The following is a 47,907-nucleotide window of genomic DNA, read 5'->3' as shown; positions in this document are numbered from 1 at the left end:
ACCCTCTTATCAAACAATCGGGCGGAGACGAGGGATCCCGGTACTATGGTCGAATTTCCAGACAAGGAAACCCTCATCTCCGGCATGTCGTCTATCATATCGGGTTCAGTCTCTCAACACATAATAAGGATTTACAACCGTTCAAACAACGACTCAAGGAAAAAGGAAAACATTCTCGCAAAGTGTTTATCGCAATGGGCAATAAATTTATCAAAATTGCCTTTGCGATGTTACGAGACCAACAGCCATTTTTATCAAAACAGCCAGATTTTCACATCATGGGTGAGATGAATAAAAAGCTTAAATACAGTCAATTGTGCTCTCAAAAGACAGAGAGTAAAGCTGTTGCATAAGACTGATTAGACGCTAATTAAATACTAGAATACCGCTTTATATGGAGTGGCGGGCATGATAGACTTATCCGGCAGGGCAAATTCAATTCCTCTTGCCGCTTTGCCAGTAAACTCATGCCCGCAGAGGCTCCATGTCAAGCCTACAAAAGTTCACCACACTTTCTGGGGTCGAGGTGAGATCGGTAGTTTCCTTGGAGGCTTATTGACCTCGGTGTTTAGCATTATCCACCTCGTCCTGCAAATGCGAGCAGTACGTTAAATTAAATTTGTACTATGCCAGGATGCACTTTCTGCAGAATTGAAAACGAGGCATTTCCACTTCAGATCCGAGAAAGCGTGGTGAATGAACATAGAGTTCACTGTTAGTTGCTACTTACTAAACCATTTTTTGGAAATTCACGGTGGTAGGTGTATTTCCTATACTTAAAAATGGGAAAAAAAGTATTTGACATAGTACGCTAAACTATTAATATAGAATTAATTTCGAAATTGCTTTATGTGAGAGTTTCCATGTAGAGGTTTCTGAACTTTCAAGTTACTAGTTTAGAGCGATTCGCGTATCTATACAAGGAGCTGTGTTACGTGAGTTTAGAGATTATAACGATAATTGTATTATTATTCATGTTTATCATAGGGTCATTTATTTCAGTTAACATGGGTGTGCTCGGTTTTGTTGCTGCATTTGTAGTGGGATCCTTAATAAGTGGACTGAGTATTGATGAGATCTATAGTGTTTTTCCTGTGGGAATGTTTATTCTTTTGGCGGGTGTTTCGTTTTTATTTGCAGTTGCGCAAAATAATGGCACATTAGATTTAATCATTTCATGGGGGCTTAAATTAGTTAAAGGGAATGTCGGTCTGCTGCCTTGGGTATTATTCGGAATATGTGCATTGCTCACAACGGTTGGTGTTTCGACAGTTGCTGTTGCACCAATCCTTTATCCGATTGGCTTACAATTAGCATATAAATATAAAATTAATCCTATCTTAGTAGGTATTTTGATTTCTACGGGCATCTATGCCGGTTCATTTTCACCAATTAATCTTTATGGACTAATTGTACAAGGGATTATGGGTAAAGAAGGGATAGTGTATTCTCCAATCTCATTCTTTATCAACTGTCTTATTTATTATGTAGCCATTTCAATTGTTGTATTTATATTATTTGGCGGAATCAAGCTATTAAAAGTGAAATCTAATGTTCAAACAAAGAATTCTTCAAATGAAAATGAAGAAATTGAAAACAAGCTTACTCCTTATAGAGCCGTTACAATTCTAGGTATTCTTCTTCTCGTTGTGATGGGACTTGTATTGGAAATTGATATGGGATTCGGAGCATTTTCAATTGGTTTGATATTATCATTAATAGCGCCTAAAAAATCAGCAAATGCATTGAAGCAAATTCCTTGGACAGTCATTATTATGGTCACTGGCATCGTAACTTACGTTGGTGTAATGGAAATGGTTGGTACGATGGATATGTTAAATGAATTTATTGCTAGCGTAGGAAATTCATATTTAGCATCACTTGCTGCATCTTATATCGGTGGATTTGTTTCTGCCTTTGCTTCGACAGCGGGTTTCATCGCAGCTGTTGTACCATTAGCTGCACCAATTCTACAGGATCCTAATATTTCAACAGTTGGCGTTATTTCCACGATTGCAATTGGCGCAAGTGTTGTTGATATAAGTCCTTTCTCAACAAATGGCGCATTAATAATGGCAAATGCGAAAGTTGAGAATGAAGGTAAGTTTTTCAAAAATCTATTGTACATCGCAGGAGCCTTTATTGTATTTGGGCCAGGCCTTGCTTGGTTATTGTTCGCAGTAATTGGAATGCCTTGGTAAACTCCAGAAAACTGGCAAATTTAAATTTTGTAAGAAAAATGTTATCAAGCGATTTATTTAATATTCCTAGAATGGCCTCAATACTTGACCTACTATGGGGAAAAGAGGATGTAGTTGCTCTTTTCCCTATGAACTACCTTGTCAGTAGAACTAGTCATTCTTAAAATACTTAATGGGAGAGATCCTTAGTGAATTGTTCAATATAATGCCGATCGCGGGGAATAGAAACTAATAAACAGAAAAATAGATTTTTATCTCCGTTTATATGCTTTATTGCGAAATCTTCTTGGGAAATGGAGTCGAGTTGACGAACAAGTTCATTGCGATAATGAATGGCAGTGTCAATAACTTCCAGCTGAATTCAATGGAATCAAGATGTTCCATTGTCACTGGTTCACGGGTACTAATATCATACATCCCAACATCCAAATCCAATGTTTCATCATATTCAGATCAAAATTCATCTTTGTAATTTAACAATTCTTTTGCAACGTTCATTTTTCCTTCCGTATTAAACTCCTTTTTAAGCCTTTGTTACCGAACTCCCCATTCCATCAATGCCAATGAGTTCCATAATCTAGTTTATAGGAATCTATATGCTCATCATACTGAAATGTCCAAAGTACTTGACAGGTTTTTTATAATTCCTCTAAAATAAAAATGTCTTATCTTTTTGACATAGGAGATGCTTATGAATAATAAAATTAAAGCGATACGAAAGAAAATGGATATGACTCAACAGCAGCTTGCAATTGAATGTGGAGTTGCTAGGCAAACGATTAATTGTATCGAGAATGATAAATATGACCCGACATTAGAATTGGCGTTTAAATTATCGAAAATTTTAAAAGTAAAGGTAGATGAATTGTTTACTTATGAGTAAATTTCATGCGCATTACACAATAACAATGAATGACATTATTAGGGAAAGGGATCCTATCTTGCATCAACAGACGCAGGAAGTAAAAATTCCACCTTCAAAAGAAGACCAAGAGACGCTTATTTGTATGATGAATTTTTTAAAAAATAGTCAGGATCCTGTTTTAGCGAAGAAGTATCGTTTACGTGCTGGTGTAGGTTTATCAGCAAATCAAATTGGATTAAATAAGCGTATGTTTGCGGCGTATTTAACAGATGAAAAGGGCAGAGAGCATGAATATACCCTGATCAATCCTCGCATACTTAGCCATTCTGTATCGATGATTTATTTACCACCAAGTGAAGGATGTCTCTCTGTTGATCGGGAGGTAAAAGGATTTGTACCAAGATATGAGCGGATTAAAGTGAGAGGATATAATCTATTGGGAGAAGAGGTTGTATTGAAACTTAGGGGATATGCCTCGATTGTAGTTCAACATGAAATTGATCATTTAAACGGCATTATGTTTTATGATCGAATCAATAAGGAAAATCCTTTTCAACTACCGGAAAACAGTAAAGCATTATCTTTTAACAGTTGAAAGGAAGAGATTCAGTGAAAACAGCACTTTGTCTAGGTGATACGGTTGGGCTCATTGCTTGTTCTGATGGACGTGAGAAGGAGAGCACGATTGTTAAGGAAATTGTAGATGCTTTAACAATGTTAGGGCTAAAAGTAAAGTTGGCGCAAACCATTTTCCGCAAAGGAGATTCACCATTCAGCGGGGAAGCAACAGAGCGGGCAAATGAACTAATGACTATGTTTCAGGACGAGAAAATAAAGATGATCTTTGATATTTCGGGTGGAGATTCAGCAAATCAAATTTTGCCTTACTTAGACGAAGAGGTCATCAGGAAAAACCCGAAACCTTTTGTGGGACTTAGTGATTTGTCGGTCCTATTAAACGCTATTTATGTTAGAACCCAGGTACCAACATTCCATTATCAAATTGCGAACCTCGTTAAGGAGGATGCTTCCACCCAGCTGAATCTATTTCGGAAATGGTTCATGGAAAAAGAGGTGGATGGAGCAAAGGATATCACCTTTCAATATAGATGGATACGTGGCCAAGGGATGAAGGGAGTCGTAATTGGCGGGAATATTCGCTGCTTTTTGAAGCTGGCAGGCACTCCTTATATGCCTGATCCCACCAACAAAATATTATTTTTGGAAAGTTTAGGAGGAGGAATTAGCCGAACAGCTTCCTTACTTGCGCAATTACAACAAACTGGCTATTTAGAACAATGTCAGGGGCTATTATTAGGAACATTTACCGAAATCCGCTCGCAAAATCAGAATCATCTTTTGGAGGAACAGATATTAGAGATGACCAAAGGATACCCATTTCCGATTGCGACAACAGAACAACTCGGTCATGGTGCGGATGCACATTGTTTGCCTATTGGCAAGCTTTTGACATTTACCTGACTTTCTTAAAGTGCGTGTTCAAAATGGAGGATAAAAAGGGCCAAGTCGGCTAAAGGCGCTGACGTCCTGTCAGCAACACCGACACTAGTACATCCTGTACGTCGAAAGTTCGAGGCGGCGTAGCTTTGAGCAGCGGAATGTATGTATTTAGATACATGAGCAGCGGAAAAGCAAGCCAACGAAGAAATTCGCAGTGTCATTTTTACCTGACTTTTTGAACAGCCTCTTAAAAGGGTATATTAAGCTATTGATTATTGCCGTCTTATGCTCAGATCAATGATCGAAATGGCGGCTTAGGAATTTTTTAGCCTTAAGCAAATGAGCACATCTCTTGAAAAGTCCCCACATGGGTATGGTAAAATTTACCACACCCGTGGGGTTTTTTAATTGTAATTTTTTACCAGTTTCAGTCAGAAAATTATGGTATGGAGGGATACAAGATGAAAAAAATGATGTTTATGTTATTGTTCGGTTTTTTGCTTGTAGGTTGTAGCAATGTTGATGAAGAAAAGGGATCCACGAATACAAATCAGGATGAGCCTATCGTGGAAAATACAGAAGATGATGCTCAGGATGAAGGCGAAGACTTGGCTAAGGATGAGGAAGAAGCGACAAATGAGTCGCAAGGAGATACGGAAGAAGAGGAGGGGGAAGACCTAAGCAACGCAGAAAAGACGACAAATGAAAATGGTGATGATGTCTATGTGTTTCCAATGGGGAAAGAGGGGAAGATCAAGGAGTGGATGCACCAATATAGCGCGATTGTGGAAGTGAATGATTTTTCAATTTCAGATACATTGCCAGAGAGCGTGACGGGTATAGAGGATGAAAAAGCAGATGACGATGAAATGTTTGCGATTATGGATGTTACATTTAAAAACGACGGCAAACATGCAGATTATGTGGAAGATGATACGAGCACGACTAACATAGCACAGGCCTTTCTCATTAGACCGGACTTGGAGAGACAAGAAGAAGACAATGCAATAAATGATGGAGGAAATATTCCGTACATAGATGGGGAGATTGATACAGTCAGCCTTGATCCTGGAGATGAGCAACAAGTATATATTGTTTTTCCCATCGGTAAAGAGTTTGCCAATGAAGAACAATACTATCTAACTTACCAAGCATATGGTGACAAGATTTATGCCTGGGAGTTAAAGAAATAAAAATAAAGGTAGAGGTATTGTAATGAAAGCAGCTGTATACAATGCGATCGTTTTGGGGCATGGGCTGTCGAAGTTGGACAATATTTTTAAGCAGCTGATCGCGTATCGATCGATCCGAATATCCATTGTAGAGAATGTCGGATTGTCAAGTAACCGTCAACAGTAATAGAATGAAGTTTTACTTCATTCTATTACTGTTATTAATGGAAAATAGTAAACGGTTATTGTAGACGCTGACGGAAACATAGTAATAAGATAGGCTTACTATGTTCTGATTAGGAAGGGGAAACATTTTGCTTTTTATTGGGTTGTTTTTTATCTTTATAGCTGGTCTCCTTATTTTTTTAAAGTTGAAATGTATGATCACAGGGAGACCAGTAGAAGGGGAAATTGTTGGCTATGTTCGGGGGGCAAAGGGAGCTTATGGATTTGTTGGGTACAGTTATCGAATTAGATTAGAATATAAGGAAGAGGTTTATTATGTTACTGCTATGGAGGGAGTGACGACGAACAGTGAGAATATTCCCAAGAAAAACCTGGGAATGGCCTGCTGCGTCTACTTTAATCCTAAAGCACCTAAAAAAACAGTTGCGATCAAGGGATTCCATCGGACGGAATGGCTGACGGCCCTTTTGCTTTTAATTGGTCTACTGTCTATTTTACTCGAATTGATTATGATGATTTAAGGGAAATAAGTCCTGAAATAAGCAGCTCACATGTGCATTTAGGATTTTGTTCTTTCAGGCTAAGAAAGGTACTTGCTTGCAAAATATGATGGAATAAACCCTGAGGTTCATACGACATTTGTTTTATGTCCTTCCTTCTATTCCATATTCTTGTTTTCGTCAGGTTTTCAATCATTTTTTTCTTCTCTTATTTCCTAAATCTTTGCTTGTAACAGCTTATAATCGTTGAGTAAATGAGGCATGGATTCTATGGCCGCCAAGATATGATCGGAATGGCACTTGGCGTCTTTAACCCTCCTCCCTTAGACGGCTTAAAGACCTTCCAAAATTGATTCTAAATCCACATAATGATTGGCCAACCAAACCATTTCTTCAGCAAAACGTACGGGTGGCCCTGTATGCTTGTTCATATTAGCGTTTATCCACCATGTACACTCCATATACCACAGTAACTTTAGAGAGTCTGTTAGAAAGCCTTTTTCAACAGGATAATACTCACCATAGCCTTCAAGAAAAGCTGATGCAAGGGAAATATCAAGTGCTTCATCGGCCAACGAGGCAGAAATGACAGCTCTTGCAACATCTAGATGAGGATAATCAAATTTTAGCCGATCAAAATCAAGGATGGCACTTACTTGTCCTTCCTTAAATAATATGTTGTCGACCCAAAGATCACGATGAGCCCATCCAGTATTTCGATTAAACTCTTCGAAATTGACCATTTCAGTCACTATTATTTGTGTCTCAATAATAGTGGAGAGTGAAGTGTTATGAGTTTGCTTCCAAACATCTCTCCAATGACGTGATCGTTCTTTCGGAGTAGGAATAATAAAGGCAGGGCGATGCCTTTTTGCTAGTGTGCCCTCATTTAATATCTGATGCATATAGCCTGTCATCTTTCCCAAATGGAATATTTGCGAGCTGGTAACTTTACCGGGAGGCATGGTAACACCATCGCAGTATTCCATGATCGTAAAAAGTTCATCTTGATCAGAGTGAAAAAGGTATTCTCCCTCATATGACAGAAGCATGGGACAAGGAAGTCCGCGATTATGCAATCGATTTTGTTGATGAAAGGCATTGTCCAGTTCCTCACGATTATATAGTTTAAATCTTTCTTTGTTGTATTGTTTAATCAGATAGATACCTGTATCTGTTGTTACTTTCCATTTTAAATTTAACCATCCCTGCCGAATGGGTTTACTTTCTGATACATGAAAGCCAAATTGCCGGTGACAGGTCTTTAGTAAATCATGTAAGATTGGCTGTTCTAAACATTGATTCTCCATGATACTCTCCTTCGTATATTAGATTTCTTTCTCCAAAATATATTGAACTCCTCTATTAATTTCCAAACAATGGTTAGGGTCCGCCAACTTCATTGAAAGGACCGATGCTACGGGCGGAAAATGTTTTGATTAGATGGGAAAAACGGTTACTTCGTTGTACCCAACCCATGCAAAATAAATTGAATCGTGCGCTCTGTTTCGGCCTCATCATCCCATTCCAATTCTGGGAAAAGTACATAGCGAGAGACAAAAAAACCAAGCGCGGAAGTAATGGTCAATCTTGCTACACTAGCAGGTGGCATGTCAATGATTTGTCCTTTCTCTTGGTAGCCTTTAATTAACTCCTTAACACGGTCAAAAGTATCCTTGGCAATATGATTCAGAAACTGCTCCCGTAACTCGGGATGGAAAGGGATTTCCTGAAGTAAAATTTTTATGACTGGAAGCAGACGTTTAACTGCATTTCTTCGATTTTCCATTATCGCTCGCAGGAAGTCTTCGACATGATCATATTGTTGATCCAGCACTTTATGAAAATCTTTTACAAGATAAGGAGCAATTAATTTTGTCATAAACGAGCCTATAATCGACATTAACAACTCCTTTTTTGTTTTGTAATGCCGAAAGATGGTTCCCTCCGCTACTCCGGCCTTTTTTGCAATCTCACTGGTCGAGGTGGCGGAGTAACCTTTTTCGGAAAAAGATTCGATCGCAGCTAAGATGATTTTCTTTTGTTTATCTGTTAACTTTTCTTCTGCAAATATTTGTTCGATAAGTTTCTCTTCTTCAGACATTGTATCTCCCCTATTGTTAAATTTTTCGATATTTTTTTAATGCGATTATATTGAGAATAATGAAGAGCAGTGCAAACCCTAAAAGGATCAGTAAATCAGTGCGAATATCGTTTAAGCCCAGACCTTTATACATGACATCAACCAAGGCATTTCCTCCGTAATACATTGGCATACATTTGGCAATCACTTGTAGCCAATCCGCCATTTGGTCAACTGGAAGGATCCCTGCAAAAAAGACTTGTGGAATAATGGCAATCGGAATAAATTGCATCATTTGAAATTCCGAATTGGCGAAGGAGGATAAGAGAATACCTAATGATAATGCTACTAATGCTAAGCATAAATTGATGAGAATTACATTTCCTAAAGAACCAACAAGCATAATATCTAAAACTTTAACAGCATAAAAGACAACAATTAAGGTTTGAATGATCGCAAAAATGCCATAACCTAAAAGGTAACCAAAGACAAGATCTCTTCTTTGAATCGGGGTAGCCATTAATCGGTCTAGTGTTCCAGTCGTACGTTCTCGTAGCAAGGCAATCCCGGAAATAAGAAAGACAAAGAAGAAAACGAAGAAGCCAACAAGAATCGGGCTTAATTGATCAAAAAAGGTCGTATCTTGATCACCATAGATATACGAAATATTCATGTCTGGTTCTTCCATCTGTCCAATATTTTCAGGAGTATTTGGCAACTGAGCTTGAACATTTTTGATGAACATGGTTAAATTTTCTGCTTGTTTCTCCCCGTTTTCTGCGGCAACAGCTTGGATAATTTTCATTTGGAGTGCTTTTGTTGAGGATGGCTCCGCATTTGTTAAAATTAGATTGATTTTGTCCCCATCAAATTGCAGAATTCCATCCAAGTCATCTTCCAGTATAACCTTTTCCTTGTTTATTAGCTGCTCATATTCTTTGACAATAATATCGTTATCTTCTAGCTGGTTGATAACAGAAGCATCGCCATTTAGAACACCAAGCTTCGGAATCGTGGTGTCGCTAGAAAATAAATAATGCAGGAGAGTAAGAATGAGCAATGGGGCAACCATCATCAAGGCGAGCGCCCGCTTATCACGTAGCATTTGCTGGATAATTCGCTTCACAACAGCAGTTATTCTCATTTTATTTTCCCTCCAGCTTGTAAGAATACGTCCTCTAAATTCACGATCCCATATTGCTGCTTTAATTGTTGTGGAGCTCCACTTGTAAGGATTTTTCCATCCCTGATCATCGCGAGTTGATCACATTTCTCCGCTTCATCCATCACATGAGTTGTCACTATTATGGTTTTTCCCGTCTTCTTTAATCGGCTGATCTCTGTCCAAATTGACCGGCGTAATTCCGGATCAATTCCCACAGTTGGTTCATCTAATACAAGCACCTCGGGGTCTTGAATCAGAGCTACAGCAAGTGACAAGCGTCGTTTCATCCCACCCGAATAATTTTGGACTTTTTTATGCAGATGAGAAGAGAGGTCTACTAAATCAGCCGCATAAGCAATCCGCTTTTTCTTCACATCTTTTTTTAACTTAAAGAGTGAAGCAAAGAAGGAGAGATTTTCTGCTCCCGTTAGGTCTGCATATAAGGCATCTGCTTGCGCCATATAGCCGATTTCTTGTAATAATTTCAAATTAGGGACAGCTGTTCCTAAGACATGGACCTCTCCAGTAGAAGGGCGATCCATCCCAACAATTAATTTCACCAATGTTGTCTTCCCAGAACCAGAAGGCCCGATCAAACCATATATTTGCCCGGACTCCACCGTTAGATCAATTTCGTTTAAAACCACTTTTTTTCCAAACTGTTTGCTAATGCCCTTCATTACAATTGTGCTAGTCATATCTACTCCTCCTCAAAGGATAAAATGAGTGATTACTCACTATCATAAATGGATATGAAATATTAGTCAATAGTTAGACCATTTTGAAAATAATCAATCACCATGGTAAACTACAACTTGTAGAGAATGACGAGGGAGAAGGGGAGTTTCATTAATGGAGACGGCAAAGAAGGACAGGTCATTTAAACTTATTGCACTTGATTTGGATGGAACATTGTTAAATCGGCGTCATGAAATCTCGGATGAAAATCGAAAGGCAATTGCGGAGGCGGTAGAAAAGGGCGTTCAGATCGTGATTAGTACAGGGCGTCACGTAAAATCTTGCAATGATTATGCAGGTTCTTTACAGCTGACTTCCTATTTTGTGGCTGTTAATGGAAGTGAAATCTGGGATCCATCAGGGAATTTGCTTGAACGGACTCCACTTCAGCGAGATTATATCCAGACCATGTGGGAGCTATGCGATCAGCATGGGGCTCATTTTTGGGCAATGACTCCTGAATTAGAATTTCGAGACGGCTTTCCTGATGAAATTGCTGAACGGGAATGGCTCAAATTTGGTTTTCATGTGGATGATCAAGAAGTTAGAGAGAAGATTTTAACAGAGCTAAGAAAGAATAAGCAACTAGAAATTAGCAATTCAAGCCCCTCTAATATTGAGGTGAATGCCCTTGGAATCAACAAAGCAAATGCTTTAAAAAAGGTGTGTGACCGCCTGGGAATTTCGATGGATCAAATGCTGGCTGTTGGTGATAGCCTGAATGATTTAGCGATGATTAAGGCAGCTGGTTGTGGTGTTGCCATGGGAAATGCTCAGGAATTAGTGAAAGAATCAGCCGACTGGATAACAGACACGAATGAAGCAGATGGGGTTGCAAAAGCCATTCGTCATTGGGTTTTGAATGAGGAAAAGGTTTAAGAGTGGTTGCAAATATATTTTTGGAAATGAGTATTTTCCTTCACAATAAGAAACGCCATTTTGGCGTTTTTTATTGTGACCAAATATTTGCAGAGTGTGTAAAATTCATGCCAGTGGTTAAACCCATATGGAAACTCCCCCGATGGTTGGAGCAATTCAATGAGAAACCCATATTTGAGAAGAGAAACCCATAAATTCGGAGGGAAGCCCATAACATGATGAAGGAGCCCTTACCCAAATAAAGAAACCCATTAACATGGGGAGGAACCCCATTTAAATAAGAACCCCATATTTAACTTGAGAAGCTCATATTTGAAATGAGGTCCCCATAATTCCGATAAGAAGCCCATACTTGCTTAAGAGATCCCATTTTTAAAGTAAGAACCCCATTCCTTGACTCAAGAACCCCATACCGAAGGGGAAATATCCCAATTCGAGACTGAACCCCGTATTCAGTAATGAAGTTTTCTCCATTTCATGTCGCTTACGTCTTCCTAACCCATAAATTTTGTAAAAAAATTGGTATGTATAAATGATATACCAATCGGATTATTTAAGCTGAAAATGCAAATTATGTCGTATTTTAGAGGTGTTTATTACAAAACCATATCAATTTAAAATGATATATTGATATTTTAATTTATGTATTGACTTTGATATATATACCCTGTTATGGTGACTGTATGCGCTTACTTATTGTACTCTAAAAAGTGCTTTTGGGGACATAACGAGCAGCAATAAGGACATTCGAAGATGTTTGTGTAGGCGTAATCAATAGGACCGAGAGAATACGAGAAACAATAACCTACTTCGCTCAGAAGTTGAAAGGGGGAAAATGAAGTCTAGAAAACTGGCAAACTACAACAGTGTAAAACAGAAAAATTCTGAATAACATTTCCAACGTGGTAAAGGAAGACATACATTAGGAAACGAATGATGGAACCTGAGAGTATGAAAATAATAGTCGATTCTGGATTGTTACTCTCTCAAAAAAATAATGGGAGGATTCCATAGTGAGAAAAAAAGTTCCTTTTAGCGTATTTTTACTTTTAATATGTTTGTCTTTGTTATTTCAAGAAACAAGTTTTCGTGTTGTGAAAGCAGAGCAGAATGCTGAGGATATTTGGGGAGAGAGAGCAGAGAGGGCACAGGATTCTTTGCAGGCTAATTTTTGGAATAAGGACATCAGCATGTTTAATAACAAATATCCGAATGAAAATGATGACGGCTTTAATTATTGGTGGCAGGCACATGCCATTGATGTGTTAGTGGATGCTTATGAGCGAACAGGGGAGCAAAAATATATTGATCGAGCAGATTCATTGTATTCTGGTGTTGTCGAGCGAAATGGTGGAATAACAAATCATTTTTATGATGATATGTTATGGATGGCATTAGCGATGTTTCGTCTGTATGAACATACGAATGATGATACGCATAAGAATGCTGTTTTTACATTGTGGGAAGACATTAAAACGGGGTGGCGAGATGACTTAGGCGGAGGCATTGCTTGGAATAAAGATTCGGACTTTTTGAATACACCATCCAATGCTCCAGCGATTATACTGGCTGCCCGACTGTATCAGGAGTATGGGAATGAAGGCGATTTAGAATGGGCCAAAAAAATATATGAATGGCAGACGTCCACACTTGTCGATCCTGAAACAGGTATTGTCTATGATGGCATCGAGGGAGATGACTTCCATAGTGAGGAATATACTTACAATCAAGGAACATACGTTGGAGCAAATATAGAACTCTTTCGGATCACAAAGGATCAGGAATATTTGCAATCTGCGGTCCGGACAACTGAAACGACAATAGAACGGTTTACTGATGAAAATCAAATTATACATGAACGTGGTGGCGGGGATGGGGGTCTGTTTAATGGGATATTGATCCGCTATCTATCCGATTTAGCTCTGGAAGACCCGACACAGGAATCGATTGCGCAGTTAATTTTGCATAATGCTGAAAGTGCGTGGCAATTAGCGGAGTCTGAAGATGAGATTCTTTTCGGTGCTTCATGGAAAAATCCGCCGAATTATCCGGTTGACCTTAGTCAAAATCTAAGTGGTGTCATGTTGATGGAGCAAGCTTCCATACTTGATAGGACTTTTTCGGAACCATCACTGGAAGATCTGTTTGATCGTGTGGAACAATTGGCTAATGGAGATGAAATGACGGATCCACAAGCAGTGCGCACATTGAAAGTTCATTTGCGATCAATTGAACATTTCGAAAAGAAAAAAGCGTTTGGTAAAATGGAAAAACATTTAGATGGCTTTAACATTTTACTAGACCAACAAAAAGAACTAGAGGTTATTTCAGCAAAAGCGCATAGGGAGCTGCGAATAGCAACAAATAGATTAATTGAACACTTGGCAGAGGAAAAGGGTACTAAATTTTAGTAAAGCTGTAACAAGTAATAACCAATGAAAATCTTGTTTTTCGTAGGTTTACTACTTGTTGCCTTATCCTTGTTTTGAATAAAAGACTGCGAATAACGATGTTTTTAATTTATTTAGCCCCCTATTGAATGGATAATATCCCATTAAACCTTTCCAAAAAGTAACTGGAGATAGAAATGGTGTCAATATCCTGATTAGACTATAGGGGGCTGCTCTTGTTTAGATGCAATTTTCGATGAATGACATCATGTTAGATCAGCTGGATTCACAGAATACGTTAATCTGCTTGTTCATCAATCGCGCTTATCCTCCCAATATGCACCTAATCATTTGAAAGGATAATAACTCTAGATGGCGGTCCGGTAGAAAATTGTCTCTATTCATACGATCATGTACAATAAAACACAAGTACTCCTATTTGATATACAAGTACTTGTAAAAATATCGTTTCACGGTGAGGTAAAAATGAACAAGAAAAAGAAAGTAACGATTTATGATATCGCTAGAATTTCCGGGTTTTCACCTAAAACAGTATCCCGAGTAGTAAATGGTGAGAAAAATGTAAAAAAGTCAACTTATGAGAAAATTAATCAAATTTTACAAGAGTATAATTATGTTCCGAATACTTATGCGCGGGGATTGATTAATAAAACCAACCGCAATATTTTAATTTCTGTTCCGAAAACAGAATTTTATCCTTTGGAATGGTTTCATATTCTATTAGAAAAGATTATCCTCGAATGTAGAAAGCATGATATGAATACAATTGTGGAGTATACGGAACCGAATGACAGCATGGAAAATTCTGTCCTTTACTCATCCAGTAGTTTTATTGGGGCAGCGGTGATTTTTTATGAATCTCCGAGGGACCAACGGATTATGTATCTTCAAAAGTTAGGAATTCCTTTTATTGTTTTTGGAAAGAGTGATACAGAAGGCGTTACCTATGTAACGAACAATGACTATGATGCATTAAAGTCATTAATGTACTATTTAGTCAGCAAGGGTTTAGAGAAAGTGTCTCTATTGATTGGAGATCAATCCTTGGTCAATATGGATCGGGTACGAGGAGTAAAGGATGCCTATGACGAACTAGGATTAGACGCAAGCTTAATTGAAGTGGTTTATCAGATGAAGACAGTCGAAGATGTCTACCTATATTCGAAGGCAGACTTTACAAAGGAGAATATACCTGATGCCATTTTTGTCTCTGGTGATGAAAAGGTGATCGGCTTAATCCGAGCTTTGAATGAATTAAATATAAAAATACCAGAGGATGTCTCCATTGTTGGATTTGACAATATTCCATGGGCTCAATATTTTGATCCTTCCTTAACCACGATTGCCCAAGATTTTACAACTTTATCAAAGGAAATTGTCAATCGCTTAGAAATCTTAATTAATGGGATGACAGACCTTACTTCAATAGAGGTTCCAACCAAATTAATTATCCGCGAAACAACCAAATAAAAAGTTGAGGTTTGGCTTGAAATGGAATACGTATTCATGTATAGTGTTAATAACCTAAATTTGACATCGGTGTCAGAAAGGTGGTGCCGATGTCAAAACTTGAAGTAGGTAAAATACTAATTTTATAAAAATGACATCGATGTCAATGTAAAAGAGAGGAAGATACAATGAGTACTTTAAAATTTCATCAAAACGGAAAAATCAAATGGTTTCCTGGCAATACGATTGTCAGTAATTTATATCCTGATCCGAATGTTGTAAATACAATTCAAAAAATCCAAAAGGAATATCAAGCATTACCTTTTGCGCAAAAATATTCAATTTTACCAATTGAATCCGTTCACATGACCGTCTTTGAATTATTATGTCACTTTAATCGTTCGCCAGAAAAATGGAGTGAATTTCTAAGTTTAGATGAGTCTTTAGAGAAAATAGATGAATTTTTTCATAACAAGCTAGAGTCATTGCCTTTTATTCAAAACATAAAAATGAAACCGCTACAAATACGTTCGACTGTTTTAGAGGTAGATCCTGGTGATGAAGAGACAAGCCGGAGACTGAAGGCGTTTCGTGATCAACTGACAGAGGCCACAGGTGTGAGATTTGCCAACCATGATAAGTATCAGTTTCATATATCTTTTGCTTATCTGATTGCTGAGTTAACAACGGAAGAAAAGCAAATCATCGCACAATTAAATGAACGATTGCGCAGGGAAGTCATCAGCAACATGGAGCCAGTGAAGATTGAAAAAATAGATTACACCGTTTTTGAAGATATGTCGGAATTTGTGCCATATAGTAGCGAGGCAAGAGAGGAATTGCGAGTGAAAAAAGGTTACACAACTGAGAACGAGATGGAGATAGGCAGACTATAAACGAAACGGAAGACAAATTCATTGCAGGAAGTGAATTTTTTTCAGATTGGGATAAGTATATGAAAACGATTGAAAAAATGAATGTGGAAGAATAATGGAGATAGAGAATGTGGCATATGAGTGATACAAGATTGTCAATAAATAGAGTGTTCAAAAAGGACGAAGAAAATGGATGTGTCCTTTTTACCGTCCTTTTTGAATATCCTCTAATAAGGGAATGTTAATGGGAGGAAGAAGAAATGAAGCAAGTTACAGCTGTACTGATCGGGGCAGGGAGCAGAGGGAATGCCTATGGAAATTATGCAATCAATTTTCCACACGAGCTAAATTTTGTTGCCATTGCTGATCCAGACTTAGAAAGAAGTCAGCTTTTTGCGAAACAGCATGAAATCCCGGAAGATTGTGTGTATTCGACATGGGCAGACGTGCTTACTCAACCTCAATTAGCAGATGTTATGGTCATTACTACACAGGATCGAATGCATTATGAGCCTACGATGCGCGCTCTGGAAAAAGGGTACCATGTGTTATTGGAAAAACCAATGTCCCCTGACCCTGAGGAATGTGTAAAAATGGAAGAGGCTGAAGATCTGTATGATCGGCTGCTAACCATTTGCCATGTTCTTCGTTATACACCATTCTGGTCTGCTATAAAGCGAACAATTGATGATGGAGAGATTGGAAAAATTGTTTCCATACAGCTGAATGAAAATGTCGGTAACCTTCACATGGCTCATAGCTTTGTGAGAGGAAATTGGAGAAATTCAGATGTTTCAAGCCCAATGATCCTTGCAAAATCATGTCACGATATGGATCTCTTATCTTGGTTGGTTTCTAAACCGTGCACACATGTAAGTTCATTTGGTTCTCTTATGCATTTTCGCAAGGAAAATGCGCCAGAGGGTGCTCCTCTTTATTGCCTTGATGGTTGCCCGGCAGCTGAGCAATGCCAGTACTATGCTCCTAGAGCCTATCTAGAAAAAAACGAGAGATCATTAAGGAAAATTACAAATGATCCTTCTCGTGAAGGGGTTATCAAGGCGCTGGAAAACGGCCCATATGGTAAATGTGTATATCATACAGATAATAATGTAGTCGATCACCAGGTTGTCAATCTCCAATTTCAGGAAGGTGCAACGGCAACCTTCAGTATGTCTGGCTTTACACACGATATTTCTAGAGGGATTCAAATCATGGGAACGAAGGGTGAAATTCGTGGATATATGAAAGAAGATAAGTTTACAGTATATGACTTTTTGACAAAACAAAAAAAGGAGAACTTTATTCATAGACCAAAATCTGGTCATGGAGGAGGGGATACTGGTGTTATGAGTAATTTTTTACATGAGGTTAGAAACCACAATGGGGGTAAGGGTCTAACATCCGCTGGTACTTCAGTTGAAAGTCATATGATTGCATTTGCGGCAGAAGAATCAAGGAAAGAACAAGGAAAGTCGATAGATCTGGCCGAATTTAAAGAGAGAGTCAGATTAAACTAGTTGACTTAGGTAAGAAGTTTTAATCCATTTCATTGCAGATTCTTTCTGCAACACATCAAGAAACTGCTGCAGAGGAGCGGGGGTTGCAAATAATAAAGCAAGATATTGAAGGCGTTTGCGAATTTCCTCATTGAGGAAATCTAGCTTAGGGAGGTGATCTAAGGGGAGTTTCTGTTACCTGAAGTCTAAGATTTTTCATTAATGCTCTACCCTGACTTATGAAGAGATGAGAACGGTCATTAAAAATTATTAAAATGACATCGATGTCAAATTTATGTAAAGGTGGCTGCGTATGAAAAAGTTTGTTATCTTAACCCTTTTTATAGGTTTACTGACGCTCATGGTATCTTGTCAACGTAAGACTCTTGCAGAGTCCCCGAAAGAGACGGATGATCAGTGGATTGCTGTGACTGATCAAAAGTCTCGGCAGATCCTTGTCTTTGACCCAGCCAAAGAAGGAATGGAAGAAAAGGAGGTATGGGATAAACAGGATGCTGAATGGACTTGGTCACCGACTGATGAAAATGGTTTTGCAGGGTTGCTGGATGGATGGGGACACCCATCTGATGTCACATTACGTGAAATTGATGGTGAGCAGTATATGGCTGTAACTGACTCTTATGGATTTGTAGGAATTGTCCCTTATCCCGCTGGAGATCAACGAACCTGGGGATTAAATATTGGACTAAGTCCGCATGCTGCAGAAATTTTACCTGATGGGAATATTGCTGTCGCACTTAGTGCATCACCAGGTTCCATACGTATTTACACATCATCAGAAGGGGCTGATTCCGAGAAATTCGCGGAATATCTCCTGCCTGGAGCTCATGGGGTCGTATGGGATCCTGAGAAAGAGCTGCTTTGGGCCTTGGGGACAAATTCTCTTGTTGCATTAGAAATAAAGGGAACCAGCAGTGATCCAAAGATTGAAGAAGTTCATAAGGAACAGACCCCGACAAGCGGTGGTCATAATCTATCTGTCGTATACGGTGATACAGATAAACTTTGGGTGACGACCGTTACGAATGTCTATCAATATAGTAAATCGGAAAAAGCATGGATAACTGACTATCCAGGAGTAGATGACATAAATAAAGAAAATGTGAAAAGTATTGGCAATCAATTATCGGGTCAAGTGGTATTAACCCAACAAAAAGAGAGTGTCGGCGAAAATAAATTTACAACTGATACGATTGATTTCTATTTACCAACAAATCCGAAGGAGATAAAGGATGCTGAAATGTATAAAGCGAGGATATGGAGCACTAGCTACCAATGATCAAATAAAAGAGGTGAAGGAGTATGAAAAGGAGTAATCCGGTAGAGTGGAAGGTTGGTACGTCCTATTCGCCAAGTGGCACGCTCACGTTAAGTGAGATTAAAGAAGCAGGCCTAGATAGCATTGAACTTGTTATATCAAGAAATGAGACTGATTTAAGTTATGAGGGATTAAAGGGGAGGTTCAATTCATACATCCAAAAAGCACATGAATTGGGGCTTGAAGTCTGGTCTGTCCATTTACCTTTTGGGAAAGACTGGGATATTTCTAGTATTGATTTGGAAAAAAGGAACCAGATCCTTGAGTACCATTTTGAGTGGCTGAGATGGGTCAGCGAATGGAATATTAATCAAGTGATCATCCATCCGAGCTATGAACCCATCCCTGACAATGAAAGGCTGGAGCGGATCAAAGCGTGTAAGTCCTCTCTTCATCTATTGGCGGAAAAAGCAAAGCCTTTAGATATTCATATTTGTGTAGAAGATTTACCACGTACGTGTTTGGGGAACACCAGTGAAGAAATGAAAACGCTAATTGATGCGCATAAAGATTTACGGGTATGTAGTGATGTTAACCACTTACTACTAGAGACACCTGAACATTTTATTAAAGAGCTCGGTGATAAAATAGCAACCGTTCATATTTCTGATTACGATGGAGTGGATGAGAGACACTGGCTGCCAGGGGAGGGCATTATTCAATGGGATCGTGTTATTTCTGCACTTGCTCAGTCTGGTTATGAAGGCACATTTATGTTTGAGGTTAAGATGGATAAGTGTTCCCCGAGGCAACTAGTCGATTGTTGGAAAGATAATTTACTCATTCAGTATAAGAGGGCAGATAAGTAATATATGAAGGAAATCCCCATGCAGTATTTACATGGGAGATTCATAGGATGAACTCCTTTGAGGTTGTGTAGTACGTACTAAACGTGGATACCTATTATATTTTAACAAACTAGAGGGGGATTAACTTGAAAATCAAAAAGGGTGCTTTATTACTTATGTTGTCATTCTTTCTAGTATTAGCGGCCTGCAGCGGAAAGAAATCCTCTCCACAAACGCCAGAAATCAATGAAGAAGATTTAGAAAACTTGAATGAATCAGGAATGCCGATTGTCAATGATCCCATTACAATCAAGTTTATGGCCGGGAAACCTTCGACAAATGCTGATGATTATAATGACGTTTTACTCTGGCAAACATATGAAGAAATGACGAATATTCATATTGATTGGGATTTAGTAGACTCTGAGGCTAGAGATGAAAAGCGTAATTTAACGTTGTCCGGTGATACATTGCCAGATGTATTTTATACAATGTATATGCCTAATCATGATTTACTTAAATATGGACAACAAGGTATTTTTGTAAAGCTTAATGATCTGATCGAGGAATATATGCCAAATCTATCGGAGTTACTAGAACAGTATCCTGCCATTCGCAAAGGAATTACTTTTCCAGATGGTAATATTTATGGCTTACCAACAATTTATGATCCAGAGTTTACCTCACTTATTTTAGGTTCAAAAGCTTGGATACGTCAGGACTGGCTTGATCAATTGGATATGAAGATGCCTGAAACAATTGATGATTTTTATGATTACTTAAAAGCGGTGAAGGAAACGGACCTTAATGGTAATGGAGAACAGGATGAAATCCCATATGGAGCCACTAGTATTGAAGGGTTGAGAGATATTTTAAGAGGGGCATTTGGAATCGGGAATCGAGGGGTAAAGCATGCTTATCTAGATGAAGATCCCGATACCCAAGAGTTGCGCTTCTATCCTACCTCTGATGGGTACAAAGCAGAATTGGAATATTTACACAAACTTTATTCGGAAAAATTAATTGGCCAAAATATTTATACGATTGAAACAAGCCAAAGCAATGCTGAAGGTGCTGAGGGACTTTATGGAAGTACGGTTTTAACAAGTCCAGAGGCTGCTTATGGTGAAGAAATGGGAAAAAACTTTGTTGGACTTTCTGCACTTGAAGGGCCGGCCGGAAAATCCTATCATCGCGCAACACCTCCATTAGCCCACATGGGTGGATTTGTTGTGACGAATGAGAACGAACATATTCCAGCTACCTTAAGATGGATGGATTATTTCTATAGTGAAGAAGGCGCAAAGTTATTCTTTATGGGAGTTGAAGGGGAGACCTATGAAGAAGATGAAGATGGAGAATTACAATATGTAGATAAAATTGCAAACAGTGCTGACGGTCTGTCGCTAAATCAAGAGCTATCTAAATATATGACTTGGCTTGGCGGTGGCTATCCAGGTATTGTCCGCTCAGAAACATTTAAAGGGTCGGAAAACATGCCATCCTCTAATGAAGCTGCTGACAGATTAGCACCCTATATGTTGGACACAGAGGATATTTGGCCGAGTTTTACCTATTCAATAGAAGAAAATAATCAATTGTCTGGCTTGGAAGTCGATATTCATAAATACGTTGATGAAATGCAAGATAAATTTATTACAGGTTCAGAACCATTCTCAAAATGGGATGAATATATTGAAAGACTGGAAACGATGGGCCTAGAAGAATATATGGATATTCAAGAAAAAGCGTATGAGCGCTATAAAAATAATTAATGTTTCTCATAGTCTAGGGGGTTGCGTTCAGTGGGGGGCTCATCCCCCCTGATGTAAAAAAATTAAAGGCTAAATTCACAACATTCTAACGCAACCTCGTTCATCCCGTAAGATAAGTGCTGTTATATTTGTTCAACTATCAATGACTCTAACAACTTGAAGATAAAATTTATTCAACTGTTGATATAAACAAGTCTCTAGTTAGATTTCATATAATCTGCCTACTAAAAACGAGGAGGATCATGATGAGAAAATCATTCATGTTCATTGTTGGAGTTTTAATCCTGTTTCTTGTCGCCGCGTGCAGCAGTAGTAAAGAAACCGAATCAGCTAATACAAAGGCTGAACGAACGGAAAATTTGAATAAAACTGGGATGCCGATCGTAGAAGATAAAATCAGTTTAGACTTTTTTGCTGGGCAGGCTCCTCAAAGTGCTCCCAATTGGAATGATGTCATGCTATTTAATGAATATGAAAAAATGACCAATATCGATATCGAATGGGAGATGGTGCCCAAAACTGGGCTTACTGAAAAAAGAAATTTAAGACTCGCCAGTGATAATTTACCAGATGCTTTTCATAGTGCTTCAGTACCCGAAAATGATATTTTAAAGTATGGACAACAGGGTGTTTTTATTCCTTTAAATGATTTGATTGATGAGTATGCGCCAAATTTAAAAAAGATATTTGAAGAGTACCCAGAAATTGAAAAAGGGATTACCTTTCCGGATGGAAATATATATTCTTTTCCATTGTTAACTGAGCCTGACTTTCTCTCAAGTCGACTTGGCTCTGTACCGTGGATTAATCAAGAGTGGCTTGAGAAGCTAGATATGGATATGCCGAAAACAACGGAAGAATTCTACCAATATTTGAAAGCGGTTCAGGAAAAAGATCCAGGCGGCAATAATGGGATCCCCTATGGATCTGGTAATATTGGAGAGATGGTGAATTGGCTCAAGGGAGCATTTGGCATCGAAAATATGGGATCTGCCAACCCAAATATTGATGTAGACCCGGAAGACGGGGAAGCGTTACGCTTTTATCCTATTTCCGAAGGGTACAAGGAATTATTACAATATATCAATAAATTATACGAAGAGAAATTAATTGAACAAAATATCTTTTCGATTGATACAAACCAATTTCTCGCAAATGGAAGTGATGGGCTATATGGAAGTACCAATTGGTTTGGCCCAATTGAAACATTTGGTGAAGAAGGCGGAAAACCCTTCGTAGGTATTCCAGCTTTGGAGGGACCGCACGGAGATAAAATGATTACGAAGATGAATCCGTCTGTCAATACAGTGGGTGCTTTTCTTATTACAAGAGAGAATCAATACCCGGAAGCTACAGTTAGATGGATAGACCATTTTTACGGGAAAGAGGGAATAGAATTATTTTATTTAGGAATAGAAGGAGAGACATTTGAGGAAAAAGCAGATGGAACAGTCGACTTTATTGACGAAATTAATAACCATCCAGATGGACTATCTTTCGAAGAAGCCGTTACAGAGTATTTAACCTTTCCTGGTGGCGGTTCTCCAACTATGACAATTCAAGAATTTTATAGGGGGGGAGGAAGTTCTGAAAAGCGATTGGCTACTGCGGAATTACTTAAGCCTGATGTTGTAAAAGATCCATGGTCAAGTTTTATTTATACAGAAGAAGAAACAAAGATCTTAGATTCAACTGGAAATGATATTGAAAAATATGTGGACGAAATGCGTGATAAATTCCTTTCAGGGCAGGTTTCTTTTGATGAATGGGATCAATATGTTCAGACAATTGAAGGCCTTGGATTAGAGGAATACATGCAAGTCAAGGAAGAAGCATATAAAAGGCAAAAAAGTCAATGATCTTGCAGGGGTTGCGAAGGTCTACACAGGAATGACGCAACCCCTGTAGATGTAATCGTTCGATCTTATCACCAGTATATGGCTAGTTTTCATCAAGAGGAGCTCTAAATTAGAGGAGGATCATGATGAGAAAACAATTTGTTTTAATTGCTGGGTTTTTAATCCTGTTTCTTGTTGCTGCGTGCAGTAGTAGTAAAGAAACTGGAACGACTGATACAAAGGCTGAACGAACAGAAAAAGTGAATAAGACTGGAATGCCCATCGTAGAAGATGAAATTAGTTTAGACTTTTTTGCTGGACAGGCTGCTCAAAGTGCGCCCAATTGGAATGATGTTATGCTATTTAATGAATATGAGAAAATGACCAATATCGATATCGAATGGGAGATGGTGCCAAGCACTGGACTTGCAGAAAAAAGAAATTTAACTTATAGATGCGTGGTCTAACTCCACCGTCTTTAGACGGTATCCGCTTTTAGCCTTATCTTTTTTGTCCATACTAACAGAAGAGGTGATAGTATGGACGGATATCGAAAAAGTGGTCATGCAGTGTATGACATTAAATACCATGTTATATGGGTAACAAAATATAGATATAAGGTGTTGCAAAATCATATAGCAGTAAGAGCGAGAGAATTGATTAGACAAGGTTGTGAAGCAAGAGGAATAACCATCCTGCAAGGAAGTGTTGGCAAAGATCACATCCATTTATTATTGTCCTGTCCCCCAAGCATTTCCCCAAGTAAAATCATGCAATATCTAAAAGGAAGATCATCAAGGTTATTACAAGATGAATTTCCAGAACTAAAGAAAAGATACTGGGGACAGCATTTATGGGCAAGAGGGTACTTTTGCGCCACAGTTGGAACAGTAACAGAAGAGATCATAAGAAATTATATAGCTAATCAGTTCAATGAAAATAAAGACGATATATTCAAAATTGAAGAGTGAGTTCAGTCTTATTTTGAATATGCTTCAGCTTAAGGACTTTGAGCAGGACTTCAGCCTGAAAAGCGACTTTAGTCGCCGACATTTATGTCCAAATCCACCTGCTTTAGCAGGTGGTCGTTTAAGGCTCGCCAGTGATAATTTACCAGATGCTTTTCATAGTGCGTCAGTACCTGTGAATGATATTTTAAAGTATGGACAGCAGGGAGTTTTTATTCCATTAAACGATTTAATTGATGAGTATGCGCCAAATTTAAAAAAGTTATTTGAGAAGTACCCAGAAATTGAAAAGGGAATTACCTTTCCTGATGGAAATATATATTCCTTTCCAAGATTAGTTGAGCCCGACTTTCTTTCTAGCCGACTTAGCTCTGTGCCGTGGATTAACCAAGAGTGGCTGGAGAAGCTAGATATGGATATGCCGAAAACAACGGAAGAATTCTACCAATATTTGAAAGCGGTTCAGGAAAAAGATCCAGGCGGCAATAATGGGATCCCCTATGGATCTGGTAATATTGGAGAGATGGTGAATTGGCTCAAGGGAGCATTTGGGATCGAAAATATGGGATCTGCCAACCCAAATGTTGATGTAGACCCGGAAGATGGGGAAGCGTTACGCTTTTATCCTATTTCCGAAGGGTACAAGGAATTATTGCAATATGTCAATAAATTATACGAAGAGAAATTGATTGAACAAAATATCTTTTCAATTGATACGAACCAATTTCTCGCAAATGGAAGTGGTGGGCTGTATGGAAGTACAAATTGGTATGGTCCGATTGAAACTTTTGGTGAAGAAGGCGGAAAGCCATTCGTAGGTATTCCAGCTTTGGAAGGACCACATGGAGACAAAATGATTACAAAAATGGTCTCGCCTGTCAATACAGTTGGTGCCTTTCTTATTACAAGAGAGAATCAATACCCGGAAGCTACAGTTAGATGGATTGACCATTTTTACGGGGAAGAGGGGTTACAATTATTTTTCTTAGGAATAGAAGGAGAGACATTTGAGGAAAAAGCAGATGGCACGATCGATTTTATTGACGAAATCAATGACCATCCAGATGGATTATCTTTCGAAGAAGCCGTTACAGAGTATTTAACCTTTCCCGGTGGTGGTTATCCAAGTATGGCCACTCAAGAATTTTATAGAGGTGGGGCAAGTTCTGAAAAGCGATTAGCTACCGCAGAATTGCTTGAACCTGATGTTGTGAAAGATCCCTGGCCGAGCTTTATCTATACAGAAGAAGAAACAAAGATCTTAGATTCAACTGGAAATGATATTGAAAAATATGTCAATGAAATGCGTGATAAATTCCTTTCAGGGCAGGTTTCCTTTGATGAATGGGATCAATATGTTCAGACAATCGAAGGGCTTGGCTTAGAAGATTACATGCAAGTTAAAGAAGAAGCATATAAAAGGCAAAAAGGTCAATAATCTGGAAGGGGTTGCGAAGGTCTACATAGGAATGACGCAACCCCCTGTAAATGGTTAACCATTCACTTGTAGGGAGCTATCGTAGAATCTATCAGATTGGCAATAAATGGCTATGTATTGAAATATGAGTGTAAATTATATATATTTAGTGGAAAGAACTTAGTTTTAAAATGCGAGATTGATAATTGATTTATCTAAAATAGAACAGTAGGGGAGGAGAAAAATGTTTAATTGGTCTAATAAAAAATCAAGGTTATTATATAAATATCTCTTTTCCTACTTGTTTGTGTTTATGTTACCTTTTGTTACGATTAGTATCATTTTATATCATATATCAGTAGGAAATTTAGAGAGAGAAATTATTCAATCAAATACGGATAAAATAAACCAAATCCGGGATATCACGGATTCAAGATTGCTTGAGCTCAATCATTTAGCCACTAGAATCTCCTATGATGATCGCTTAACACCATATATGTTCACGCAAGCTTATTATGATAAACAAGCGATGGAAGAAATCGTGAGATATACAATGAATAACACTTTTATTGATGAATTATTTTTAAATTTCCATGAGTCTGAAGAACTCGTGTATTCCTCTAAAGGGGCAAGTACTTTTCAAAATTTTGCTCGCAGTACCTATCAGGTACAACCCAACAGCATAGAGGACCTAGCCAATGGATTGCATGCTCAATCTGAACCTATGTTGCAAATGATTGATATCGCTTCCAATAGCGGTGAGAATAAACGAGTGATGGCATACTCTTACCCTCTACCCATTCATAGTTCTAGTCCAATCGGTACTGTTACGTTTTTAATCAAGGAAACAGCTTTTTCCAACTTGATTAAGAATACGCTAGATGAATTTGATGGTACGACCTTTATCTTTGATGATTCATTTAATTTGCTTGCTACTAATAAAAACGGAATGCCAATAGATCTGGATTTTGTGAAAAATATCGCTTCAACAGAAACAGGCATTGTCAATGAAAAATTTGAAAACGAACAATACTCATTTTCTATTGTTCGTTCACAAACAAGTAATTGGACCTTTGCTACCGTAATACCTACAAAACAATTTTATGGAAAAATGACGTCACTGAAACAGTCTATTTTTGTAATATTATTTATTCTTGCAGCGGTTGGGATGATCGTTGTTTGTTATCTATCTATGAAACACTATAAGCCAATTAAAAATTTGGCTCATTTCCTCAGAAATAAAGAACAGCTTGAAAACAATCGAGTAGAAAATAATGAAATTGAGTTAATTAGAACAAAAATTGAATCCATATATGAAGATAGTCAACATTTAAAAAGAAAAATAATTACACATACCCCCCTTGTAAAGGCACAATTTCTATCAAAGTTACTAAAGGGGGAGATGAGGGATGAGCAAGAAATAGGCGCTCTAGCAAATGATCTGAACATAACTTTACAAGGAGATAGTTTTTTCGTTATAGCAGTTTCGTATAAAGGAAAAATAAAAAAGCAAGAAGCCTTTCGTTATTGGGAAAAAATCGTAGAAATTATCGATCAGATCTCCTATCAGGATTGCTATGGATATGGAGTCGAATTAGTTCATGATTATACTGCTGCTCTTATTGTGAATACTAGAGAAGGCTTCGGTAACCTGAATGATAATCGTCAAGTATTTGCCCACCATTTAATTGAGATTTTGAAAGAGCAATGCTTGATCATGCCCGTGGTTGGGGTTGGAAGAATGTACAAAGGGGCTCATAAGATCAATCGTTCTTTTATTGAAGCGACTGCTTCTATAGAAAACGGGCTCTTAAATCATCAAGATAAAGGGATCTTTTTTGAGAATCTTTATATTGAAAGCAAAGAAACAATTTGGTTTCCGGAAGAGAGCCGATTAAAACTGATTCAAAGCTTAAAACAAGGAGACCATGTTGTTGCTAAAGAAACCCTAGGTGAAATCCTATCCAGTCTTGTTCAACAGGATATCTCTAACCATATGCTGAAATGCACTTGCTTTGATATTATCAACACTATTTTGAAAACCATTTCTGAATTAGATATTCGTCATCAGACAGAAGATGTGAAGGAGCTGTCTGAATTTCAATCATTGGATCATTTGCAAACGAGTGCCAATCTACTCATTGATCAAATTTGTTTAGAGGTTGAAAAAAGAAAGGAAAGTCATAATTATACATTGCGTGATAACATCATGGAGTATATTCAAAAGCAATACAAATCTCATGATTTCAGCCTCGATAGTATTGCTGATCATTGCCAGATATCAAGCTCTTATGTGAGCCGATTTATCAGGGAACAAACAGGGGTGACGTTCACTCAGTTTGTTTGGGAATTACGGATGCAGGAATGTAAAGAGCAATTAGTTAATACGAATCGCACGATTAAAGAGATTGTAATGAATATTGGTTATATGGATGTATCTAATTTTACGCGGAAGTTTAGAAAAGAAGAAGGCATCACTCCTAGTCAATACCGAAAAAATCATCAGCATCTTACAGAGGAACAGAAGGCATTATAAGAAACATAACAATAAAAACTTTGTCTGTTTGGTTGGATTGCCAAACAGACAAAGTTTTTTGTTTTATGTAAAAAATTGGAATGTGGTTTAAGGTTCTTATTATATATTCAGCTTGTCTTATGGAAAAGGAAGTTATAGTAGATATGTGTGGTTTTTTTGCTGAATATGTCGATTTGTACAACGACTGCTTTTTTGTGCAGAAAGCAACAATATATCTGAGGAAAAGGTTCCTTGCAAAACCTACATAGTCAGTTCGAAAATCACCTATTTTCTTCATTTTTCTTCAATGATACACTATCGTTAGAAAGCAACAGATGATGGCAGATCTTAGTTGTAGCATCATGATTATGAAAGAAGGAAGGAGGTTTCAATCCTGCATTTTCCTTATCAAGCAGATCTGATTGACTATCATCAATAACCAACCGTAGAAAATCCATATATTTCTTTTACGTAATCTCACAATCTAGATGTTTTGTATCTATCTAAAAACATCCTGAGATGGGGATGTTTTCGAAAACGCATGTAAACGTTTTAGTTTAGGGGGGAGATGAATCATCGAAGTATTAGCTAGTTCGCCTTAACTGATTAATTTGGAGGGTCAACGATGAAAAACAAAAAGGTTATATTCCTTTTAATGATGTCATTGATGTTAGTTCTAGCCGCCTGTAGTGGCAAGAAGTCTTCTGGTCCTGAGACACCTGAAATAAGTGAGGAGGATCTGGAAAATGTAAATGAATCAGGAATGCCGATTGTGAATGAGCCGATTACATTGAAATTTATGGCAGGAAAGCCACCGACCACAGCCGATGATTATAATGAGGTGCTGATTTGGAAGGAATATGAGGAAATGACGAATGTTCATATTGATTGGGAACTCGTCCCATTTGAAGCTAGAGAAGAAAAACGAAACCTAGCTCTTGCTGGTGGAAAATTGCCTGATGTTTTCTATACGATGGCACTCCCTAACTCTGACCTTTTGAAATACGGAGAACAGGGAATTTTTGTGAAATTAAATGATTTAATTGAGGACTACATGCCGAACCTGACCGCCATATTGGAGGAGTACCCGGAAATAAGGAAGGGAGCAACTTTTCCAGATGGAAATATCTATGGGGTTCCGACGATCTATGACCCGGAATTTACTTCTGTTATTTTGGGGGCTAAGCCTTGGATTCGCAAGGATTGGCTGGAGCAGTTAGATATGGAAATGCCGGAAACGATCGATGATTTTTATGATTATTTAAAGGCAGTGAAGGAAACGGATTTAAACGGAAATGGAAAGCAAGATGAAATTCCCTATGGTGGCACGAATATATCGGATTTAAGACAGGCGTTAAATGGTGCCTTTGGGGTGGGAAATAAAGGTAATAAACATGCTTATCTGGATGAGGATCCAGAAACAGGCGACTTACGTTTTTTCCCGATTTCCGATAGCTATAAAGAGCTTTTGGAATACTTAAACAAACTGTATTCGGAAGGACTTATTGCTAAAAACATTTATACAATTGATAATAATCAAAGCTATAGTGAGGGAACTGAGGGTCTGTATGGAAGTACGGCTATCACCAGTCCCGAAACGATTTATGGAAAGAAAATGGGCAGTAACTTTGTCGGACTGCCGGCGCTAGAAGGACCTGGTGGGAAAACATATAATAAAGCCACCTCTTCATTAAACCATATGGGGGCATTTGTAGTGACAAGTGAGAATGAAAATATTCCTGCAACCCTAAGATGGCTGGATCATTTCTATAGTGAAGAGGGGGCGGAATTATTCTTTATGGGAATTGAAGGCGAGACCTTTGAACGCGATGAAGATGGAAATGCTCAATATCTAGATAAAATTACCGATAGCCCTGATGGATTATCAATGGAGCAAGAGTTGTCTAATTATGTTACTTGGCTTGGCGGCGGCTATCCAGGAATCGTAAAGCAAGAAACATTCCAAGGTGCGGAAAGCTTGCCATCTTCCATTGAAGCTGCGGAAAGATTGGAGCCGAATATGCTGGATGAAATCTGGCCAAGTTTTACCTATACAGTAGAAGAAAATAATAAATTATCTGGTTTGGAAGCAGATATTCATAAATATGTAAACGAAATGCAAGATAAATTCATTACAGGAACGGAGCCTTTTTCGAAATGGGACGACTATATTAAAGAGATTGAGAAAATGGGCTTAGATCAATATATGGAGATTCAAGAGGAAGCATATAAGCGGTATAAAAACAATTAACGGTTTGGGGGATAAGGTTGTTTTCAACAGTTTGCACAACCTTATCCCTATTATCCCGCATCAACTGACAGTAAGACCCCCACACTTCAAGAATTCGAGGGGAATGCCAGTAGATACGCGAATAATCGTTTTCACTTTATTAATAAAAAGGAGGTTCCTTTATGAATACGAAGCATGCAGAGGTTGAACATAAAATCGTCATGCCTGGAAGTCGTTTTTCGCGCATCCGCAAAAACTTCCTTAAAAGCTGGCAATTATATACCTTTCTATTACCAGCCCTGACTTTTTTTATCGTTTTCCACTATATCCCGATGTATGGGGTCCAAATTGCCTTTAAGGACTTTTTTGCGACGATGGGGATTAACGGAAGTCCATGGGTAGGCTTTGAGCATTTTGAACGTTTTTTTAATTCCTATTACTTTTGGCGGTTATTGAAAAACACCTTAATTATCAGTCTCTACCAATTATGTCTATTTCCACTGCCCGTCATTTTCGCTTTAATGCTAAATGAGCTCCGCAATGGGGCCTTTAAAAAGTGGACGCAAACATTAACCTATGCCCCCCACTTTATTTCTGTGGTTGTCGTGGTGGGGATGATTATTGCCTTTTTAGATCCAACGACCGGGATTGTCAATCATTTGATTGAGAAATTAGGGGGGAGCTCTGTTCAATTCCTGACAAGTCCAGATTGGTTCAGGCATATCTATGTGTGGTCTGGTGAGTGGCAAGGACTTGGCTGGGGATCGATTATTTATTTGGCGGCGCTTGCAGGGGTGAATCCGGAACTGTTAGAAGCAGCGAAGGTGGATGGAGCAACAAGACTCCAACGGATTATCCACATCAATATTCCAGCCATTTTACCAACGATTGTGATTCTCTTTATTTTGAATATCGGGAAATTTATGTCGGTTGGATTTGAGAAGGTGTTGCTTTTGCAAAACTCTTTGAACTCGGAAACATCCGATATTATTCAAACATTTGTCTATGAAACAGGTTTATTGGAAGGACAATATAGTTTCGCTGCGGCGGTTGGTTTATTCGACTCGGTCATTAATATTATTCTGCTTGTGACAGTCAATCAAATTGCGAAAAAAGTCAGCGATAACAGCTTATGGTAAAGGAGGGGAGCAACAATGAAGAATAGGAGTGTATCAGATAAAACCTTTGATTTGATTAATAAAATTCTGGTCGTATTTCTGACATTAGTCATTGTGTATCCGCTTATTTTTGTGATCAGTGCCTCAATTAGTGATCCGGCAGCGGTAAGTACAGGGAAAATGTGGCTGTGGCCGGTCGATATCACCTTTGCGGGCTATCAACGGGTCTTTCAAAATGACGCGATTTGGCTGGGATATCGGAATACGATTTTTTATACGATTATCGGGACTATCATTCACCTAATTGTGTTATTGCCTTGTGCCTATGCCTTATCGAGAAAAGAAGTGATGGGGAAAAAGTATATACTCTGGATCATCCTGTTTACGATGATGTTTAATGGAGGATTAATCCCGACGTATCTCGTCATTAAAACTTTGGGGATGGTGGACACGATTTGGGCGATTGTGATCCCAGGTGTGGTTGGAGCATGGTCGATTCTTGTGGCACGAACATTCTTTCAACAAACCATTCCCGATCAGTTAGTGGAAGCTGCTAAAATTGATGGGGCTTCGGACTACTACATCTTCGGAAAAGTAGTGATTCCCCTCTCGATGCCCATTATTGCGGTAATGGCTTTATTCCATGCGGTCAGTTTATGGAATCAATATTTTACCGCTTTAATCTATCTTTCAGACGAAAAGTTGTATCCATTGCAGCTGATTCTACGGCAGATATTGGTGGTCGCACAAATTAGCCAAGAAGGTGGCGGGGGACCAGGAGAAATCGAATCTCTGGTCGAACAGGTGAAAACCGCCAGCTTAGTGAAATATGCGGTCATTATGGTCTCTTCCTTACCGCTGTTAATCGTTTATCCATTCCTGCAACGTTTCTTTGTACAAGGGGTATTGATTGGATCGGTGAAAGAGTAAGGAAGCAATTTATTCTATAACACATTAGAAGAGCCATTGGTAGCTGGCAGGATGTCAGCTATCAATGGCTCTTCTTTAATTCTTTTTGCCCTCAATCCCCATTAAAAATTGAATTTTTCACGATCACATGCTCGACTTCACGAATGGATTCTAAATTAGTTCCACCCGCATAGGAAATGGCTGACTGGAGATCTTGCTCCATCTCTGTTAGTGTATCTTGCAATTGTCCTTTATGTTCCACTAACATCTTTTTCCCTTCCACATTTTTCTTTTCCCCTTTTTGGAATTCAGAAGCAGAACCGAAATATTCTTTATAAAGCTTGCCATTTTGCATAATCGTTCTACCAGGAGATTCTTCATGTCCGGCAAAAAGTGAACCAACCATAATCATAGAAGCACCGAAATGAATCGATTTAGCAATATCTCCATGTGTGCGAATTCCACCATCTGCAATAATCGGCTTACTTGCAGCTTCCGCACACCATTTCAGCGCTGCTAATTGCCAGCCGGCTGTCCCAAATCCAGTCTTAATTTTTGTAATGCAAACCTTCCCTGGCCCAACGCCCACTTTTGTGGCATCTGCCCCCGCAGCTTCTAAATCACGGACAGCTTCAGGTGTCGCGACATTCCCAGCAATCACAAAGGTTTGAGGCAATAGCTGTTTAATATGCTGAATCATTTGAATGACCGCGTTTGAATGGCCATGAGCGATATCGATTGTAATAAATTCAGGAATGATCTGTATATCTGCTAATTGCTGAATAAAAGGATATTCTTCTTCTTTCACTCCCACACTGATCGAGGCAATCAATCCTCGCTCATGCATCCCTTTAATAAAGTCAATACGTTTTTCCGGCTGAAAGCGATGCATGATATAAAAGTAACCGTTTTCTGCGAGGTAATACGCAATCTCCTCATCAATAATTGTCTGCATATTTGCAGGCACAACAGGTAATTTAAATTTATGGTCACCCAACATGACGGTTGTATCACATTCTGAACGACTCTGAACAACACATTTTCTTGGAATTAATTGAATATCTTCATAGTCAAAAATAGTTTCCAACAAGTAACACTCCTAAACACGAATGATATTTTAGTATTATTTAATAATGTTCGTACATATCATAATGTACCTCATTTTCCCTTGATTGTCAAAGGAAGCATGTTCTAGTTGAGGGGTGATAGTCACAAATACCAATTTGAATAAATACTTCTAAACCAATCGCATGGTAGCAATCAAAATATACTAGCTCCAGATTTTGAGTTCGGTGTCTGGAACGATGTTTAAGTTTATTTCTCATTAAACTCTCATTTTCATCACAGTTGTTTTTCAATTGATATATGTAAGATTAATAGTAGACAGAAAAGGAGAGGAAAGACGATGAAAACATTCATTTTATCTTTAGTAGGAGTTTTAATGCTAGCAGGCGGTACTATGGGGGCAAAAGCTTTTCACACCGAACATAATAAGGAGCAAAAAGAGGAGAGTATGGCGACAGGTGAATCGAGTGAAAATTCGACAATAAGCTTCCCGGAAATTACTAATCTAGAAGACAAGATTGATTTGGAAAAGTATCAAATAAAAATTGTTGAAGATCATGCGAATAAGCGGGTTTTATTGCTAGAGAATGAAGAGGGTTTTCCTATGTATAAAAGTATTTTAATAAAAAAGACAAAAAAGCATAAGGTTATTGATCTAAATGGAAGGGGGCAAAACCGCATATCAATCTCCTAACAAGAAAACTCTGCCACCTTTGAAAGGTGGCAGAGTTTTTTAAATGAAGTATGGACAAGATTTATTTTTTTGTTTGCGGGTAATGGATGGATAAAACCAAAACTGATTTTATAGAGAAAGGGTTTTTCCATCATGTTTGGATTTAAGGATTTAGTTGGTGTTGTGATTTCCGCATTTATCATCTTACCCGTCGTTATTTTTCTTAGAGAATTCGGGTATTTAGTCGTAAGTGTAATATTTGGCGTGAGAAAGCCAAGATTAACGATTGGTTCTGGACCCCGTATTTTTAAAGTAGGTATTTTTGATGTGCGCAAATATTATCATCTATATAGCTGGTTTTCCTTTGATTCTATAAAAAAGGAGAATAAATTTGTCTATGTTTGTATATATGCGGGTCCAATATTAATGAATCTCCTTATCGCAATGATTATTAATGCTTTATTAGTGAACGGCATCTTATCCTCTCATCAAGACTTTTGGCAGAGATTTATTTTTTATGCTGTTTACTATATACTTTTCGATTCTGTCCCTATGGTTACAATAAATGAGCGGCCTAATAATGGAATGATTATTTATGAAATGATTCGTTATGGCAATCGTATCGATCATCATAAAGAACCATTTCTCCCGATGACTTCTAAAATTGAAGAACAATATCAACAACAAGTGGAGCAGGCTAACAAGAAGAGGGAAACATAAGGTTTTTTGATCAGATGCTTACGCTTTCAAAGTTGTTTCTACTTCTGTTGATTCTGCTTTCTTGTCAATATAATCTTTTACTTCTTCCAAAGTTAGACCAATTTCTTTCGCTTGAAGCATTAGACTGACCCACTCAGGATCCAACATTACCCTCACTCCCCACATGCACTTATAGATAATGTAAAATCTTTTTTCCTAAAATGTTTGCTGTTCAGGACCAGAATGGGCGTGAAATGAGCTGTAAAATGCGACTCATCGCCCACGGCTCCCATCCGCAGCGTCTCCATTCAGGCATTTCGGAAGGTTACTAAACCATCTTCTGCCCTTTCTTATTCATATGATAATCAAAGTAGGTTAAAGGGAAGTTAAAATTAAGAAATAAAAGAGGCGATTTTTAAAAAGAAAAAAGGTGCAAACAGGAATTGAGATCATGTTCACAGCCTTTTGTTCATTTCGGAGAGGAGAGTGAAAATTTATATCCAAACCCTCTGACAGTTTGGATATGTGTTGGCTTTCTTGGATCACTTTCAATTTTTTTCCTTAGAGTACTTAAATAAACGAGTACAACTTTTAATTCTGCTTCTGATTCTATTCCCCAAATGGCATCAAATATTTGCTCAGCACTAATGACTTGATTAGGGTGCTTGGCTAGGTAGAAAAGCAGCATTCTTTCTTTCGCAAATAACTCAATTTCACGCCCATCTTTGTAGACCGCTTTATTCTCTAAATTTAACGTTAGGTCTCCGGTTTTGATCATCGATTGATGATAGTGGAGGGAGCTTCTCCTAATATTCGCTTTTATTCTGGCAATAAGTTCGGGTGGATCAAATGGCTTTATTATATAATCATCACATCCCAATTCAAATCCTTTCATTACAGTATCTCTTGTTTTTTCACCTGTGATAAAAATAAGGACTCCATCAGAAATTTCGCGATACCGGCGAGCGAGTTCGAATCCATTGCGGTCATGGAGGTGAATATCCAATAAGAGAACATCGGGGATATGTTTTTCCATTAAATATTGGCCATCTATTGCATTTAATGCGGAAAACACTGTGAATCCTTCCTTTTCTAAATATAAGCGCAAAATTTGGATGAGTGCTTCATCATCCTCAATCGTTAAGATTTTGACAGGATCCATATTTGGCTCCCCCTTTTTAAATCATTCTCTTTAGTAGATTTATATGTTCAAAAGATAAGTAAATTGCCCTATATTTCAACTATATCACATAAGTAACACCCCTTTCTATTAATGATTTCATACCCCTTTTATAAAAAAACTTTGTCACATTAATAAGTAAAAGTGTTATGATAGGTCAAAAGACGGGTCGTACTGAGGGGGGAGAATGATGAGGAAGAAAGGATTGCTATGTAAGCGCTTTTGTTATGTCGATAAGAAATCAGCATGGTCTCCACTAGTTCGGCAGACATACAATCAGAGAGAGAAGCTCCAACCATCGACTTACTCATCCCGAGTGTATTTTGTTATATGGGTCCTATCATTCCTTTTTATCGTATCGATTTTTCCTTTCTCAACTGTAAAAGCTAATACAAAGGATGAAGTGAAGCAGGGTGTTCTGTTTATTCCTCAATTATTGGATGAGGAGATCCTAGATTTAAACGGAGAATGGGAATTTTATTGGGATATGCTTTATACTCCTGAGGATTTACAAGACTTTTCCGTCCAACAAGAGGCTCAATTTGAGAAGGTGCCACATACTTGGAGTCATTACAGGCAAGGGAACGAGACATTACCGATTAAAGGGTATGCTACCTATCGTTTACAACTCCAATTTACAGATAATGAGATTGGCAAGACAAAGGCATTGTATATTCCGAGTATTTCATCAGCATATACACTATGGATTGATGGTGAGAAAAGAGTATCCAAAGGACAGGTTGGAAAAAATAGATCAGATATGAAACCGAGTAGTGATACGGAAATTGTCTCATTTAAGGTTTCTTCTAATTATGTAGAGTTGGTTATGCAAATTTCTAACTACCATCAGCGAAAGTCTGGTATCACGGAGCCTATTCTAATCGGAGAACCGGAGCAGATTTATTCTTCCCAAGAAAAAAGACTGGTTTTTCGGACGCTTACAGTCGTTAGCTTGGTTATTATTGGCCTGTATCATGTTTCTTTATTTGCATTCCGAAGAAAGGAGCCTTCGCTTATTTACTTCGGAATCGTCTGTATTGTGGTGGCCATTCGGGCCATCCTGCTTGAGCAAGGTCTTGCTGCCTATATGTTGCCATTTTTGAACTGGGAAGTAGCACTTAAATTGGAGTATCTTGGTGCATCACTTGGACCATTATTTATTTCCCTATTTACCTATACTCAATTTTCAGAAGATATGAATCGGAACGTTCGTAATATCATCTTTACTGTCATGTCCTTATGGAGTATTTTTATTATTGTTTCGCCAGGCATTTGGTTTACAAAAATGATGTTACCACTGCAAATAATGATTATGCTCAATCTTATATATTTGGCTTTTGTATATATAAAAGCTGCTTGGAGAAGGCGCGAAGGATCTTTCTTAAATACTTTTGCTATATCCATGCTTTCCCTTACCACTATCCATGATATTTTACTATTTAATAATCTTATTCAAACGATTGAGTTAGCTTCCGTCGGCCTACTTTGTTTTTTGTTTACCCAGTCTATTATTCTTTCCAAAAGATATTCCACCTCTGTGATGCGGACGGAAAAACTCACACAAGATTTGGTGATGCTAAATGCTTCATTGGAACAGCAAGTATATAAAAGAACACTTGAACTAGAGCAAGCTAACAAAGAACTACAAAACGTTAATCAACAATTAAATGAAATCCATCAATCAAGAAGTAAATGGATTCGAAATATTTCCCACGAAATATCGACACCTTTAACAAACATTCGAGCTTATACAAAAGGCATGTTAGATGGTGTAATTTCTAATGATCCAGAATATATTCAACTTATCTATGATCAAAGTTTATATTTAACAAAAATGCTGCATGATCTTCACGATATGACGGATGTAGAGAATGGACAAATTCACTTTGATCTCAAAAAGGTAGATATCTTAAAGTATATGCGCAAGATTTTTCATAAGTATAAACTGGATATTGAAAAGCAAGGGATCCAATTTCACTTTAAGCATTCTCTTCCTAACCAAAAGCCTTTATTTGTTGAAATGGACTCATTGAGAATGGAACAAGTGATGGTCAATTTAGTAAACAATGCTCGTCGTTTTGTAGGAGAAGATGGGGAAATTATTATTGAAATGGAACAAGAGGAAGAGGATCTAGTTAAGATTATGGTAATCGATAATGGAGTAGGGTTAAAAGAAGGGATGTCTCACCTTGTATTTAATCGCTTTTATAAAGGAAGCCATCATGGGAAATCCCACAATGGCTCAGGGTTAGGTTTGGCCATCGCAAAGGAAATTGTGGAATACCATGGAGGTCAAATAGGGGTCCATAGTATAGAAGGAAAAGGGAGTTGTTTTTATTTTACCCTACCTTTATATAAAAATAGTTAAAAATGAACGGAAACGAAGTTATAGAAAGAGGCTGGGGCATATGCATCTGTAGCTCGGTTTTATCTTGCCTCAGCCTCGATCTTCTTTGTTGTTTTAGAACATAGGAAAGTAATAACCTGAGTTTCAAAAAGTCAAAAACGGACTTTTTGAGTTCAAGAACATTGCTTATCAGAGCCAACAGGATGTTGGTCAGAAAGGCGTTGCAACGCACAGACTGTACTAGTGCGGACGTTGCGCCAGGACGGGCGCAACTTTATCCTTTCTTCCTAGACCAGGGGCAATTGCGCTTTTCTTAAACATTTGCTTTTTCAATGACGATAAAACATGTGCTATCAGGTAACTGTACCGGCTGTTGTGAATCATCCGTTAAAAAGACTTTATCCAATAAATGTTCTTCATATCCTGCCTGCAAATAATGTTCAAAAAGAGAGATCTGTGCTCCTGCTCCAAGTGATTGTTGAATACATTCTTTGAATTCACTGGGGGTAAAATAACCGAATTGTTCTTGTACCTCATGTGGATAGGATTCCTCTCCCCAGGTAAAAGTATATAAAAATTCCATACTATCATTTACAGGTAAGGAAACTGTTTGCTCATCCACCCATTTGTATTCGATCTTTCTTCCTTTGAAATCATGGACATAGCGATTGAAAAAGGCGATATCTGTCTTATTTTTAAAATGGATGTGACGAGGTAGATTTTTTGGCTCTGTCATGATCCCATCTCGGATAATTATTCTGCCATTCGGTCGTAATGCAAGAAATGCGCTTTGTAATGCTTGGCTAATGACGGCGGAATTAAATTTCTTTCCCTCATAAGGAATATAGGAAAACATTTCATGAAGTATAGACGAAAAGATAATGGTATCTGCCTTGGCTTCACCGACATATTGTTGTAAATCGAGAGCATCGCCTTGGAGAATTTCCCATCTTTTATGTTCACGTTGTTTTTTTCTTTCTAATTCGGCTACGACATTAGAAGAAATATCAATTCCTATCACTTTAGCTTCTGGAAAACGCGTTGAAAGCAAATCTAAAAGAAAACCTCCCCCAGGCCCAATATCAAGCATCGTCTCTCCAACAGCATAATCCACTAGTTTTTTCTTGAAATCCTGGGCATGATTCATATCTGCAAGATAGCTTTCTTCATTTTGCAGACGGTCAAAAGCGTCTCTGCGAAATCCAAAAAAATCATAGAGCAAAATAATCGCCCGTTCATATAAAGGATCTTTTTCTGCCTCTTGACAAAATTCAATGAGCTTTTCGCCGGCTTTCGAGAAAGAAAAAGATACACCAATGAATTGGATATGTCCATCCGGGTCTATTTTTAGTGAAACATGCTGATTGGTTGGGATGTCATGATCTAAAAGCTCCTCAACCGATAATTCACTTAAATAGGCCTCAATAATTCGCTTTTTATAAAGGTTAACAGTTTTCTTCCCTCTATAATCATAATGAAGATCGCGCATTAAAGGTTCAAATGTAATATGACTGACAGTAAAGGAAGGAGAAGTGCGCATGAGTAAAAGGAAAATTTTTACAAATTCCTCAAGGGTAAAGGCTGATAAAGCCGATTCTACATACCATAGATCAACTTTATGAAAAAATAAGGATAGCCGTTCTTCTACTTTTTCATAATGAGAGATTCGCTGGATGTCCTTGTCAAAAGCTTCCCCATTTAATATGGTATGCTGGCGCAGTTGTTTGAGCCGCTCTATAAATGACATCTCATGATCTTCTTCTCCAGTGATTAACCAGTGAATCACCTCATTGACTTTTTGTCTTACATTTCCCCATAAAGTTGGAGAAACAGCCTCGATTATACAGTGGTTTAAAGCAGTTAATAAAGCCTTCATTGTCGAAGGAGCAATGATTTGTAGGCGGATGAGTTGAACAAGCGGCTGCATCCGCTGAAAGCGGACTTCCCCGCGAATATATTGCCCAACTAATCCATGTGTTTGAATCAAGGTATAGATTAATTCTTCTTCTATAAAGTTTCTCTCCGAAATCGGTTTTTCCATTTGCTGAGCAGCATAAACTTTAGCAGAAGCTAAATTATGGATTGCTAATGGGTATCCTGCTTCGATCCAATTTTTTCGAGTCGACTCGGAGCCGCATTTTGCTACTTCACACCATTTTAGAACTTCCTCAAGAATTTGCTTGTTCTCCTGGGGCAAGCTTAGTTGATTCAAAATTTGCAAGGTACGCTCTGTGTAGTGTAAAGCAGGGTGGTCCTCAATTTCTGCTAGAGAAGCCACTTGTTCTAAGTTGACACTTTTTTGCTCGGTTTGATAAAGAAACGCTAGCCAATTTTGCTGGCGAAGCACACTTTTATCTCCATATTTCAGCTGTTGAATGGCTTGCAATGACTCCAGCATGTTTTTATGTCCTTTCTCAAAACAGTTTTTTTAACTGTATCAAATCTTCCAAGGATTAAAAAATAGGGAGGAGGTCCTAATTGTGTGAGGGGCCCTGTATAGAGGAATATCATGCAAAAAGACAAAATGCCTGGCTCCCTTTCGACAAAATTCGGGGAGTGCCAGGCACTATACTATAATTTAAATTGTTGGACTAGCTCGTGCAGCTCTTCTGCCATCTGTGCTAAAGCGGTTGAGGAGCCTCGAATTTCTTCCATGGATGCTAGTTGTTCTTCTGTAGAAGCCGACATGTTTTGGGCTTCAGCTGAAGTAGTGTCTGCTACACTTGCTACTTCCTTAAATGTATGTGTGAATTGTTCTGTGCCTGTAGCGACTTGTTGTATATTTGTTGTGATTTGTGCCATTTGAGCCGTCATCTTTTGCACATACTGAGTGATCGTGTTAAAAGATGAGTGAGCATTTTCCACTACATGAATCCCTTTATCTACTTCATTTGTTCCTGATTCCATCATGCTGACAGTTTGTTGAACTTCCTGTTGGATCGTGCTTATGAGCTTTCGAATTTCCTCAGTTGAGCTTGCAGATTGTTCCGCTAGTTTTTTTACCTCGGAAGCGACAACCGCAAAGCCTTTTCCATGTTCACCAGCTCTAGCAGCTTCGATGGCTGCATTCAACGCCAATAAATTTGTTTGTTCTGCAATATCTGTAATTACATTAACAATCTGGCTAATTTGTTGGGAACGGTTATTAAGTAATTTCACACTCGTTGATAATTCACTCACTGTATTATGAATATAACTCATTTGTCCAATAGATGTCTCAATATCTTGTTTCCCCGCTTCAATAATTGGTTGTGTTTGGGTGACAGAATGGGCGACTTCATCTGAAGCTTTCGCAATATGGGAAATAGACTGGGATACACTTCCTGCCATTTGTGAGCTTTGATCAATTCGACTGGTTTGACTTTCAATTCCCGCCGCCACTTCCTGGATAGAGGCAGAAATCTGCTCGGTTGCCAATGTGTTTTGCTCTGTACTGGCATTTAATTGTTCAGAGGCGGCAGCGAGATTACTAGATTGCTCACGAACTTGAGAAATAACTTGGTGGAGATGTGTACGCATTTTATTAAATGCCTCTGCTAATTGTCCTAATTCATCGCCGCTTTTTAAAACAACATTTTCACTAAGATTTCCGCGGCTAATCTCTGTAGCTGCTGTCACAAGCGTATTGATCGGTTTGTTGATCGAACGAATGATAAAGACAATTGCAATGGCAGAGAGAATGATTGAAATAAGAATCACAAGGACCGTTGTTCTAAAAATTGGCTGAACAGCTTGATCTACTTCATTTTGGTACATTGTACCATTAACTTTCCAGCCTGTTACTTCACTTGTTGTAAAGGCTAGCTGTTTCTTATACCCATCCAGTTCATAAGAAAAATGACCAGATTGGCTCTTATAAATCTTTTTAAAAAAGTCCTCTGTTGCTTCCGAACCAGCCTCACTTGTTGGATGACTAATAAAATGGCTCGCTGTATCTAATAAGAAAACATAACCTTCACTTCCAATGCTAACTTGGTTAATCATTTCTGTCAGACTTTCAAGTTTTAAATTGACGGCTGCAACTCCCTTGCCATCAGCGGTTGACTTAGCTAATGTTACAACCATTTGATTAGATGACTGGGAAACATATGGTTCTGTGATGATCACTTCTGTTGGATGCTCTATGGCTTGTTGATACCAAGGCCGTTCCCGTGGATCATAGTCCGGGGGATTTTCGAAAGTCGTTGGAGCATTCATAAATTTCCCAGTTTCTGTTCCTACATAGGTTTGCTCAACATCCTCTGTTGAGGCTTGGAATTTATCCAGTACTTGCCTAGTTTGGGCGTGATCGTCAGAAGTGATTTCTCCAGCAACAAACGTGTTGGCTAAATAATTGACGTTTTCCATTTGTTTCTCTATAAACTGATCAACAGAATGGCTAACAGTATCCACATTGTCTTGAGCCGTGCCAAGGATCTGTTTTTCAATATTCCTTTTGGAACTTTCATAGGATGTAAAAGCAATAGTGAGACTGGGGATGATTAAAACCAGTGCAAAGGCTATTGCTAATTTGTCCCGTATTTTAAACGTCATGCGTGTATGTTTCTTCTTGTTCATAAAACTCCTCCTTTTTTGCTGTTAGAATTTTACTAGTAATCAATCCGAACAATGTAGTATATCGACACGTTTTTAACTTTTTAAAATGGATTTTTTAATGAAATGGTTTACAAATATTAATTAAAAATAATTTCCATTTTCCTTATCCGGATTATTGGATTATAATAGAGATATTGAGGTCAACAGGATGTTGGTCACAAAGGCATTGCGCCAGGACGGCGCGTATTTAGCCTTTGATCCATAATCCTTATATAAAAATTGTACGTCGCTAAACGGACGTTTGCGCTTTTCTAAAATAGTCATGGAAACAAAACTTCTTTCGTCTGGGCAGAAGTTTTTTTCGTGGTTTAGGAAAAGTAAACATCAGATAAAGCTGGTGATTTTTCTTTTAGAAAGAAGGATTTATTTGGAGACAATGAAGGAAAAGTTATGGACCAAGCAATATATATTAGTGATCAGCATGACAATTCTCTTTTTTCTTAGTATGCAATCACTATTAGGCGGATTTCCCATTTATGTAGCAAACATGACGCAAGATCCAGCGAGCGGAGGATTAATGACAACAGCCTTTATGCTTGCTGCGGTTTTATCCCGCCCCTTTATTGGCGTGGTCATACCTAAAATTAATATGAAGCAATGGTTAATCAGATCGATTCTGTTTACGGTTGCGATGGTTGTGTTAAGTTATTTTACGACGTCGCTTGGATTACTAATTCTATTACGTGTGATGCAAGGGATTGGATTTGGTTTTATTACAACATTGTTTGCTACTTTGGCTACAAATTTAATTCCCTCGTCACGACTGGGAGAGGGGATTGGTTACTTTGGTATGTCGACAAGTATTGGCTCTACATTAGGGCCGATGATGGCCATTTCGATGATCCACTCATTCTCATTTAAGACTGTTTTAGTATTCTCATTCCTTATGCTTGTACTCGTTTGGCTTGCAAGCTATTGGGTTAAAAGTCCGCCGATTCTTGTGAAAGCGAATGATGAGCCAAAAGCCACCATTATGCAAGCGGCTTTTGATCGAAAAGCCTTTTTACCGTGCTTTCTCGTTATGTTGTTTTATATTACGTTTGCCGGTGTCGTCAATTTTCTTGATGGTCTAGGAGAAGTATCAGGTATAGGTGGGCAAACTTCGATTTTCTTTTTATTCATTGCTATTATGCTTGTAGCAACCCGGCCATTCTCAGGCATTATCTTTGATCGCTTTGGGCATAAGTATCTTATATATCCTGCTAGCTTTGCAGCAATAATTGGGTTGGTTCTCCTTGCAAAAATGGGGAGTATGTATACTCTAGTCTTCGCAGGAATCTTCTATGGATTTGCTTATGGTGTAATGCAGCCAACCTTCCAGGCTTGGGCTGTGAGTCAAGTTTCTACAGAAAAGAAAGCGACAGCTAACGCCATGTCTTTAAGCTTTATGGATTTAGGGCAAGCGATTGGGGCCTTTGCTTTAGGGCGTACTGCAGGGATTATTGGTTATCATTCCATGTATGGCGTAGCCGCTATCACGATTGCGGTATTATTAGTGATTTATCTCTCCATTCACCTAGTGATCAATAAGAAGCGTAGGCAGATCTTAAACCAAGAACAGGCCGATGTTGTCTAGTTTATCCCGAATTAACTGGCAGTAAGACCCCCACTTCAAGAATTCGAGGTAAAAACGAGAATGGTAAGTGGGGGACAACTGAAAGTCAAATACCCGATTGGTTCAGCCCTGCAGGACGCAGGTCACAAAGGCGTAGCGACTAGTGCAGACGAAGCGACAGGACGTCGCGTTTGAGTCTGCCAACAGGATGTTGCGAATTTAGCCTTTGATCCTTAACATTCAGTGGGGGATGAAAAAAACCCCACTGAATGAAGTTTCACTTTATTTTGTAAATGAGAATTTGGTTTCAAGCTGTGATAAAAAACAGCCTTACTAGGTGCAGGGATGATTGTGTACGATTGCTATTTTTACTCTGAAAGATGTTTTCCCTACCTATATTAATAAGGGATATTATTGCTTTTTGGGAAATGATATAGTATTAAGGAAGAGAAAGAAAATTGACTTTTCGATTATAGATTAATATGCTAAGATATGTACGTAAAATCAATATTAAATAATATTTATTATAAAACAAGACTGCCACCAGCAGGGGTCATACGAACGATTACACCGGGTTAAAATATCCATAACATTTCGTTATGTGTCATAGAAACGAGGTATAACACGATGTCTACAACGGATAAAAAAAGAGTCATTGTTCAAGAATTAATCGATCGCTTTGGTGATGAACTAGGGATTGAGAAACAAGTACAGAAATCTGAGAATTATATGGAAGCGATGCGCGACCTCATTGAGCTTTGCGGAGATGATCCAGATCGGGAAGGCTTAGAAGAGACACCATTTCGAGTGTTGAAGGCTTTTCTTGAGTATACAGAGGGGAATCGAGAAGATCCGAAACACCATTTGGAAAAGGTCTTTGATGTAGAGCATGATGGACTAATCATGGTTAAGGATATTGAATTCCATTCTATGTGTGAACATCATTTTGCTCCTTTCTTTGGAGTTGCTCATATTGCCTATATTCCAAATGAAAAAATTACGGGATTATCTAAAATTGCTCGTATGGTAGATGGTTATGCCAAACGTTTCCAAGTGCAGGAACGCTTATCCAATCAAATTGTGGATGCAATGCAAGAGGTCCTTCAACCACAAGGAGCGATAGTTGTGATTGAAGCGAAACATATGTGTATGTGTGGACGTGGTGTTAAGAAGTCAGATGCCATGACGGTGACCACAGCCACAAGGGGAGTCTTTGCTGAGAATCCTGATTTGCGGAAGGAATTCATGTCTCTACTTGATAAGTAATTTATCCCGCATGAAGGACAGTAATACCCCATGAAGTTTCACTTTAAAGATTTTGGAATAAAGCCTTACTGGGGGAGCATAAGAATTCAGTAAAATGTGAGTTTGGGGTGGATTCGTTGAAGCATGCAATGATTACAGCAGGCTCTAAAGGGATTGGAAGAAAGGTCACAGAACACTTTTTAAAAAAAGGTTGCTCTGTGACAATAAATTACCGGAGTGATATAGCAAGAGTCGAACAATTGCAGGAAGAATGGAAAGAGTATGAAGACCGAATTCTATTTCTTCAAGGGGATGTCACAAAAAAATCCGATATTACCCGAATGGTGGAAGAAACAATGAATCAGTTTGGGCGCATCGACTATCTTATTCACAATGCTGGGCCCTATATCTTTGAACGGAAAAAATTAATTGATTATGAAGACCATGAATGGTATGAAATGATTGAGGGAAATTTAAGTTCAGTGTTCCATTTTTCCAAACTTGTGCTCCCAATTATGAGGCAGCAACAATTTGGCAGAATGGTGACGTATGGCTTTCAAGATGCTGAGCAAAGTCCTGGCTGGATTTACCGATCTGCCTATAGTGCAGCGAAAGTCGGACTTGTTTCATTAACCAAGTCGATTGCCATTGAAGAAGCAGGAACCGGAATTACAGCGAATATGATTTGTCCCGGAGACATTACCGGGGAAATGAAGGAAGCGACTATTGAAAGTGCAAGACAAATAAAAGATCAAGAGACACCTGTAGGTCGTTCGGGCACAGGCGAGGACATCGCTAGATTAATTGGATTTATTTGTGAAGACGACTCTGATATGATTACGGGAAGTGTCTTTTCTGCTACTGGTGGAATAGAAGTGATACATCGTCATCGAAATTAGACCAATTTTCGACTTGGTTTACAGGATATATATAAAGCAGTTTGGAAGAAAAGGCTGAAAAAAGAAGGAGGGCGGGACAAGAGTGTTCTCACCAAAGAATCCCCGCTCCGGAAATATACTAAATAAACACTAAGAAAATCGCCAAAATGGCGACACCCCTGCGGGAATAGTATCAGCTGAAGATCCTAGGCCTGCGGCAAGGGAGCCCTTTTTGGCGATTTTTGATCTTTAAGACAGCCCCATTTCTTTATCCAGATGTCCCTATCTATCCGCTGTTGCTATTTTTCTTCTGAAAGAGCTGGTTAGTCTGGATAAGCGTTACAATGACACCATCCATGTTATTCCGTGAATTTTATCAAAGTCAGAGGTTTAGAATCTAAAAAGATAATCGGCATTTGCTACTCTGCGCGGATTTGCTCAGTTGCTCAAGACCATCTAGAGTTGGCATCATAATGCCTAAAACCACTAAATCAATGTGTCCATTATCTACGATTAAAATAGTAGGCTTCATCATGATATCAATCTCCTGTATTTTCACTCACATTCATATTGGCCATCTCTATAGATTCCAATTATAAGTTGTTTTCTTGTAAGGCTCAAATGCCATCCCAAGTTTATAACAACAGAAAAACACTTGATCCGGAATGAATCAAGTGTGAAAGAGAAACATTAATCGATCGCTTTAAAAAGAACAACTTCATCTTGTGTGATATAGTTGGATTTGGTATATGTTCGGATAGCTCCAACATTCTTCGCACCTGTTAAAATTTTTATTTCCTTCACTCCATGGGCATGCAACTTATTCTCTAAAAATTCTAACAGAGAAGTGGCAATCCTTTTATGTCTAGCTACTTCCTTTACATACATTTCAGTTATTTCTCCAAATAGATCTTCATAACAAAAGGAGGTGGAGATTTGCGCACAAGCAAATCCTACTAACTCGTTATTCTTAATTGCTACAGCCACTAACTCATTATTTTTTATAAGGCTTTCTGAAATTTTTAAAGTGGGTCTTCTAGTACCACCATTGAATTCCTGATTGAGAATGGAAAGTTCTCCAGAATCACTTACAGTGGCTAATCTTATCTCTACTGTCATTGGCTGCACCTTCCATTTTGTAATCTATCATTCCGAGGATATGATCCGCTTTACCTTGGGGGAAATTGGAATTTCCTATGGTATGTTGGTTGTTAGCGGTCCAATTATTTCTTCGTCTTTTTCTCTTTGGCATCTTTACTTTCTACACCTGTATGAGAAATCGATGTAA

At 38.3% G+C, this 47,907-nt stretch carries 42 protein-coding genes (1 of these 42 running past the window's edge); 30 read left to right on the top strand and 12 right to left on the bottom strand.

The features are described from left to right. From KI375_RS02595 to KI375_RS02560, 8 genes are all read left to right on the top strand, one after another. Positions 1-353 (top strand): transposase (locus KI375_RS02595; protein ID WP_212971966.1); only part of this gene is annotated, 353 nt, incomplete at its 5' end. 582 nt (positions 354-935) lie between these two features. After that, the gene (locus KI375_RS02590; protein WP_212971965.1) at positions 936-2,201 is read left to right on the top strand and encodes an SLC13 family permease; all 1,266 of its coding nucleotides are present in this window, start codon (positions 936-938) and stop codon (positions 2,199-2,201) included. A 691-nt stretch (positions 2,202-2,892) separates the two neighbouring features. Then, entirely contained in the window at positions 2,893-3,084 is a 192-nt protein-coding gene (locus tag KI375_RS02585; protein ID WP_212971964.1) for a helix-turn-helix transcriptional regulator, read from the top strand. Continuing rightward, positions 3,077-3,661: a peptide deformylase gene (def, locus tag KI375_RS02580; RefSeq protein WP_212971963.1), complete on the top strand. Its 585-nt coding sequence runs from the start codon at positions 3,077-3,079 to the stop codon at positions 3,659-3,661. The genes KI375_RS02585 and def overlap by 8 nt, the downstream gene beginning before the upstream one ends. 14 nt (positions 3,662-3,675) lie before the next feature. Next, the gene (locus tag KI375_RS02575) at positions 3,676-4,548 is read left to right on the top strand and encodes a S66 peptidase family protein (RefSeq protein ID WP_244852186.1); all 873 of its coding nucleotides are present in this window, start codon (positions 3,676-3,678) and stop codon (positions 4,546-4,548) included. A gap of 440 nt (positions 4,549-4,988) precedes the next feature. Then, positions 4,989-5,720 carry a DUF4352 domain-containing protein gene (locus KI375_RS02570; protein WP_212971962.1) on the top strand — a complete coding sequence of 244 codons (732 nt, stop codon included), beginning with the start codon at positions 4,989-4,991 and terminating at the stop codon, positions 5,718-5,720. Between the two features lie 22 nt (positions 5,721-5,742). After that, positions 5,743-5,886: a hypothetical protein gene (locus KI375_RS02565; RefSeq protein ID WP_212971961.1), complete on the top strand. Its 144-nt coding sequence runs from the start codon at positions 5,743-5,745 to the stop codon at positions 5,884-5,886. A 127-nt stretch (positions 5,887-6,013) separates the two neighbouring features. Then, positions 6,014-6,406 (top strand): DUF3592 domain-containing protein, encoded by a 393-nt coding sequence (locus KI375_RS02560; RefSeq protein ID WP_212971960.1) that lies wholly within the window; start codon positions 6,014-6,016, stop codon positions 6,404-6,406. A gap of 311 nt (positions 6,407-6,717) precedes the next feature. Here KI375_RS02560 and KI375_RS02555 read toward each other — a convergent pair whose 3' ends face one another. The 4 genes from KI375_RS02555 to KI375_RS02540 all read right to left on the bottom strand — a co-directional run bounded on the left by KI375_RS02555 (position 6,718) and on the right by KI375_RS02540 (position 10,331). Beyond that, positions 6,718-7,695, bottom strand: a complete 978-nt coding sequence (locus KI375_RS02555) for a phosphotransferase (protein WP_212971959.1) — start codon at positions 7,693-7,695, stop codon at positions 6,718-6,720. 146 nt (positions 7,696-7,841) lie between these two features. Then, positions 7,842-8,489: a TetR/AcrR family transcriptional regulator gene (locus KI375_RS02550; protein WP_212971958.1), complete on the bottom strand. Its 648-nt coding sequence runs from the start codon at positions 8,487-8,489 to the stop codon at positions 7,842-7,844. A gap of 16 nt (positions 8,490-8,505) precedes the next feature. Further along, entirely contained in the window at positions 8,506-9,612 is a 1,107-nt protein-coding gene (locus tag KI375_RS02545) for an ABC transporter permease (protein ID WP_212971957.1), read from the bottom strand. Further along, the gene (locus tag KI375_RS02540) at positions 9,609-10,331 is read right to left on the bottom strand and encodes an ABC transporter ATP-binding protein (RefSeq protein ID WP_212971956.1); all 723 of its coding nucleotides are present in this window, start codon (positions 10,329-10,331) and stop codon (positions 9,609-9,611) included. The genes KI375_RS02545 and KI375_RS02540 overlap by 4 nt, the downstream gene beginning before the upstream one ends. A gap of 154 nt (positions 10,332-10,485) precedes the next feature. Here KI375_RS02540 and KI375_RS02535 point away from each other — a divergent pair, with 154 nt between their 5' ends. The 16 genes from KI375_RS02535 to KI375_RS02460 all read left to right on the top strand — a co-directional run bounded on the left by KI375_RS02535 (position 10,486) and on the right by KI375_RS02460 (position 32,402). Further along, positions 10,486-11,250 (top strand): Cof-type HAD-IIB family hydrolase, encoded by a 765-nt coding sequence (locus KI375_RS02535; RefSeq protein ID WP_212971955.1) that lies wholly within the window; start codon positions 10,486-10,488, stop codon positions 11,248-11,250. Positions 11,251-12,263: 1,013 nt separating this feature from the next. Then, a complete protein-coding gene (locus KI375_RS02530) occupies positions 12,264-13,661 on the top strand; it encodes a glycoside hydrolase family 76 protein (RefSeq protein WP_212971954.1) in 1,398 nt (465 codons plus the stop codon). A gap of 465 nt (positions 13,662-14,126) precedes the next feature. After that, positions 14,127-15,131 carry a LacI family DNA-binding transcriptional regulator gene (locus KI375_RS02525; protein ID WP_212971953.1) on the top strand — a complete coding sequence of 335 codons (1,005 nt, stop codon included), beginning with the start codon at positions 14,127-14,129 and terminating at the stop codon, positions 15,129-15,131. 167 nt (positions 15,132-15,298) lie between these two features. Beyond that, positions 15,299-16,006, top strand: a complete 708-nt coding sequence (locus tag KI375_RS02520) for a DUF1868 domain-containing protein (RefSeq protein WP_212971952.1) — start codon at positions 15,299-15,301, stop codon at positions 16,004-16,006. 239 nt (positions 16,007-16,245) lie between these two features. Next, positions 16,246-17,505, top strand: a complete 1,260-nt coding sequence (locus tag KI375_RS02515; protein ID WP_212971951.1) for a Gfo/Idh/MocA family protein — start codon at positions 16,246-16,248, stop codon at positions 17,503-17,505. A 292-nt stretch (positions 17,506-17,797) separates the two neighbouring features. Further along, positions 17,798-18,784: a DUF6528 family protein gene (locus tag KI375_RS02510; protein WP_212971950.1), complete on the top strand. Its 987-nt coding sequence runs from the start codon at positions 17,798-17,800 to the stop codon at positions 18,782-18,784. 23 nt (positions 18,785-18,807) lie between these two features. After that, a complete protein-coding gene (locus tag KI375_RS02505; protein ID WP_212971949.1) occupies positions 18,808-19,632 on the top strand; it encodes a sugar phosphate isomerase/epimerase family protein in 825 nt (274 codons plus the stop codon). Positions 19,633-19,757: 125 nt separating this feature from the next. Continuing rightward, positions 19,758-21,386 (top strand): extracellular solute-binding protein, encoded by a 1,629-nt coding sequence (locus tag KI375_RS02500; protein WP_212971948.1) that lies wholly within the window; start codon positions 19,758-19,760, stop codon positions 21,384-21,386. Positions 21,387-21,631: 245 nt separating this feature from the next. Continuing rightward, complete coding sequence (locus KI375_RS02495) at positions 21,632-23,245, top strand: extracellular solute-binding protein (RefSeq protein ID WP_244852184.1); 1,614 nt, start codon at positions 21,632-21,634, stop codon at positions 23,243-23,245. Between the two features lie 125 nt (positions 23,246-23,370). After that, positions 23,371-23,691: a hypothetical protein gene (locus KI375_RS02490; protein WP_212971946.1), complete on the top strand. Its 321-nt coding sequence runs from the start codon at positions 23,371-23,373 to the stop codon at positions 23,689-23,691. 72 nt (positions 23,692-23,763) lie between these two features. Continuing rightward, positions 23,764-24,195, top strand: coding sequence for an IS200/IS605 family transposase (gene tnpA / locus KI375_RS02485; protein WP_212971945.1), 432 nt, complete (start codon positions 23,764-23,766; stop codon positions 24,193-24,195). Between the two features lie 19 nt (positions 24,196-24,214). Then, positions 24,215-25,630 carry a type 2 periplasmic-binding domain-containing protein gene (locus KI375_RS02480; protein WP_244852209.1) on the top strand — a complete coding sequence of 472 codons (1,416 nt, stop codon included), beginning with the start codon at positions 24,215-24,217 and terminating at the stop codon, positions 25,628-25,630. Positions 25,631-25,853: 223 nt separating this feature from the next. Then, complete coding sequence (locus KI375_RS02475) at positions 25,854-28,145, top strand: helix-turn-helix domain-containing protein (RefSeq protein ID WP_212971943.1); 2,292 nt, start codon at positions 25,854-25,856, stop codon at positions 28,143-28,145. Positions 28,146-28,749: 604 nt separating this feature from the next. Further along, positions 28,750-30,375, top strand: a complete 1,626-nt coding sequence (locus tag KI375_RS02470; protein WP_212971942.1) for an extracellular solute-binding protein — start codon at positions 28,750-28,752, stop codon at positions 30,373-30,375. Between the two features lie 161 nt (positions 30,376-30,536). Beyond that, entirely contained in the window at positions 30,537-31,493 is a 957-nt protein-coding gene (locus KI375_RS02465; RefSeq protein ID WP_212971941.1) for an ABC transporter permease, read from the top strand. 15 nt (positions 31,494-31,508) lie between these two features. Next, positions 31,509-32,402, top strand: a complete 894-nt coding sequence (locus KI375_RS02460) for a carbohydrate ABC transporter permease (protein ID WP_212971940.1) — start codon at positions 31,509-31,511, stop codon at positions 32,400-32,402. Between the two features lie 91 nt (positions 32,403-32,493). Here the strand turns inward: KI375_RS02460 and guaC are convergent, their stop codons facing one another. Continuing rightward, complete coding sequence (guaC, locus tag KI375_RS02455; RefSeq protein WP_212971939.1) at positions 32,494-33,468, bottom strand: GMP reductase; 975 nt, start codon at positions 33,466-33,468, stop codon at positions 32,494-32,496. A 318-nt stretch (positions 33,469-33,786) separates the two neighbouring features. Between guaC and KI375_RS02450 the strand changes: the two genes are divergently transcribed. Next, a complete protein-coding gene (locus tag KI375_RS02450; protein WP_212971938.1) occupies positions 33,787-34,140 on the top strand; it encodes a hypothetical protein in 354 nt (117 codons plus the stop codon). A 132-nt stretch (positions 34,141-34,272) separates the two neighbouring features. Then, a complete protein-coding gene (locus tag KI375_RS02445; protein ID WP_212971937.1) occupies positions 34,273-34,839 on the top strand; it encodes a zinc metalloprotease in 567 nt (188 codons plus the stop codon). An 18-nt stretch (positions 34,840-34,857) separates the two neighbouring features. On the opposite strand, the gene KI375_RS02440 is transcribed toward KI375_RS02445, so the two are convergent. Then, complete coding sequence (locus tag KI375_RS02440; protein ID WP_244852182.1) at positions 34,858-34,986, bottom strand: anti-repressor SinI family protein; 129 nt, start codon at positions 34,984-34,986, stop codon at positions 34,858-34,860. A gap of 301 nt (positions 34,987-35,287) precedes the next feature. Continuing rightward, positions 35,288-35,980: a response regulator transcription factor gene (locus KI375_RS02435; RefSeq protein WP_212971935.1), complete on the bottom strand. Its 693-nt coding sequence runs from the start codon at positions 35,978-35,980 to the stop codon at positions 35,288-35,290. Between the two features lie 208 nt (positions 35,981-36,188). On the opposite strand from KI375_RS02435, the gene KI375_RS02430 reads away from it, so the two are divergent. Then, entirely contained in the window at positions 36,189-38,366 is a 2,178-nt protein-coding gene (locus tag KI375_RS02430) for a sensor histidine kinase (protein WP_212971934.1), read from the top strand. 292 nt (positions 38,367-38,658) lie between these two features. Here the strand turns inward: KI375_RS02430 and KI375_RS02425 are convergent, their stop codons facing one another. Both KI375_RS02425 and KI375_RS02420 read right to left on the bottom strand, forming a co-directional pair. Continuing rightward, positions 38,659-40,743 (bottom strand): class I SAM-dependent methyltransferase, encoded by a 2,085-nt coding sequence (locus KI375_RS02425; RefSeq protein WP_212971933.1) that lies wholly within the window; start codon positions 40,741-40,743, stop codon positions 38,659-38,661. A gap of 173 nt (positions 40,744-40,916) precedes the next feature. Further along, positions 40,917-42,902, bottom strand: a complete 1,986-nt coding sequence (locus KI375_RS02420) for a methyl-accepting chemotaxis protein (RefSeq protein WP_212971932.1) — start codon at positions 42,900-42,902, stop codon at positions 40,917-40,919. Between the two features lie 415 nt (positions 42,903-43,317). Between KI375_RS02420 and KI375_RS02415 the strand changes: the two genes are divergently transcribed. From KI375_RS02415 to KI375_RS02405, 3 genes are all read left to right on the top strand, one after another. Continuing rightward, positions 43,318-44,517: an MFS transporter gene (locus KI375_RS02415; protein WP_244852207.1), complete on the top strand. Its 1,200-nt coding sequence runs from the start codon at positions 43,318-43,320 to the stop codon at positions 44,515-44,517. Between the two features lie 606 nt (positions 44,518-45,123). Continuing rightward, a complete protein-coding gene (folE, locus tag KI375_RS02410) occupies positions 45,124-45,762 on the top strand; it encodes a GTP cyclohydrolase I FolE (protein WP_212971930.1) in 639 nt (212 codons plus the stop codon). Positions 45,763-45,878: 116 nt separating this feature from the next. Then, positions 45,879-46,640, top strand: a complete 762-nt coding sequence (locus tag KI375_RS02405; RefSeq protein ID WP_212971929.1) for an SDR family oxidoreductase — start codon at positions 45,879-45,881, stop codon at positions 46,638-46,640. Positions 46,641-47,016: 376 nt separating this feature from the next. Here KI375_RS02405 and KI375_RS02400 read toward each other — a convergent pair whose 3' ends face one another. From KI375_RS02400 to KI375_RS02390, 3 genes are all read right to left on the bottom strand, one after another. Further along, on the bottom strand, positions 47,017-47,154 hold the full coding sequence (locus tag KI375_RS02400; RefSeq protein ID WP_212971928.1) for a response regulator: 138 nt from the start codon (positions 47,152-47,154) through the stop codon (positions 47,017-47,019). Positions 47,155-47,309: 155 nt separating this feature from the next. Continuing rightward, positions 47,310-47,738 carry a GNAT family N-acetyltransferase gene (locus tag KI375_RS02395; protein ID WP_212971927.1) on the bottom strand — a complete coding sequence of 143 codons (429 nt, stop codon included), beginning with the start codon at positions 47,736-47,738 and terminating at the stop codon, positions 47,310-47,312. 104 nt (positions 47,739-47,842) lie between these two features. Then, on the bottom strand, positions 47,843-47,907 hold the 3' portion of the coding sequence (locus tag KI375_RS02390) for a glycoside hydrolase family 10-like protein (protein WP_212971926.1). It continues 1,471 nt past the right edge of the window; only the last 65 of its 1,536 coding nucleotides appear in the window; its start codon lies off the right edge, out of view; its stop codon occupies positions 47,843-47,845.

This window comes from Bacillus sp. J14TS2 (genome assembly GCF_018333015.1).
In the GTDB taxonomy this organism is placed as follows: domain Bacteria; phylum Bacillota; class Bacilli; order Bacillales; family Bacillaceae_C; genus Lederbergia.
The sequence above is the reverse complement of the archived record's forward strand: the minus strand, read 5'-3'. Positions and strand labels throughout refer to the sequence as shown.

Coding starts and splice junctions, on each gene's coding strand:
- KI375_RS02585 (WP_212971964.1), top strand. CDS start 2,893: ATGAATAATAAAATTAAAGCGATACGAAAGAAAATGGATATGACTCAA.
- def (WP_212971963.1), top strand. CDS start 3,077: ATGAGTAAATTTCATGCGCATTACACAATAACAATGAATGACATTATT.
- KI375_RS02570 (WP_212971962.1), top strand. CDS start 4,989: ATGAAAAAAATGATGTTTATGTTATTGTTCGGTTTTTTGCTTGTAGGT.
- KI375_RS02565 (WP_212971961.1), top strand. CDS start 5,743: ATGAAAGCAGCTGTATACAATGCGATCGTTTTGGGGCATGGGCTGTCG.
- KI375_RS02555 (WP_212971959.1), bottom strand. CDS start 7,695: ATGGAGAATCAATGTTTAGAACAGCCAATCTTACATGATTTACTAAAG.
- KI375_RS02550 (WP_212971958.1), bottom strand. CDS start 8,489: ATGTCTGAAGAAGAGAAACTTATCGAACAAATATTTGCAGAAGAAAAG.
- KI375_RS02545 (WP_212971957.1), bottom strand. CDS start 9,612: ATGAGAATAACTGCTGTTGTGAAGCGAATTATCCAGCAAATGCTACGT.
- KI375_RS02540 (WP_212971956.1), bottom strand. CDS start 10,331: ATGACTAGCACAATTGTAATGAAGGGCATTAGCAAACAGTTTGGAAAA.
- KI375_RS02535 (WP_212971955.1), top strand. CDS start 10,486: ATGGAGACGGCAAAGAAGGACAGGTCATTTAAACTTATTGCACTTGAT.
- KI375_RS02525 (WP_212971953.1), top strand. CDS start 14,127: ATGAACAAGAAAAAGAAAGTAACGATTTATGATATCGCTAGAATTTCC.
- KI375_RS02520 (WP_212971952.1), top strand. CDS start 15,299: ATGAGTACTTTAAAATTTCATCAAAACGGAAAAATCAAATGGTTTCCT.
- KI375_RS02515 (WP_212971951.1), top strand. CDS start 16,246: ATGAAGCAAGTTACAGCTGTACTGATCGGGGCAGGGAGCAGAGGGAAT.
- KI375_RS02510 (WP_212971950.1), top strand. CDS start 17,798: ATGAAAAAGTTTGTTATCTTAACCCTTTTTATAGGTTTACTGACGCTC.
- KI375_RS02505 (WP_212971949.1), top strand. CDS start 18,808: ATGAAAAGGAGTAATCCGGTAGAGTGGAAGGTTGGTACGTCCTATTCG.
- KI375_RS02495 (WP_244852184.1), top strand. CDS start 21,632: ATGAGAAAATCATTCATGTTCATTGTTGGAGTTTTAATCCTGTTTCTT.
- KI375_RS02490 (WP_212971946.1), top strand. CDS start 23,371: ATGAGAAAACAATTTGTTTTAATTGCTGGGTTTTTAATCCTGTTTCTT.
- tnpA (WP_212971945.1), top strand. CDS start 23,764: ATGGACGGATATCGAAAAAGTGGTCATGCAGTGTATGACATTAAATAC.
- KI375_RS02480 (WP_244852209.1), top strand. CDS start 24,215: ATGCTTCAGCTTAAGGACTTTGAGCAGGACTTCAGCCTGAAAAGCGAC.
- KI375_RS02475 (WP_212971943.1), top strand. CDS start 25,854: ATGTTTAATTGGTCTAATAAAAAATCAAGGTTATTATATAAATATCTC.
- KI375_RS02470 (WP_212971942.1), top strand. CDS start 28,750: ATGAAAAACAAAAAGGTTATATTCCTTTTAATGATGTCATTGATGTTA.
- KI375_RS02465 (WP_212971941.1), top strand. CDS start 30,537: ATGAATACGAAGCATGCAGAGGTTGAACATAAAATCGTCATGCCTGGA.
- KI375_RS02460 (WP_212971940.1), top strand. CDS start 31,509: ATGAAGAATAGGAGTGTATCAGATAAAACCTTTGATTTGATTAATAAA.
- KI375_RS02450 (WP_212971938.1), top strand. CDS start 33,787: ATGAAAACATTCATTTTATCTTTAGTAGGAGTTTTAATGCTAGCAGGC.
- KI375_RS02445 (WP_212971937.1), top strand. CDS start 34,273: ATGTTTGGATTTAAGGATTTAGTTGGTGTTGTGATTTCCGCATTTATC.
- KI375_RS02440 (WP_244852182.1), bottom strand. CDS start 34,986: ATGTTGGATCCTGAGTGGGTCAGTCTAATGCTTCAAGCGAAAGAAATT.
- KI375_RS02435 (WP_212971935.1), bottom strand. CDS start 35,980: ATGGATCCTGTCAAAATCTTAACGATTGAGGATGATGAAGCACTCATC.
- KI375_RS02430 (WP_212971934.1), top strand. CDS start 36,189: ATGAGGAAGAAAGGATTGCTATGTAAGCGCTTTTGTTATGTCGATAAG.
- KI375_RS02425 (WP_212971933.1), bottom strand. CDS start 40,743: ATGCTGGAGTCATTGCAAGCCATTCAACAGCTGAAATATGGAGATAAA.
- KI375_RS02420 (WP_212971932.1), bottom strand. CDS start 42,902: ATGAACAAGAAGAAACATACACGCATGACGTTTAAAATACGGGACAAA.
- KI375_RS02415 (WP_244852207.1), top strand. CDS start 43,318: ATGAAGGAAAAGTTATGGACCAAGCAATATATATTAGTGATCAGCATG.
- folE (WP_212971930.1), top strand. CDS start 45,124: ATGTCTACAACGGATAAAAAAAGAGTCATTGTTCAAGAATTAATCGAT.
- KI375_RS02400 (WP_212971928.1), bottom strand. CDS start 47,154: ATGATGAAGCCTACTATTTTAATCGTAGATAATGGACACATTGATTTA.
- KI375_RS02395 (WP_212971927.1), bottom strand. CDS start 47,738: ATGACAGTAGAGATAAGATTAGCCACTGTAAGTGATTCTGGAGAACTT.